This window comes from uncultured Roseibium sp., from assembly GCF_947494555.1.
Lineage (GTDB): Bacteria > Pseudomonadota > Alphaproteobacteria > Rhizobiales > Stappiaceae > Roseibium.
In genome coordinates, this window is record NZ_CANLVF010000003.1 from 229,657 (window position 1) to 287,327 (window position 57,671).

Below are 57,671 nucleotides of genomic sequence, written 5' to 3' on the forward strand. Positions count from 1 at the left end.
CGGACTGCACGGGCGTCTACGGGATTGCCCGCGACCTGGCGGCTGCCGGACTCGGCAAGCTGAAGGAACGCTCGCCTGAGCAGATCCGCGGAAGCTATCCGTGTCCGGTCACCGTTTCCCTCGATTTCGGCGACACCAAACCGATGTGCAAGGCCTTCGGGCTCAGACTTGTCAGGGGCGTGAAAAACGGGCCTTCGCCGAAATGGCTCCAGGACCGCCTGATTGCAATCGGTCTGCGGCCCATCAATATTCTGGTCGACATCACCAACTACATCACGTTCGATCAGGGCCGCCCGCTTCATGTCTTCGACGCGGATAAAACTCACGGCAACCTTGTCGTGCGGCGCGGTACGTCCGGTGAGACAATCGAGGGCCTGAACGGAAAGTCCTACGAGATCGACGAAACAGTCTGCGTGATTGCGGATGACAACGGCGTTGAAAGCCTTGGCGGCATCCTGGGCGGCGAACCATCCGGATGTACGGAGGATACGGTCAACGTGTTGATCGAATCCGCTCTTTGGGACGAAGACGACATTGCCGCGACAGGCCGGAAACTTGGTGTCAATACGGATGCCCGATACCGGTTTGAGCGCGGGGTCGATCCCGATTACATGATGCCAGGCCTGGAATACGCAACGCGCATGGTGCTGGACCTGTGCGGTGGAGAGGCGTCGGAAACCACTCAGGCGGGACGCGTTCCCGACAGCAGTAACATCATCGATTTTCCCTATTCGGAGATCCGGCGCCTGTCGGGTGTCGAAGTGTCCCAGGCGGAAGCAAATCTGACCCTGAAGTCGCTTGGCTTCTGGATTTCCGGGGCGGGGGAGACGGTCAGGGTAGCTGCACCGAGCTGGCGCCCGGACATCGAGGGCAAAGCAGACCTGGTCGAGGAAATCGTCAGGATCATTGGTCTCGACCGTGTTCCGCTGACGCCGTTGCCACGCACCGGGACTGTCGGCCAGAAGGTTCTCACGACAGGACAGATCCGGCGCAACAAGGCTCGCCGTGCCCTTGCCGCACGCGGGTTCAACGAAGCGGTGACGTGGTCCTTCATCTCCAAGCCACAAGCGGAGCTCTTCGGTGGCGGAGGTGCGGCACTCGCCCTTGCCAACCCGATTTCCCACGAGATGTCGGACATGCGCCCCAGCCTGTTGCCAGGGCTTTTGATGGCGGCGCAGCGCAATGCCGATCGCGGCTTTGGCGATGTCGCCCTCTTCGAGATCGGCCAGATTTTCCGGGATGACAGTCCGGAGGGGCAGAAAATGGTTGCCGCAGGCGTGCGCCGGGGCACGGCCAAGCTCCTGGGCTCCGGGCGTCATTGGTCCGGGTCTTCAGCCCACGTGGATGTCTACGACGCCAAGGCCGACGCTGAAGCGGCACTGGCGGCAATCGGTGCACCCGTCGACCGGCTTCAGGTCTACACCGATGCGCCGTCAACCTTCCATCCGGGCCGGTCGGGCTCCCTGAAACTTGGCCCGAAAAACACACTTGCCGTCTTTGGCGAAGTGCATCCGCGCACTCTGGCAGATCTTGATATTGATGGCCCGCTCGTTGCGTTCGAAATCGACCTGGACGCCTTGCCGCAACCGAAGAAAAGGGGCGGTGGCTCGAAAGGCGCACTTAATGCCAGCCATCTCATGCCGGTCCGGCGCGACTTCGCGTTTCTGGTTGGCAAGGACGTAACGGCCGAGACCCTTCTCAAATCGGCAAGAGGTGCGGAAAAGACACTGATTGCGGAAGTTACCCTGTTCGATATCTATGAAGGGCAAGGCGTTCCGGAAGGCCAGAAATCCGTCGCAATTGACGTGCTGCTGCAGCCGCGTCAAAAGACGTTGACGGACGAGGAAATCGATGCGGTCGCCCGGAAAATCATCGCCAATGTCGAGAAAGCGACAGGCGGAACGCTCAGGGGATAGTCAAGACCTGCGATGAATGGGACTGCGCAGCGTCAATTATTGCTGCTGCGCGGATCCACGCAAATCTGCACCGGACACTTGGGTTGGTCCTTTGTCGGAACATTCGTTGTCCGCAGCGTCTGATTCGAAAAACAACTGTTCCGGCTCGACACATAACGGTCGAACCTTACGTCACCCGACTTCAGGTTGATCGCGCCGAATCTCTTGATCAGATCGTGAGTCTGTTCGCAGGTCAGCTGGACCGTGTTGGGCTGGCGCCGGGTCTGTGCATCTGCGGGCTGAGTACATAGGATAAACAGAACCGAACACAAACCGGCTGCGACCGAAGGCCCTGCAATTTTCAGTTGCTTCATTGTATTGTTCCCGCCCGTCGCAAGACCAGTTCTGTATTCTCAGGCATTTGTTCGTAATATCTTAGGTCCGGCATCGAGAAGTAGGCAATCCTTGTTTCATAAATGTGAAACGGTTCTGAACGGCGACTGCTTCCAAACAGATCGGCGCAAGTCATACACCGTTGGAAGCTTGTATCCGTTTTTAGCGAAAAAATCTTGATCAAGAGATAATTTTGGTTAGCGGAAGTTCCGGCTCCTGAAGCACCTGTTGCCGACCGGGCATTTCGGGTTGTCCTTGGTCGCGGCAAATTTGGGACGCATCATGTTCGTTTCAGGCAGGCAATAGCGCACATCGGAAATAAACCTGTCGAATGTCGACGGACCGGTGGTCATCACCACGCTGCCGCGCTGTTTCACCAGAGACTGCGCCTGCGCACAGGTAAGTTGGCGCGTGTCGGGACGCGCGGACTGCGCCTGGAGGGATGATTGACCGGACAGGAACAGCGCGATCGCGATCGGGACCAGGGCAATGCCCGACCGCACAGAAACACCTTTTGCCATTTACCCGCTCCTACTGGTTGCCGCAGAGATCAAATTCCGGTGTCCCGCTATGCCGACAACTTCGTTAGACGGCAATCGCTCTTTAACAGAGTAGGCCTAGTTGTTGAACCTGAGAATGTTAGGATCAATACAGACCCGGACCCGGCAACGCTTGACGTCTTTCGTCGGGACCCACTGGTTCCGCGCCACTTCGCCGTGCTGACAGAAATTCTTTGTATAGACATATCTGTCGAACGTGTACTGACCGGTACTCATGACAACTGCGCCGTTTTGCTCGATCAACGACTGGACCTGCGAACAGGACATGGCCCGGGTGTCGGGCCGGCGCGACTGAGCGTCTGCGGGATGAAAAGAAACAAACACCACTGCAGCGGACCCGAGTGCCAGAAGCATCAAGTTACCTGTCCCGCCGCCGGTTTTTTTTGTGAAAACGGTCATATGCAACATCCAAGCGTGGTTGCCCCCGTATCCACCATGGCACCCCGACCGCGTGTGTCAAGCAACACGGCGGTGTCCAGCTGAGACGCCATTTTCAACCAACTTGAGTGGCCCTGCAAAAAGTACGGATGTCGCAAGCCTCAGAATCGGCTAGTGTTTTTTGCCAATCCCGCAGGATGACTTGATGACCGACATTCAGGCAACAAAAGGCCCCCTCGTCACGCTCGGCAACCCTTACGAGGCCAGTGAACAGGAGCGCTGCGCGCGTCTCAGGGAGATCATCGTCGGCATCCCGCATATCATGACCATACTCCTGACGGTTCGCGACCTTCAGCTCCCCGATGCCTGGCTGGTGTCCGGCGGGATCTACCAGACTGTCTGGAACGTCATCACGGATCGACCGCTTTTGCACGGCATCAAAGATTTCGATGTCATTTATTTCGATGGCCGCGATCCGTCTTACGAGGCTGAAGACAGGGTGATCAAGCAAGTGGAAGCTGCACTTCCTGATCTTGCAGCGCTGCTGGAAGTCCGCAACCAGGCGCGCGTGCATCTTTGGTATGAAAAGAAGTTCGGCCGTCCCTATCGCCCGCTTGACTGTTCCATGGACGCCTTGACGACCTATGCCGCGCGAACCCACGCAGTCGCGCTACGGATGGACGAACATGGCGAACCTGTTGTTCACGCACCATTCGGACTGGCGAACCTTTTCGCGATGCGGCTGGTGCCGAACTACGCCCAGATGAACCCGGAAACCTATGCCGAAAAGGCCGGGAGGATGAAAGCCTCGTGGCCGGAGTTGGAGATCATTCCCTGGGAACAAGATTGCCGGTAAGCTGATACCTTAGCGTGCGCCTTCGCTGAACGCACAATGAAATACGGTCTAGTAAATATCTTTTCGATCATAAACTGCTAGCCATTTTCCTGATGGTTTTTTCAACCCCGCATATCTGGCTTCAAATGCTTTTTGCGAGTATTCAAACTGAAATAAGCCACGCCGGGGTAGCTCCTCATTAATGTCTAGAAAGTAGGTAACAAAACCCCCTTTGAAAAGGTACTCAGGAATCGAGCTTATTTCGTTCATGTGTGACAAGTCTTTGGCAATACTCTGGAAGTCCCCCGATAAAAAAACGGCCGCTTCAATTCCTGTCATTAGATCTTTCCTTATGTGAAAGGAATTCACATCGCCTAATGTACCGAGAAATGGTGTGGTTTTAAAAGTTACATACATCTCTAAATTTTGAATATTATGGTCGGTTATTAATATTCGACCCGGCTTCTTAGTAGTAGATGTCATAGTAAGATTGTCTTCCAACTTTATTTTCTTGTAACCCTTTCCACTCAGCACCTTGGTAGTGGGACGAACATATTTCGTCAAAAAATCTTGCGTATTCAATTCGTTAGAAAACGTTTGTGTGAGCCCTTCCATCGGAATTTCGAAGTCTGGGAAAACGTCGAAAGTAACGCTCAATTCAGAAATCTGCATCTCCAAGTGCAGTAAAGGTAGACTTAGATTGATATCAGTTTCCGTTTCTGCGGCATTTGAAAACTCAAACAAGTCAATCCCTAGTCGTTTCGCTTTCTGGATTGCACCACTTTGAAATCCGGAACGAGCTACAATAACACCTTTGTTGTAACCAAGGTCGTTTAGCTTTGAAGAGAGTGCATCAACGTGCAAGATTGGCACTCTATTTTGATGATCTTTACACTCAATTATTGTTCTATAGTGCCCTCCAAGATATTCATGCTCAATTGTAATGTCACACTGGCGCGCTCCGTCTGGTCCGCTAACCTTGTCATCAAGCGTTATTTTAGCATGCTCACCAAATCGACTTGACAATCTTTGATAGTATTCATGAATACTTTTCTCAAACTCCTTACCTGAATTCATTATTGGCTCTCCTCAATAGAGCGCTAACTTCAATTTTGTTTTACTACCGGAATACGACTTTCACTTACAACGATGACATCGTTACTCAGGAAAACAATTTTTGAGAGTTTTTCCAAGCTGGCAGATGTAAGTGTAACTGCTTAGATCCACATGGCGAGTAGGCTGCGCAGCGATTGCACTACTTCTTTTAGTTGCAATCAGAAACGTGATCACATTCACACGTTGATTTTCTTCTAGCCAACCTGCCGCGCGACATTCAGATCTGCCTGTTCCCGTTGTTCGACCGTTTCTGTCCAGGCCGCAGACAACAAGCGGCCCTTGACCAAACCTCTTACCGAGTTACCGACATAGATTTCGTCCGCGTTTTCCAGATCGGCTGCCGTCAGATCAGCTTCAACGGCAAGACCGCATTCCAGCAGAGCTGCGCGGAAAGTCCCCGGCAAGACGCCATGACGAAGGGCCGGCGTCACAAGAACACCGTCTTTTTTCAAAAACAGCGACATATAGCTGCCTTCGGTCAGAAAGCCCTCTTCGTTCTGAAACAACACTTCCTGGCATCCGGTCTCCGCCTGGTACCGGGTGCGCGTGTCATCGTAAAAGGCGCGGTTTGTGGTCTTGTGAAAGAGAAACCGGTCCGTTGCGCAGGTTCTTTCCTGCGCCAGGACAAGATTGAAGACGGTGTTCTGGTCGACCGGCGTAAGATCGGTCGATGTGATCGAGACACCACCGTCCGCGTTCAAGAGAAGCCGTACACGGCGCGGTCCCGTGAATTCCTTGGCCTTTTGCTGCAAGGCATCACGAACACCGGGCAAATCGATCCGGAATCCGAGATAAACTGCCGATTTCTGCAATCTTTGCAGGTGCCGCTCAAACAGCAGATATCCTTCTGCCGGATCAAACGCCATCGTTTCGATCAGCTCGTAATCCGGCATATCTTCCGTCATGAACTTCAGCTTGAGAATGCACTCGTCATATTCGGGCGCCGCGCCGGAATCGAACACGACCCCGGAACCTGTTCCCGCTTCGCCTGTTCCGCCGTCTCGCAGCACGAGCGTTCGAATTGCAACATTCAGGCGGAAATCGCCACCCGGTGCCAGATATCCGATGGATCCGGTATAGACGCCTCGCGGGCCGCTCTCCAGATCATGCGCGATCTGCATTGCGCTCAATTTCGGCGCACCTGTAATCGACCCGCACGGAAACAGATGCTCAACAATACTGGCGAAGCCGATGCTTTCGGGAACACGTGCCTCGACCGTCGACGTCATCTGATGAAGGCTTCTGTAACGTTCCACATCACACAGTTTCGTCACCCTGACCGATCCCGTCTCGGCGATACGCGACAGATCGTTGCGCATGAGATCGACAATCATGGTGTTTTCCGAACGTTGCTTGGGATCGTTCGCAAGTTCCCTGGCAATGCGGGTGTCTTCCGAGGCATACCGGCCGCGCGGGGCCGTGCCTTTCATCGGCCGGGTACGCAGCAGTGTTCCCGTACGTTCCAGAAACAGTTCAGGAGACAGTGAAAGGACCGTGCGGTCCTCCATCTGGATGTAGGCGGCGAATTCGACTGGTTGCCGACGCATCAGATCCAGAAAGAGGTGCTCCGGCGCACCTTCGTGGGAAAGCGCAGCGCGAAGTGTCAGGTTAACCTGATAAATGTCCCCTTTGGCCAGGTGAGACTGTACACGCTCGAACGCTTCGCCGTAGGCGGCCCTGCCCATGTCGAATGACGGGACCCGAACGGAGGCATCACCGGCAGGGCTGGAGGTTTCAAGAAGCGTGCGCGCGGCTTCAAGCGAAAGGTTGCGTGCGCTGTCATAAACACCAAACCAGAGAAGCGGTTCGGCCGTGGCTTCAAACCGCATCCTGAGTTTTTTCTCAAAGGCATACCCGAACTCATAGGCCAGGTATCCCGCAGCGTATCTGCCTTCCTGCTGCACTTGCTCCAGCCGCTGAAGGCAGCCGTCGACGTCTTCCAGTTTCGTGCACGTGATGATTTCGCGCGGTGCTTCGAAAAGTAAGGCGGAGCGCTGCTTCAGAAGATCCAAAAGCAGAATTGATCCGGACTTTAGCGCGCTTAAAGACATTTTTTGCCGATTTCCGAGTGAGACAGACCCATCGACCCAATTGTGCCCTGAGTCCGGTGGCTCAAATCGCTCATGACATCCAAGCGACATCAGGTCAAGTTTTCTCTCCGCAGAACAAAAAAATGGCCGGCTGAAGAACAGCCGGCCAGGTCAATTCCAGACGTCTTTCTTAAATCCTTATGCGGCGGCAACGTCATGCAGGAAGGTATCGATCGACCGGCGCATTTCAGACGTTTCCGCGTCAAGAACTTCGGTCGTTTCAGCCATGGAGGACGCCGATTGGCTCGTGCGCTCAACCGATTCCCTGACGCTGCCAATGTTCTCGGCCACGCGTCCGGTCCCGTCCGCGGCCTCTGCGACATTGCGCGAGATTTCCTGCGTTGCCGCGCCCTGTTCGTCGACGGCGGCTGCGATCGCCGCCGTGTAACTGTTGACCTCGTCCATGGTTGCCGCAATTTCACCGATGGATTCCACCGCGTCCTTGGTTTCGGCCTGGATCGCTGAAATCTGTGCGCCGATTTCCTCCGTTGCCTTGGATGTCTGCGTCGCCAGTTCCTTCACCTCCGAAGCAACAACCGCAAACCCCTTTCCGGCCTCGCCCGCTCGCGCGGCTTCGATCGTCGCATTCAGGGCGAGCAGATTGGTCTGTTCGGCGATTGCCTGGATCAGCGTGACAACCTCGCCAATGCGATTGGCCGCTTCGGCCAGACCGGCAACTTTCCGGTTGCTTGTCTGGGCGTTTTCCGTCGCCTTGACGACGATCCCGGTGGTCTGTTCGACCTGGCGTGAGATCTCGGCAATCGAGGACGACAGTTCCTCGGCCGCCGACGCAACCATCTGAACGTTAGAGGAGGCGGTTTCAGATGCGTCGGAGACGGACACGGCACGTCCTGTGGTATCCTGCGCAACCGCACCCAGTTCCTCGGCCGAGCCGCGCATTTCGCCAACTTTCACGCTGACACCGTCGAGCTTTGCCGCGATCTCGTTCTGGAATTCAGAAATCCGGCCGGCAATCACTGACTGCTTCTCACGCTCCAGTTCGGTGTGCCGGGAGTTTTCTTCCTGCAGGTGAATTGCCTCTTCCTGTGCTCTCTCGGCCTCTTCACGTGCCTGATCTGAGGCGTTGAACGCCGTGGCCAGCGAGTTCGTCATCCACCAGAGTGCTGCAACTTCCGCAATGAGAACCACCGCGTGGAACACCACACGTGCGAAGTCGCCACCATTGGGAAAGACAGCCCAGGGCATAATGAAATTGAGCGCCAGGTGGTGAACCGCGACAACAGCTGCGTAGGCAACCAGCGCACGCCAGTCCACCCAGCTTGCCAGGATCGCCAGCACTGCGAAGAAATACATGTGACCGTCGATCTGGAAGGAGTTTTCACCTCCAGGGGTCGCAAGCGAGGCTACGAAAAGCGCCACAAGGCCGGCCAGCGACATCGCGGTCGCCAGTCGCGTTTCAACACCAGATCCGAACTTCATCCAGGTAAATGTCGCAGCAGCTGCAATTGCTAGCGCAGCACCGGCAACGATCACAAACGACACATTGCCGACAAGCCAGGCAGTGACCGCAACCAGGCCGACATTGAACCAAGTGAAGTAAATCACGATCTTGCAAAACCGTTCCCGGAAACAGTCCAGTCCCGATGCCCCCGCACTCATTTCACTCATATTGACTTCTCCAATGAGACGCCAGACAAACGCGCGCAAGCCATTGCGATCACGCTTGAGGCGACAAAACCGGCCCCTGCCTCGTAGAGCCGGTTGATAAATTGCTGGTCGGTGGATTCCGTGAGGGCTACCCAGGACCCGTTGTTGACGAAAATGATCGGGCCTTCGGCGTGCGCAACAACCTCCAGGGCGGACTTGCCCCAGGGCATGGCAAACACGGCAACGGGCCCCTTGCCGCCAGGCGTCAGAGACGCGACCAGGACGAGCACGCAGCATCCCAGGAAATAAGCAGCCGCAAAAATCTTTGCGGAACGGTTCATTGCATCCACCCTCAGAACGCCCTTCTTCGTCCTGAGGATCGCGCTTTAATTTTAATAAAAACTGAACTGACGGTGCGGAATGCAGGAATAAAAAGCCCGAACCTGCAATCTAGTCATAGTTGCAGGGCGCAAGCACGTGTATTTAGGCAAAGAAATTAGAAAAATTTACAAGGCACCGTATGCCATGACACGCTGAAAGTGTGCTTTGGCAAAGGCAAAGCCCTGCAATTCGCAGTTGCGTCAGGCCGCCGGGCCAAGACCGGTCGGGCACGCCACTCCTGTTCCAGCGATGCCGCAATAGCCGGCCGGATTCTTCGCAAGGTATTGCTGGTGATAGTCCTCGGCGAAATAGAACGTATCCAGCTCCCGGATTTCAGTGGTAATGGCGGACGTGACCCCACCCGCAGACAGCGCCGCCTGATAGGCGTTTTTGGTGCGCTCTACGAGCGCCAGGTCATCGGACGAGTTGACGTAGATCGCCGATCGGTACTGCGTTCCAGTGTCGTTGCCTTGACGCATGCCCTGTGTCGGGTCGTGATTTTCCCAGAACACTTTCAACAGGTCTTCCAGGCTGACCACCGCTGGATCATAGGCAACAAGCACGGCCTCTGTATGTCCGGTCCTGCCCGTGCAGGTCTCGTGATAGGTGGGGTTTTCGGTGTAACCGCCCGCATAACCGACGGCTGTCACGTAAACGCCTGAGATCTGCCAGAACAGGCGTTCGGCTCCCCAGAAGCATCCCATGCCGAAAAGAACGGTTTTCGTTCCCTCCGGATAGGGCCCGGCAAGCGGCTTGCCGTTTACGAAATGCGGTTCAGACGGCACGATTGCGTTTGAGCGTCCGGGCAAGGCATCGTCCTTGCCGGGCAGGGAAAACTTCTTGGTCAACATGGTCATGAAGGACATTGCGGGTCTCCCGTACGGACGACAGTGTCTTGCGAAAGCAGCAAGAGATCACCGTCGCGTCACAAGCTTTACCCGCAATGTGGCGCAGTTGCGCAACTATTCCAAGTGCGATCACGGATGCGTGTTGGGTCTCCGGGTCACGCGAACTGTGGCTGATAACCCCGGCGCCGGGCGCCGAGCCACAGAAATGCCAGGCCCAACGGCGCGAAGACAGCCCAGACAGGCCAGGTCATCAAGGTCAGCAGCACCGGATCCCAAAGGGCCGGATGGACATGCCGTTCGATGGCCGGCTGGAGAATGGGGAACGTGTCGGGAAAGAGACTGAAAAGAAGCTGTCCCAACGGCTGCAATTGCATCTGCGACTGCGCGATTGAGGTACTGGCATCTGAAATTCCTGCAATTATGGCAACGGCAAGCAATCCCAGGCCCGTGAGGCGAAATATAAACTTAAATACACTGATCATTTTGTTACCGGCCTTTTTTATAAAAAACCATTAGTCAATCGAGTTTCACTTGCGTTCGCGCGGCATCCCTTGAAAATCGGGGAAGGCAGCGCTTCCTTAGAGTAATATCGCAAAACCCTTGTTCAATAATTGATATTCAACACATTCTTGTGAGATAGCGCAACCCGGTCCTGACTGCGCCACAACCAGGTTACGCGCGTCGCGCGTGCCGGCGTTGATCCACAGCTTGAAGACAGACAGAAAAAAACCTTTCCAGGCGCTTGCACTTGACCTCTAGCTGAGTATATTGCGCGGCACTCAAGCGGCTCCCGCTTGGAACGGACAGGTGGCCGAGTGGCTGAAGGCGCACGCCTGGAACGCGTGTATACGGGCAACCGTATCGAGGGTTCGAATCCCTCTCTGTCCGCCATTTCCCGCAAATTCGCAAAATACTCGTTACTGCGACTGGACCAAAACAGACGCACTACGCTTCAATTGGTTATCTTTGCAGGTTCCAGCATGTTCAGCGGGCGTTTGCGCCTGTTTGATTGGAGGCTCAGCCGTAAGTCCGCGGTGCGGACAAAACCGACATTTTTAGTGCTGAGCAAATGTCGCATAACTGCAGGCTTCAGAATCATACTGGGACATGGTCCAATAGCGAATTAGTGCTACCACCATTTTTCAGAGGTCGACATTGCAGCGCAGACATTTCTTGAACATTGCGTTGGGCGGTGTGGCTTCGGGTTTCGTACCGTTGGCCCGAGCAGAACAAGCCAAACGCCACGCAAATGGGTTCATTCGAACGAACTGGAGCCTTGACCCCTATAGTCTGGGGTCGTATTCGTTTGTGGCAAAAAACGCGCGAAAAAGTCATCATGCGGCCCTGGGTGAACCTGTCGGAGACCGGCTGTTCTTTGCTGGCGAAGCAACGCGCCCTCAATACAACAGTACTGTACATGCTGCCTATGAATCCGGAATAATCGCGGCGGAGGCAATTTTCGAAACTGATGCGAATACGGTTGGCATTGTCGGCGCGGGCGCAAGCGGTCTTGCTGCCGCAAGTGCCCTCGCTGAGGAAGGATACGATGTCACCGTCCTGGAAGCGCGAAACCGTATTGGCGGCCGGATCTGGACGGATAACCGCCTCGGCACGCCTCTCGACTTGGGTGCAAGCTGGATACATGGCACTGACGGCAATCCCTTGACCGGTCTTGCTGACGCACTTGGTGTCACGACACTGGCGACGTCTGATGACTATGTTGTGCGCGGCGGCGATGGGCGGCGGATTCTTGATGCCGATGTCCCTGACTGGCTTGAAAACGTCTTGTCAGTGCAACACTCCGCCGGCGCCGATAGCAGTGAGATCAACAGTTTGTCTTATTTGCAGGATCTGGATTATGGCGGCGACGAGGTGATCTTGCCCGGCGGTTATGATCAGCTGTTGAGTGCAGTGCCTGACGATATCGACATTCGATTTGGGCATGTCCTGACCAATGTAAAAGTCGAGGAGACCAGCGTCCACCTGCAAGATCAAAGTGGGCGGAACGCGTCGTTTGACGCTGTGATCTTAACATTACCTCTTGGTGTCTTGAAAAAAGGGGCAATAGACTTCTCCCCGCCTTTGCCACGCCGAAAAAGGGAAGCCATTGCCAAACTGGGAATGGGGACCCTGGACAAGGTCTACCTGCGCTACGATGAGGTTTTTTGGGACGCGGACGTCACCTGGATCGCGACACCCGAGAACGGCTTGCCCCAGGGCCAGTTCAATCAATGGTTCAACTTCTATCCATACACCGGCCAACCGGTCATTTTGGCGTTCAACGGCGCGCAGCCGGCGTTGGATTTGTCAAAACTGCCGGATTCCGAGATAGTCAAAAAGGCGCAACAAACGCTGGATCTGGCATATTCCTAGCGTCATCTGCCAGCACTTGTTGAAATGCGGAACTCGCTGATTTGGATGCATGCGGAATGACCGGTATGGAAGCAGTGGCAGACCGGCGGTCTTCCAAGCGACTTCGCTTCCTATCGCGTCACCCCTCCAGGATCCGCCGCAGGGAAACAACAGCTGCAGATGTCCGGTTCTCGACCCCGAGTTTGCCGAATATCCGGTCAAGATGCTTGTTCACCGTTCGCGGGCTCATTTCCAGGATGGCCGCGATTTCCTTGTTCGACTTGCCGTTTGCAATCCAGGTCAGAACTTCGGCTTCGCGTTCAGTCAGATCGAACGATCTACGCAGAATGTCTGAAGGGCCGGCGCCAACCACCTCGGCGACGCGCAGGAGATGTTCGCTTGAGCTGATTTGCCCGGCGTAGCTGAACCTGAGCGACAGACCCGCCATCGCCGCAACGACGTCGTTGTTGCCGAGCGAATTTTTGCCTGTCTCAAGCAGATAACCGCGCAACCAGTCAGTGGCTTCAGCAGGCAGTTGGCCGAACGTTTCCGCATCTCCCTTGCCCGTGCCATCAAGAAGCGCAAGAGCTTGCGGGGTCGCCCAGCAGATCCGGCCGGAAAGATCCACCGAAATCAGAAACCGCCCGGATGCATCCAGTGCGACATGCGCACTGTGGGAATTGCGCGCATTTGAAATGTGCACCCGCAATCTTGCAATGAGTTCCTCCGGGTCGACCGGTTTGGTGACGTAATCAACGCCGCCCGACTCCAGCCCCCTGACGATATGTTCCGTCTGGCTCAAGCCGGTCATGAATAGAACCGGCACGTCGCGGAGGGCGTCAAGCTGTTTGATCTGTTTGCTCGTCTCAAAGCCGTCAAGCTCCGGCATGATCGCATCCATCAGGATGGCGCTCGGGGTAATCCTTGCCGCGATATCCAACGCCTTGCGACCGTCCTGAGCGACCAGCACCGTATAGCCGGCCTCCTCCAGGGCATCTGTCAGCATGCCCAGAGACGCCGGCGCATCATCGACCACGAGAACGGTTTCGCTGGGACTAGGAGCATTCATGATCATGTCCAAGCCTTTCCAGTACCTTGTCGTATTGCGAGAGATCGAATTCGCGTATAAGGCGGCGCATGTGTCCGACAAACTCCGTGGCATTGGGCTCGTGCGCTTCAATGTCATCGAGCTTGGCCCTGATGCCGCGCACATAGCCGAGACTGCTCAATTGCTTCAGCATTTCCAGGCTTTCGACCGAAGGCAGGCTGTCGTCGGGAAACATGCGCTCGGCGGGAGTTGCAGGAAAGTGAAGCTGCGGGCGTGTCTGCAAGGGCGTCGTTCGCCAGACCAGTTTCAGACCCTGTTGCAACTTGTCCTGAAGATCCTGCAAGCGGACAGGCTTAACCAGATAGTCGTCGTGGTAAATCCTGTGCAGCGGATCGCGTCCGCTGTCATCGGCATTCGCCGAGATCATGATGATGAGCGCATCGCTGTGCCCTGTCTCGCGCAGCGTTCTGGCAAGATCCCAACCGTTCATGCCCGGCATGCTGATATCCAGGAGAAAGGCACTGGGTGTTTCGGTTTCGGCCATTTTCAGGCAATCGCCTCCGCTCGCGGCGGTCAGGATCTTGAAGCCTAGAGGACTGAGAAAGTCATGGATCAGGGATCTTTGCGCCGCATCGTCATCAACGACCATGACCGTCTGAACCGCTCCTTCGTAGCCGTGCACATGTTCTTCAGCGGGCGCTGTCCGGGCAGGCGCGTTTGCGGCACTCAACAGGATACGGACCTTGAAGGTGCTTCCGCTGCCCTTTTCGCTCTCGACCTTTATGTCGCCGCCCATGATTTCGCTCAGGAGCTTGGTGATCGTCAGCCCGAGCCCGGTTCCGGGAATGCTCGCCTGCCCTTCTTCCTCTACCCTTTCAAAGGGGTTGAAGATCCGTTTCAGGTTTTCTTCGGCAATACCGATACCCGTATCCACAATCGAAAATTCGGCGACCTGGCTGTGATAGGAGACGATGAGACTGACGCTTCCCTTGTCGGTCCATTTGATCGCGTTCGAAAGCAGGTTGATAAGCACCTGCCGAAGCCGTTTTTCGTCACCAAAGACAAACTCAGGAAGATTGTCCGCGGGAACGAAGGAGAATGTCAGCGCCTTGGCGTCTGTCTGCAGCCGGAACATGTCGACAATCTGTGTCAGGAACTCGTGCAGATTGAAGCGCTCGCGATAGATCGTCAAATGACCCGCCTCGATCTTGGAAATGTCGAGAAGCCCTTCGATCAGGCCCGCCAGATGGTCTGCAGAGTGCTGAATGACCTTCACTGCGTCCCTGCGGTGGGCCGGGATCGTCGGGTCCTTGCGCATGAGCTGAGCGTAACCCGCAATGGCATTCAGCGGCGAGCGCAATTCGTGGCTGATCCCGACAACGTATCTGCTCTTGGCCTGGTTGGCGGCTTCAGCCGCTTCCTTGGCCTTTTGAAGTTTTGCATCCGTTCGCTGGTGCGCCCTGATTTCCTTCATCAAAAGACTGGTCTGGCGCCGCGTCTCCTCGTTGGCGAATTTACGGCTCTCATGAACCAGCACGAACAGCCAGGCCATGACGCCGGAGATGAGAAGCAGGATGAAGAAGACCTGCGTCAACGCCAGGGCGACGCCGTCCGTCCCGGTCGTCGCGGCCTGGGTTCCTGCCTCGACGAAGACAAGGTAGAGAATGCCGCCGAGCGACAGCATCGTGATCAGCATGATGCCGAGATAGATACCGATGCGCGAGCCGAGCCAGTTCGCGGTTTGGGCGGGCAGGAGGGAATGCAACAGCTGGGAAATCTGGTCGCCCCATCGGGCATTTTCCTTGCAGTCGTCTTCGCAGCGCGCATCCAGTGAGCAGCACAGCGAACAGATCGGCCCCGTGTAGACAGGGCAATGTGTCATGTCCTCGTGTTCGAACGTGTGTTCGCAAATGCAGCACTGGATGTTGAGTTTCTTCTCGCCTGTTTTGGAGACGAGTTCGACCGCCTCGCGGGCGATGTAATACCTGCCCCCGGTCGCAAAGGCGATAAGGGGCGCAAGAACGATTGCGGTGAACAAGGCAATGTAGCTGGCCAGCGCGTGTGCCGTCTGTCCGAACCAGCCGGCATAGGCCACAAAGGCGATAACACTTGCCGCGGTCATCGAGCCGAGCCCGACCGGGTTGATATCGTAAAGATGCGCACGCTTGAATTCGATATAGGACGGGCTGAGCCCCAGCGGCTTGTTGATCACAAGATCTGCAAACAGGGCCCCGATCCATGCAACGGCGACGATTGAATAAAGACCGAGTGTACGCTCCAGCGCCTTGTAAACGCCCAGCTCCATCAAGGTCAGCGCAATGACAACATTGAAAACCAGCCAGACCACCCGTCCCGGATGGCTGTGAGTCAGGCGGGAAAAGAAGTTGGACCAGGCGATGGAACCCGCATAGGAATTGGTGACGTTGATCTTGATCTGACAGACAACGACAAAAATGCCGGTCAGCGCGATGGCGACTTCCGGGGTCGTGACCTTGCTGAAGGCGACCAGATACATATGCGTCGGCTCGATGGCCTTCTCCGGCTCCAGGCCGCTCTGAAGTGCAACGACGACCAGGAAGGATCCAAGCAGCAGCTTGAAAACCCCGATTACGATCCATCCGGGCCCGGCGGCCAGGAGCGCGAACCACCAGCTGGCCCGGCGCCCTTGCCGCTGGCGTGGCAGAAAGCGCAGAAAGTCGACCTGCTCGCCTATCTGCGCGATCAGGGAAAACAAGACAGCGCTCGCGGCCCCGAACAGCAGCAGATCGAATTGACCGTCGGCATCTCCGAGCCGTCCCGAAAAGTTCTGCCAGTCTTCCACGGGTGCCAAACCCTGCCAGGCAAGGAAGGCAAACGGAAGTAACTGGAGAATGATCCAGAGCGGTTGCGTATAGACCTGCAGCCGGCTGATCAGGGTGATGCCGTAAATCACCATCGGAATGACGACAAGCGAGCAGATCAGGTATCCGATATTGAGCGGAATCCCCAAGAATAGCTCGAGCGCTGTTGCCATGATTGCCGCTTCCAGCGCAAAGAAAATGAAGGTGAAACTGGCGTAGATGAGCGACGTCACGGTGGAACCGATATAGCCGAAACCTGCGCCGCGGGTGAGGAGGTCGATATCGACACCGTATTTGACGGCGTAATACGAAATCGGCAAACCGGTCACAAAGATGAGCAACCCGACGAACATGATCGCGGGAACTGCATTGGAGAAGCCGTAGTTGTAGGTAATTGCGGCACCGATTGCTTCAAGTGCCAGAAAGGAAATGGCACCAAGTGCCGTGTTTGCGACCCAGACAGGCGACCAACGCCGCGCACTTTTTGCCGTAAAGCGCAGCGCGTAGTCTTCGAAGGTCTGGTTGGCGACCCATTGATTATACGTTCGACGCGAGCGGACGACCCGCTGGTAACCTGCCATGTACCCCGCCTTGCGATCCGGTTTCAATTGGATCCGCTCAGATTTTGTGCATCGCAATCTCGCTACTCACATTCATCGCTCAAACACTCGGCAAATGATGTGAAACAAGGAACAAAACACCTTTCTACCAACCTCGCGCTGCAATTATCGTGCCCAAAAACAATCAATTTATCTTATTGTTACTATGTTACGTGAAGCACAATTCCAAAATGAGTTAATTTTCATTCTTACAACTCAGTATATTGGAAGCATATTCGAGCGAAGCTGATCAGATCTATTTTCGCCAGATCAAGCGAAACATTATCTCATAGTTCGAACGGGGCCGGAATCAGTCAATTGACCCACAGCAACTGACGCATTGCGGCAGTGCACAAAAAACGTCGACGCTTGAGAGCAGACAGAGGCGCCTGCAGGTGTCCTGCTCAAACTCGAACCAGATAGGGGTCCAAGTATGCGACGCGTGAAAGACATTATTCAAAGCCGGATGTCCCGCCGGTCCCTCCTAGCGGGGACCGCTGCCACAGCGATTGTCGCGGCAACCGGTGCGGTAACGCCGACGTTCGCCGACGAAGCCAACACCACAGGACTGGCCGTTACCGACGACACCGTTCAGGTCGGCATTCTTCACTCCGTCACAGGCACGATGGCGATCTCCGAGACCGGGTCCGTGCAGGCAGAAAAACTGGCCATCGAACAGATCAACGCCATGGGCGGCGTGCTCGGCCGGAAAATCGAATACATCCAGGAAGACGGGGCTTCTGATTGGCCGACTTTTGCGGAAAAGGCCAAGAAACTTCTGGTCAACGACAAGGTAGCCGCTGTCTTCGGATGCTGGACATCAGCCTCGCGCAAGGCAGTCCTGCCGGTGTTCGAACAGTATAACGGCATGCTTTATTATCCGACGTTCTACGAAGGCCTGGAGCAGTCACCGAACGTGATCTACACGGGCCAAGAGGCGACACAGCAGATTATTGCCGGGATCGACTGGGTCGCTGAGGAAAAAGGTGCAAAAAGTTTCTACCTGCTCGGGTCCGACTACATCTGGCCGCGCACGTCCAATAAGATTGCGCGCAAGCACATTGAGAAGCTTGGCCACAAGGTCGTCGGCGAGGAGTACTATCCGCTCGGCCACACCCAGTTCAACTCGGTCATCAACAAGATCAAGCTGAAGAAGCCGGACGTGATCTACGCCATTGTCGTCGGCGGGTCGAACGTTGCCTTCTACAAGCAGCTCAAGGCTGCCGGCATCGACATGACCAAGGAAAAGCCGCTTCTCCTGACGATCTCGGTGACCGAGGATGAGATCCGTGGCATTGGCGGCGAGAATATCGACGGCGCCTATGCCGCGATGAAGTATTTCCAGTCTCTGGAAAACGACAACAACATCGAATTCGTGAAAGCGTTCAAGGAGATGTGGGGCGATGACGTCGTTATCGGCGACGTTACCCAGGCCGCCTATCTCGGTCCATGGCTCTGGAAAGCCGCAGTCGAGAAGGCGGGAAGCTTCGATATCGACAAGGTGCGCCTCGCCTCTCCGGGCATTGAACTGGCCACGGCGCCCGAAGGCTATGTTCGCGTCCACGAAAACCACCACCTGTGGTCCAAGACGCGCATCGGTCTGGCTAAGCCTGACGGCCAGTACGAACTGATCTACGAGACGGCCGACCTGATGGAGCCGGATCCGTTCCCGGAAGGCTACCAGTAAGCGGCGTTCCCCCTCTCCCCTGGGACGGAAACGCCCGCCCGATTGACGGGTGACCCGGCAAGGCACTGCGCGCGAGCAGCCCGTGCGGTGCCTTGCCCAAACTTCGCATTAGCCATTCCCACAGCAGGGGCACCTTGCCTTCGCATTGCCCCTAAGCCTGGAGACCGCGCGCCATGTTCGCCGACTATACCTGGACGGAACTCGGATCCATCTTTGCCATGCAGGGGTTTGCCGGACTGATCCTGTTTTCCGTTTTCGTTCTTATGGCCCTTGGCCTTGCAATCATTTTCGGCCAGATGGGCGTCATCAACATGGCGCATGGCGAGTTCATGATCCTGGGCGCCTATGTGACCTATCTGTGCTCGAACTTCGTCGAAGCCCACTTTCCGGCACTCTTCGGCATCTACTTCTTCTTCGCGATGGCGCTTGCCTTTGTCGCCGCCGGCGCGCTTGGCGCGCTCGTGGAATGGTCGCTCATAAGGCATCTTTACAAACGCCCGCTCGACACGCTCCTGGCGACCTGGGGCCTCAGCCTTATCCTCCAGCAGGCCTACCGATCGATCTTCGGTGCCCGCGAGGTCGGCGTCTCCCTGCCGAACTGGCTGCTCGGGTCGGTGCCCCTCACCGACATCATCGAGATCCCGATCAACGGCATCTTCGTCATGGTGCTGACCTTCGTCATCGCCATTGGCGTCTATTTCATCCTGTTCCGCTCGCGCATGGGCATGCAGACACGTGCGGTGGTGCAGAACCGGGTCATGGCAGGTGCTGTGGGCATCAACACGCAGAAGGTCGACCGTAATACATTCGCGCTCGGCTGCGGCATTGCCGGCATCGCCGGGAGCGCATTCACCATGATCGGGTCGACCGGTCCCACCGCGGGCCAGCTCTATATCGTCGACACGTTCCTGATCGTCGTGTTCGGCGGCGCTGCAAGCCTGCTTGGAACCATCGCCTCGTCTTTCGCCATCAGCCAGGCACAGTCGACCATGGAGTTCTTCCTGTCCGGCTCCATGGCCAAGGTCCTGACGCTCCTGACCGTGGTCGGCATCCTCATGCTGCGCCCCCAGGGTCTCTTCTCCCTGAAAATCCGCCGATAAGGAGGCTGTGATGACAAGCATTAAATCCTTCATGTCGCGGCAGGAACTGATTGGCATCCTCGTTATTGCCGCCGTTCTCTTCATCATCATGCCGCTGGCGATGGACATCTTCCGGCTCAACCTGTTCGGCAAATATCTGACCTACGCGTTTGTTGCCGTCGGCCTTGTCCTGTGCTGGGGCAAATGCGGCATTCTCAGTCTTGGCCAGGGTGTCTTCTTCGGTCTCGGCGGCTATTGCATGGCCATGTACCTGAAGCTGGAGGCATCGACGCCCGAAGCGACGGCCATCCAGTCGACACCGGGAATTCCCGACTTCATGGACTGGAACCAGATTACCGCACTGCCCTGGTTCTGGGAGCCGTTCAACAGCCTGACCTTCACGCTGCTCGCCATCATCATCGTTCCCGCCGTCTTCGCTTTCATCATTGGGGCGGCCATGTTCAAGCGGCGTGTCGGCGGCGTCTATTTCGCGATCATAACGCAGGCGATCGCTGCAATCCTGACCATCCTGATCATCGGCCAGCAAGGTTATACCGGCGGGGTGAATGGGATCACGGACCTGAGGACGCTGAAGAGTTGGGACATCCGCACGGACGAGGCGAAGTACATCCTCTACTACGTAAACGGTGCGCTTCTGATCGCTGTTCTGCTGCTCAGCCAGATCGTGCTCAAAAGCAAGCTCGGCCGCCTCCTGGTCGCGGTCCGAGACCAGGAGGACCGTGTGCGGTTCTCCGGGTACGATGTCTCCAACATCAAGATCTTCGTCTTCTGTTTCGCTGCCGTGCTGTCGGCGATCGGCGGCGCGATGTTCACCCTTCAGGTGGGCTTCATGTCGCCTTCCTTCGTCGGCATCGTCCCGTCTATCGAGATGGTGATCTTCTGTGCCGTCGGCGGCCGTCTTTCGATCTTCGGTGCGGTCTACGGAACCCTTCTCGTCAACTGGGCCAAGACCACGTTTTCCGAGACATTTCCGGAACTGTGGCTCTTCGGCCTCGGTGCTCTGTTCATCGCCGTCGTGCTGATTTTTCCGAACGGCGTCTCCGGCCTTTACCAGTCCTATCTCGCCCCTCTGGTGGACCGTGTCGTTTCAACCGGCAAACGCAAGGGACGCTCCGACACAGCTCCTCCTCCATCCTCCGGCTTTGGTGCCGAAACGACCGCCAAGCCAGCCGAATAGGAGGCACACATGAATACGATCAACAACAACACCGATTTTCTGCTGTCGATTGAAAATCTGACCGTCTCCTTCGATGGATTCAAGGCGGTCGACGATCTCAACCTCTATGTCGACGAGAACGAGATCCACGTGATCATCGGTCCGAACGGGGCCGGTAAAACCACAGTTCTCGATCTCATCTGCGGAAGAACCCGGTCGACCGACGGCTCGATAAAGTTCCGCAACAAGGAACTGACCGACATGCGCGAACACGAGATTGTTCGCGAGGGGGTCGGCCGGAAGTTCCAGAACCCGTCCATCTACGAGGATCTCACGGTCTTTGAAAACCTCGAACTCTCCTTCCCGCGCGGGCGCAGCGTCTGGGGTGCCCTGACGTTTCAACGCGATCAGGATGTGAAGACGCGGGTTCATGAAATTGCAGGCATGGTGTTCCTCGACGAGCTTCTCGACAAGCAGGCCGCGCTGCTTAGCCACGGTCAGAAGCAATGGCTGGAGATCGGCATGCTGCTGATACAGGACCCGGAGCTCTTGATGTTGGACGAACCGGTCGCCGGAATGAGCGTCTCGGAGCGCAAGCAGACAGCGAAACTTCTGAACGAAATCACCAAGGGCCGCTCGGTGATGGTTGTCGAACACGACATGAAGTTCGTTGAGGACATCGCCCACCGCGTCACCGTTCTCCACCAGGGAAAGATCCTTTCCGAAGGCTCCATGGCCAAGGTGCAGGCAGACCCCAAAGTCATCGACGTCTATCTCGGCCACTAGGAGGCTCCAATGCTGAATGTTGCGCAGTACCACGTCGCCTACGGCCAGAGCGAAGTGCTCCATGGCCTCGACTTCACGGTCGCCCCCGGCGAGATTATCGCCATCATGGGTCGAAACGGCATGGGCAAGACCACGCTCATGAAATCCCTGATGGGGATCGTGCCCACCAAGGACGGTGCCGCCGCCGTGGACGGTGTCGACATCACCTCGATGCAGAGCTACGAGCGCGTTGCCAATGGCATCGCGTATGTGCCCCAGGGCCGTATGATTTTCCCGACCATGACGGTCCAGGAAAACATCGAGACCGGGCTTTCGATCAGCGGCAGAAGCAAGGTTCCGGGAGACATCTATGAATTGTTTCCGGTCTTGCTGGACATGAAGGGCCGTCGGGGCGGCAATCTTTCCGGGGGCCAGCAGCAGCAGCTCGCCATCGCGCGCGCGCTCGCAACCAATCCAAAAGTGCTGCTGCTGGATGAACCGACCGAAGGCATTCAGCCATCGATCATTCGCGAAATGGCGCGCGTCCTCCGGCGTATCCGCGACGAGCGCGACCTTTCCATCGTCGTGTCGGAACAGGTCCTGTCCTTCGCTCTCGACGTCGCCGACCGTGTGCTCGTTCTTGAGAACGGGCGTCTGGTTCACGACGAACCGCGCGACAGCGTCGACGAGGAAAAGGTCGCAGCGTTCCTGTCCGTCTGAGCAATCGAAACTTCCGACAAAGAACCGAACCGCAGGCATTCAAGAGGAGAAGCCCAATGGCAGATACACTGATCTCGGTAGACTTGAGCGAGTCCCCGCACACCAACGAGAAAGTTCACAACCGCTGGCATCCCGACATCCCGATGGCGGTCTGGGTGGAACCAGGCGATGATTTCAGGATCGAAACCTATGACTGGACCGGCGGCCAGATCAAAAACGACGACGATGCCGCTGACGTTCGCGATGTCGAACTCGAGCAGGTTCATTACCTGTCGGGTCCGATTGGTGTGAAGGGAGCCGAGCCGGGTGATCTGCTCGTCGTCGATATCCTCGATATCGGTGCCAAGGAAGAAATGCTCTGGGGTTTCAACGGCTTCTTCTCCAAACAGAATGGCGGCGGCTTTCTAACGGAGCATTTTCCGGAAGCGCAGAAGTCGATCTGGGACATCGAAGGCATGTTCACACGCTCGCGCCATGTGCCGGGCGTCAGCTACGCCGGGCTCATTCATCCCGGTCTGATTGGGTGTCTTCCGGACCGGTCCATGCTGGACATGTGGAACACGCGGGAAAAGGCTCTGTTCGACACCGATCCGGAACGCGTCCCGCCGCTTGCCGCACTGCCAAATACCCAGTCAGCGCATATGGGACAGCTGAAAGGCGAGGCAAAACAGGCAGCTGCGGCAGAAGCCGCAAGAACCGTTCCTCCACGCGAACACGGAGGCAACTGCGACATCAAGGACCTGTCGCGCGGCTCAAAGATCTATTTTCCGGTCTATGTGGACGGTGCCGGTCTTTCCATGGGCGACCTGCACTTCAGCCAGGGCGATGGCGAGATCACGTTCTGTGGTGCCATTGAAATGGCCGGATGGCTTCACATCCGCGTCAGCCTGATCAAGGAAGGCGTGACGAAATACGGCGTCAAGAACCCGATTTTCAAACCGTCACCGATCACGCCGAAATACGACGACTATCTGATCTTTGAAGGCATTTCGGTCGATGAGGCCGGCACACAGCACTACCTCGACGTTCACATTGCCTATCGCATGGCATGCCTGAACGCGATCGAATACATGAAAAAGTTCGGTTATACGGGCGCACAGGCCTACGCGATCCTCGGAACGGCCCCCGTCCAGGGACATATTTCGGGTGTGGTCGACATACCGAATGCCTGCGCGACGCTTTGGTTGCCGACGGATGTCTTCGAATTCGACATGATGCCCGGTTCCGAGGGACCGGCGAAGTATCTTGACGGTTCGATCGACGTTCCGCTTGCGCCGGATCTTTGACCACCGCCTGGACATGACACCGGAGCAAGTCCGCGAACTTGCTCCGGCTTTGAGCACGACCAACTGAGTCAGGACGATCCTATGCCCGTTTACGATTATCTTTGCGCAACCTGCGGTCCGATTTCCGCGCGCCGGCCCATGTCCGAGCATGATGCGCCGATCACCTGCCCAGCCTGCAAGGGCGAAGCGCCGCGCGCGATCCTTCAGGCACCCAACATGTCAGGTCTTTCTCCCAGCGACAGGCAGGCGCATCAGCGCAACGAAGCCGCGCAGCATAACCCCAAGTTTTCAACAAAGTCGGAACGCGAAGACGTCAGCAGAGAAACGCGAAAACGCCATCCGGCCGGGTGTTCCTGTTGTTCCGGTTCGAAGGGGAACTTCCGTTCGAGCGCGGTCTACAAGGCAGACGGCAGCAAGACGTTCCCCTCCAAGCGCCCTTGGATGATAAGCCACTGACACCTTTTGCGCCGACGTTTTGACACCAGGCAAGCATGCTGGTGCAATGATCGGCGGTAATTTCGAAGATTGAGCGCGCACAAAGATGATTTTCCCGACTGAGATAGCATGAAGTCGGGGTGGAGACTTCAGTTCTTGACCCGCTCCATTTTCGGATCAAAGAGGGGAGCAAGTGTGACGTCGGCCTTGACCCGTTCCGTTCCGACTTCGAGTTCGTAGCCGGCGGAAAGAATGTAGTCTGCGGTTACGCCCTCCGGATGCCGGACGTACCCAATCCCAATGCTCTTGCCGAGCGTGTGGCCATAGCCGCCCGAACTCAGCCAGCCGCACCGTTCACCGTTGCGGTAGATGGTTTCCCGGCCTGACAGGATAACATCGCCGTCGGTCGTGAAGGTCGCGAGCATCTTCTTTACGCCGTTCTCGCGCTGCGCCTGGACCGCACTGCGGCCCTTGAAGTCGGCATTGGTTTTCATCTTGACGGCCCAGCCGATCCCGGCCTCGTCCGGCGTATGGTCCGGCCCGATATCCGCACCCCAGGCCCGGTAGCCTTTTTCGAGGCGCAAGGTTTCGATTGCACGGTAACCCGCGTTGCGCAGGCCAAACTGTTCTCCGGCCTCGTGCAAGGCGTCATAAACAGTCTGCGCATATTCTGTCGGAAGGTGAAGCTCCCAGCCAAGTTCTCCGACATAGGTGATACGGAGTGCAAGGACCGGACACCCGGCTATTCCGATCCGCCGCGCCTGAGCGAAGGGAAACGCGTCGTTGCCGACATCGGCGCGGGTGCATTTGGAAAGTATGTCGCGCGCCTTCGGCCCGAACAGCGACAGCACGGAATTTGACGACGTGACATCGACGAGCTGGGCGTTAAGACCCTCTGGAATGTTCCGCCGGATCCAGTCGAAGTCATGCGTTGCAAAGCCGGTTCCGGTGACAATGTAATACTCGTCAATGGCTGTGCGCACACAAGTCAGGTCGCACTCGATCCCACCGCGGTCATTCAGCATCTGCGTGTAGATGATGGAACCGACCGGCTTGTCGACGCGATTGGCGGCGATCCAGCTGAGTGCCGCCTCGGCATCCGGTCCTTTCAGGATGAACTTCGCAAAAGACGTCTGGTCGAACAGGACCGCCGCTTCGCGGGCTGCCATGTGTTCGCGGCCGACCGGGCCGTGCCAGTTCGGGCGTTCGAACGTGTAGATGTCACGCGCTTCTTCACCAGCTTCGGCGAACCAGTTCGGCCGTTCCCAGCCAAGCTTTTCACCGAAAACCGCACCGGCCGATTTCAGCCGATCATAGAGCGGCGAGCGGCGGCAGGGCCGGCCGCTGTCGTGTTCTTCCGAAGGCCAGGCCATCGTGTAATGCTTGCCATAGGCTTCCAGCGTACGGGTGCGCACCCAGTCGGTATCCGTATGCGGGCGTCCGAAGCGGCGGATATCGACGGGCCAAAGGTCATAGGGCGGTTCACCTTTGGCCACCCATTCGGCCAAAGCCATGCCCGCCCCGCCGCCAGACGCAATGCCAAAGGCATTGAAACCTGCGCCGACAAACACGTTTTCCATTTCAGGTGCTTCACCCAGAATGAAATTGCCGTCCGGAGTAAAACTCTCCGGTCCGTTGACCAGTTGCTTGATGCCGACCTTTTCCAACGCGGGCACGCGCGGCAACGACAGTTCCATCAATTGTTCGAAATGATCGAAATTGCTGTCCAGAAGCTGATAGTCGAACGGGTCCGGAACGCCGTCGATCGCCCATGGAATTCCGTTCGGCTCATACCCGCCCATGATAAGGCCGCCGACTTCTTCCTTGTAGTAGGTCAGCCGGTCGGGGTCGCGCAACGTCGGCAAGTCGGAAGTGACACCGAAGGCCTCCGTGATCATGTACTGGTGCTCGACAGAGACGAGCGGCACGGTGACGCCAATGGTTGCGGCAAGTTCTCTGGTCCATTGCCCGCAGCACAGAACAAGCTTCTCGCAGGTAATGTCGCCCTGCTCCGTTCGTACCCCGGTCATCTTCGCACAGTCAGTTAGGATCTCAAGAACCGGCATATTTTCGACCAGCTTTGCTCCGGCGGCCCGAGCCCCCTTTGCGAGTGCCTGGGTGATGTCGGAAGGGCTCGCCTGACCGTCTGTCGGCAGATAAGCGGCCCCGACGACGTCGCTGATTTCCATCAGCGGCCAAAGGTCCTGAGCTTCCCTAGGGGTCAGCAATTGCATGTCGAGACCGAAGCTGTGCGCCGTTGTTGCCTGACGTTTGACCTCGGTCCAGCGTTCCTTGTTGCAGGCGAGACGAAGGCCGCCGTTCATCTTCCATCCGGTCGCCTGGCCGGTTTCGGCTTCCAGCTTGTTATAAAGCGAGATCGAATACCCCAGAAGCTGGGTGATATTGGCGTTGGAGCGAAGCTGACCGACCAGGCCCGCAGCGTGCCAGGTGGAGCCGGATGTCAGCGCCGCCTTTTCCAGCAGCAGAACTTCCTGACCCATCTGCGCCAGGTGATAGGCCGTTGAACATCCGACGATGCCGCCGCCAATGATGATAATCTTCGAAGAGGAAGGCAGTGTCATGAGGGCTCTCACAATTCACGGAATTCGGAAAGGGCGGCATTCAGCCGCTCCATGTTCTCGCTTGTGTATGCGGCGTAGTCGAAATCCAGTTCCGAATGGATTTCCGAGGTCATCGACCAAAGTGTTTCGCGCATCAGGGATGCGCATTTCATCGCCGTGTAGGCGCGCCGGTATCGATCTGCCGGTGCTTCGAAGTACTGTTCGAGCATCGTGTTTTCCTGCGCTTCGCTCAGGCCATTGTTTGAGGCAAGGCCGGCGAGATCGAAAAGCGGCGAGTTGAAGCCGCCATATTCCCAATCGATCAGCCAAAGCCTTTCTCCGTCATCAAGCAAATTGGCGGCAAGAAGGTCATTGTGACCGACGACGAGGTCGACCTGTCCGACCGCCATTTCAAGGTCGGACAAAGTGTCCATCAGACCGGGGAGCAGCGCGGCGTGTTCTGACCCATCGCTCTTCAAGCGCATGGCGTAGGCCCGGTTCACTTGGAATGGCCAGAAGGCGAGAACGGGTCCCGTCAGATGGTCTCCCAGGCCCCGGTGGACCTTGGCGACCAGTTCTACGATTCTCGTCAGATTTGCTGGATCCCGGACATCGGCTTCCCCGAAGGTTTTTGCCTCCACGAAGTCCAGCACCAGGACCCCGGGCTCCTGATGAACGACCGCGGGCGAAACACCGGCCGCCTCGGCAGCCCGGCTGAGCGCGAGTTCATTCCAGCGCATGACCCCATGCTCCGGAATGTCATCGCCAAGTCGCACAACAAACCGGCGGCTGCCGTCGCGCACAAGAAGATTGACGTTGGTGATGCCGCCACCGAGCGGCGTTATGTCCTCAGGATCAGAAAAGCAGTCAAGCGCCGCGGCGCGGGCAATGGCGGTGTCGAACATGCGTTAAACCCCCAACCTTTCACGCTGACCTGCGGCAAGCGCGTTGATGATCCTGTCGGTGATGATGGCGATGAAGGCAACGGAAAGACCGGCGACGATGCCTTGCCCCGCATTGGCCTTTGTCAGCGCGATGTAGACTTCCTGACCGAGATCCCTCGTTCCCACGAGCGCTGTGATCACCAGCATGGACAGTGCGAGCATGATCGTCTGGTTCAGACCCAGAAAAAGATGCGGCGTGGCCAGCGGCAGCTTGATGCGCCAGAGCAATTGCCGCTTCGTACAGCCGGACATCAGTCCTGCTTCAATCAGTGGCGGCGGGACTTCCTTGAGACCGTGAGCCGCATAGCGGACGGCCGGGGCGAGAGCATAGAGGATCACGGCAATCATGGCGCTGAAATCACCCACCCGGAACAGCATGACGACCGGGATCAGGTACACAAAGCTCGGGAGCGTCTGCAGCGTGTCCATCAGCCCGAGGATTACGCGCCCGGCGCGTGGACTTTCCGCCGCCCAGATTCCGAGCGGAATGCCGATGATCGTTGCGATCAGAACCGAGACGCCGCACAGGTAGATGGTCACCATGGCCTTGGGCCAGAGACCCGAGGCGGCAATGAAGGTCATCAAGAGAGCCGCGAGCAGGCCGATTTTCCAGCCGCCGACACGCCATGCGATCAGGGCGGTCGCGATGATCCCCCAGGCCCATGGGATGCCTGCAAAGAACTTCTTCACCGGCAGGAGCAACCATTGCAGGATGACGGTCTTTATGGCTTCGAACGTGTCGAAGAAATTGACGTTGATCCATTCCATCGTGTTCGACCAGAACGGGCCGGTCGTGATCGTCAGGGTGTCCGGATAGGTCTGAACCGCCGGAACGAATTGGCCTAGAATCAGAGTGGATGCAATCACCAGGAAGACGGTTCCGGACCAGGGATGTCGTTGCAGGAGGTTGCCGTCCAGCGGATGGCGTGCGCTGCGTTCGGCAAAGGCCTGGCTTGCCCGGTCGAGCGCGATTGCCATGACCACGATGCCGAGACCGGCCTCGATACCGCCGCCGATATCGAGCCGGCGCAGGCTGGACAGGACGTCGAAGCCGAGGCCACCGGCACCGATCATGGACGCGATAATCACCATGTTCAGTGTCAGCATGATCACCTGGTTCACACCGACCATCAGCGTTGGAACCGCGGAGGGAACAAGGACCTTCCACATCATTTGCCGGTTGCGGCAGCCGGCCATGCGCCCTGCTTCGATCACTTCCGTCGGGACCGAGTTCAGTGCAACGATAGTAATACGGACCATGGGCGGCATGGCGTAGATGACCGTGGCAACAAGTGCGGCGACCGGACCGAAACCGAACAGGATCAGGATGGGAACGAGATAGGCAAAGACCGGAACGGTCTGCATCAGGTCAAGAACCGGCCGCAACATGCGTTCAAACCAGCTGACACGATAGGCCAGGATGCCGAGAAAAAGACCGCCGACGACGCCGATCGGAACCGAGATCAGCACCGAGGCGAGCGTGACCATGGCGCTTTCCCATTGCCCGAATACAGCGAGATAGAGGAAACATGCGCCAACAAGGACCGAGAGGAACCAGTCGCGTGCGTAGTGGCCGATTGCCATGATCGTCACGATCACCGCGATCCAGCTGAGCGCCGGGGCGATCTGGACGGCCGCATCACCGACACCGGAGCTGAAACCCTCGACCAGCAGGTTGCGCAGAACCTGGTAGGGGGCTTCGATCAGCGCGGAAATCGCCCGGGTAAGGTCGCGGAAGGAAAAGAAGTAGAAGCCGGCGCTTTCGACAAGCCAGTCGAGGAACGCGCTGATGTGGTCTTCGAGCGGCATTTCCCACGCTTTGGGGTAACGGACGATCCAGCGGGCGTCGAGCGCCTTGTAAAGTTGAAAGGAATAGGTCGACAGCAGCCAGGTGGCCGCAAACAGTGAACCCCAGAACAGCCAGCCCGACCTTGCCGCGCGTGCAATCATCTGCGGCCTACCAGAACGTCGACAACCGCCTTTCGGGAAATCTGTCCAACCGGCTCGCCGTCTTCCATCACCTTGTGCGGCAGGTCCGAGGCTTCCACAGGATCGGCGATGGCTTCGATTACGGCGTCATGAGCCACTTCACCGGCGAAGCTGCCGCCGTTCAGCGGCTCCATGACCGATGCGGCGCGGATCACTTTCGCGCGGCTGACATGGCGGGTGAATTCGGCGACATAATCTGTTGCCGGATGCAAGACGAGTTCTTCAGGCGTTGCCACCTGTTCGATGATCCCGTCTTTCATGACTGCAATACGGTCGGCGAGCCGGATAGCCTCGTCAAAATCGTGCGTGATAAAGACAATCGTCTTGTGAAGAATGTTCTGAAGCCGGAGGAACTCGTCCTGCATTTCGCGCCGGATAAGTGGATCGAGTGCAGAAAAAGGCTCGTCCAGAAACCAGATTTCAGGTTCTGCCGCCAGGCTGCGGGCGATGCCGACGCGCTGCTGCTGACCGCCCGAAAGCTCCCGTGGGAAATAGCCTTCACGCCCCTTGAGCCCCACCAGTTCCACAACTTCCCGTGCCCGTGCTTCACGCGTGGTCTTGTCGACTCCCTGAACATCGAGCGGAAAGGCTGCGTTTTCCAGGACAGTCAGATGCGGCAGCAAGGCGAATTGCTGGAACACCATGCCCATTTTCTTTCGCCGGATCTGAATGAGTTCCTCTTCGCTGGCGCTGAGGAGGTCCTTACCTTCGAACCGGATCTCGCCCGCCGTCGACTCCACAAGCCGCGACATGCACCGGACAAGCGTAGACTTGCCGGAGCCGGAGAGTCCCATGATGACGAAAATCTCACCTTTGCGGATCTGGACATTAACCGCGCGCACCGCTCCGATAAGATTGGCTGCCTCAAGATCGGCTGTAGACGGGTTGGCGTTGGTGTTCAAAAACGTATCGGCCTGTGCGCCGTAGAGCTTCCATACGTTCCGGCAATCGAGAATTACGGGCGTCGTCATCCAGTCCTCGGTGGAGGTTCTTTCCCTCAATTCGGGAAACGCTCTTGTCGGTCATTCTGACAAGCTTCCGGCACGCCTCGGCTTCAGATCGATGCGTGCCGGAAGTATGGAACGGTCTTACTTGGCAATCCAGCCTGACCACGTGTCCTTATTGTCAGCCATCCACGCTGCGACCGTGTCTTCCACCGACTTTCCGTTGAGATCCACTTCGGTGACCATGGCGCCGTAGTCGGCATTGGAAAGATCGAAGTTCTCGATGGCTTTTTTGGCACCCGGCCACTTGTCGCCGACGCCTGCCCAGCTGACTTTCCAGATTGGGCCGCGTGGCTTGCCGCAGTCATAGGCCGCGTCCGGGTTCACTCCGACGGACGGGTCGGCGTAACATTCAGGCGAGAACGGTGGGAATTCAACGAATTCTCCATCGTATTTCGCCGGTGCCCAATGCGGTGCGTAGACCCAGAGAATGATCGGGTCCTGCCGTTGATAGGCCGCTTCCAGCTCTGCGAAGAGGGCCGCGTCCGTTCCGGCATGCACGACTTCGAAATCCAGTCCGAGGGCCTCGACGCGTTCCTCGTCAAAACCGCCCCAGGTGACCGGCCCACCCAGGTAACGGCCGAAGGGTGCTGTTTCCGGTGTTGAAAATTCCTCTGCGCAATCCTTCAGCGCTTCCCAGTTGGGAAGACCCGGGCAACGTTCCTTCATGTAGGCCGGGTACCACCATTCCTCGATCGCCTGCAAACCCGTTTCTCCGAGATTGACGACGTTACCAGTGGCGAAGGCTTCGTCCATTGCCTCGCGTCCGGTGGTTTCCCAGATTTCCATGGCGACATGCAGGTCGCCCGTTTTCAGGCCCGCGAACTGGGCGATGTAGTCGGCCTGGACATATTCGACGTTGTAGCCTGCTTCCTTCAGGATCTCTCCCATGAGCTTGGTCGTGATCAACTGACCGGACCAGTCGTGAAGTGTCAGCTTGATCGGATCGCTGGATTCGGCTGCGAGCGCAGGCGTGACAGCCAGCATTGCGGACAGTGCCAATGAAACGCGCTTCATATTATTCTCCCCGTCTGAAATTGCCAATGCATGACTGCCTGGGCGTCACCCTTTCAGCGGCTGCCATCTCGGCACAACACCCTCATAGACTGTCAGCATAAATCAACAAAAAGCAACATTTAGGTTCGCTTTTTGTGGATTTTGGATACATTTTGAGCATTCAATGATCAATCGAAAGACAAAAACCGCCAGAATTTCAGGAATTCTCAGGATGCCGGATTATTCACGCAGACTGGAAAAGGCCGTGGCGATGACCGAAGTGGCCGCTTCCGTCGTTCTTTCCTATTTCAGGGGCGACCCCGAAATTGAAATCAAAGCCGACGAGAGCCCGGTGACCCAGGCTGACAAGGCTACCGAAAGGTCTCTCCGGGACAGTCTGCAACGGTACTTTCCGGACGAGGCAATCTTCGGAGAGGAGTTCGGCCGGACTGGAGAGGGCGCTGCGATGTGGATCATCGACCCCATAGACGGCACACGCTCATTCATTGCGGGGTTGCCGCTGTTCGGCATGCTCCTTGGGCAACTGGTCGAGGGTCATCCGAAACTGGGTGTGATCCGCATGCCGGCGCTCGGCGAAGTCTATGCCGGCGGTGAAGGTCTGAATGCCTCGTGCAACGGCACTGGGATCCATGTGAGCACTTGCAGGTCCTTGGATGAAGCCCGCCTGTTCATCAACGAGGGCGACAAGCTCGCAGTCTCGGAGGCGGCGGTGTTTGAGCGGCTCGTGCGTTCAGGACAGTTGCGCAGACTGGGCGCCGATTGTTATCCGCATGCCCTGGTCGCACGCGGCCTCGCCGATGCCGTGGTGGACTATGACCTTCAGCCTTACGACTATCTGCCCGTTTCAGCGGTTGTCGAGGCAGCCGGCGGTGTGATGACGGACTGGCAGGGCAATCCGCTGACAATGACGTCGGACGGACGCACCGTGACGGCGGCAACGCCTGAATTGCATGCTCAATTGCTGGATCTGCTCAACCGATCCTGACAGCCGAGACATGTTTGTCGAAGGCGGGATCCTGCATCAGTTTCCGGCAACGGTCGAACCGGCCCGTCGCGTACGCCCAGAAATCCTCTGCCGGATTGTCGTCCGCCAGCTGGATGAGCCCCCAAAGGGTCCAGAGCAGATCGCACATGGCCTTGTAGATCACGACGCGGCCGGCTTCCGCCGCCGTGGGTTTTCGGCCGAAATAGGCCTCCAGCATCTCCGCATCCTGATCGGCTGACATACCTGCCTCGACCGAGAGGTCTCCAAGATCCCAAAGGGGGTCGTTCATGCCGGAATACTCCCAGTCGACGATCCACATCTTGTCGCCGTCATCCAGGAAGTTCTCGCACAAGGGATCGCAGTGGCAGGGTGCGAGCGGCAGATCCGCGGCAGCCAGTACCTCACCGACGGGCATTGCGGCGGCAACGACGTCCTCGTACCCGTCGGGCAAGGAAACATCCTTTGTAGAAAGAACCTTGAGATAGTCGTCGATCATCGAAAACAGTTCGAAGCGGAACTCGAAACTTTCGCCCGATGCATGCAGCCGGGCAAGAGCTGCACCAGCCCGGCCCGGTGAGCCGCCGCGCGATTTGAAAAGATCGGGCGTCATCGTCTCGATCCCCTCGATCGTGCGAGTGATCATGATGCCGGACGCTGCATCGGCGTACAGCACCTCGGCGGAGACACCGGCACGGGCGGCTGCCTCCGCGTTGACCTTTTCTACGGCGCGATCAATGTACGCTTCCGTGTTCTCGCCCGGTATGCGCACGATGACGGATTGGTCGTCGAGATCGACGCGATGCACGAGATTGGTCAGTCCGCCGAGCCGGGTCATTCGCCTGACCGAGGTGACATTTTCAAATTGCGGCGCGGTGCGAAGCGCTGCAAGTACCTTTTCAGCGTGTTCCGTCATGTTCCCCCATCTTTCCCCATCTGCCCCGACTGTCCCCAACTGTCCCATGAGTGCCTATCCCTTGAGCGCGCGGTTTTCCGGATCGTAAAGCGGACTTTGTGCCTGAGTGACCGGATACTGCTCGCCGAAGACTTCCAGGGTGAAATCTGAACAGTCCCAATGCGCCTTGTCCAGATAGCCGCGTATGATTGTCTGCCCCACCGTGTAGCCATAACCGACCGAGGTTGCCGAGGAGACCACCCGATCTCCCAGCAGGATGGTTTCCCCGCCTGTCAGCGGCAGATGTTCCCCGGTCACGAATGTGCAAAGCCTCCGGTCGGCACCGTTGTTCTTCTGGTCTTCAAGAACGGACCGTCCGAGGAAATCGCCTTTCGACTTGAGATGCACCCGGAAGCCGAGACCTGCCTCTATGGGCGTGTAGTCCGGCGTGACATCGCCTGACCAGTAGACATAACCCTTTTCCATCCTGAGGCTCTCGATCGCCCGGTAACCGACATCGGCGATGCCGTGACCGGTGCCCGCCGCCCGGAGCGTGTCATAGACATGGGCGGCAAATTCCGTTGGAACATGCAGCTCGTAGCCACGTTCGCCGACATAGCCGATGCGCGCTGCCCGGACCGGAGCCGCACCGACAACGATCTCCTTCATCGTGGAAAAGGGGATCGCCTCGTTGGAAACGTCGCTTTCGGACGCCGCCGCCAGCACATCGCGCGACCGCGGGCCGACAAGGTTGATGACAGCGTACCCGCTTGTGACCTCAATGATATGCACAGAAGCGTCTGCGGGCAGGTTTCGTTTGATCCAGTCGCTGTCGTGAACACCGAACCCGGACCCGGTCACAAGGTAGAACCGGTCCAGCTCAAGTCGGATGATCGTGACATCCGCTTCAACGCCTCCGCGCTCGTTGCAGAGTTGCGTATAGATGACGGAGCCAACGGGCTTGTCCATATTGGAAACGGCCAGCCGTTGCAGCGTGGCCAGCGCATCCGCTCCGACAATCTCGAACTTGGAAAAGCTCGACTGGTCGATCAGAGCGACTCGCTCGCGAACGGCCGCGTGTTCCTCAGCGACATATTTTTTCCAGCCGGGTTCCAGGAAATCGAGCTGGTCGACCGGCGCCACGCCTTCAGGCGCAAACCAGAGTGGCCGTTCCCAGCCGTTCTTTGAGCCGTAGACCGCCCCCTGATCCTTGAGCTTCCGGTAAAGCGGAGACAAGCGCAATTGACGGGCGCTTTCGTGTTCCTGGCCGGGATATCGTTTCTTGTAGTGATGCGCGTAGTGCTCGACGGCGCGCGGGTACATGAAGGTCCGTGTGCCGTGATGCGGACCGAAACGCCGCACATCGAGCGGCCAGAGATCGAGAGACGGACGGCCATCAACGACCCACTCGGCGATCATTTCCCCGGCGCCGCCACCGGCGGCGATGCCATAGAGAAATCCCGTTGCCATCATCAGGTTGTCGAATCCGGGCTGCCAGCCCATGACGAAATCGCCATCGGCGGAGTAGGGGATCGGTCCGTTGATCACCTGGCGGATGCCCACCTCGTTGACAACGGGTGTCACCTGGCTGGCAAGCTCGGCAAGTGGCAGGAACCGGTCCAGGTTCTCTGGCAACAGCTGGCGCACGAAGGCACCGGGAATGCCGTTGTCGCCAAAGGGCAGCGTGCCCTCCTCGTAGCCGCCAATGACCAGCCGCCCTGCGACATCCGGCTTGTAGTAAACCAGTCTCTCAGGGTCGCGCAGTGTCGGAAAGTGTCCGACTTCGGATCCGGTCGGCTCGGTAACGATATACTGGTGCTCGACGGCACAGGCGGGAACGCGAATCCCGAGTTTTACCCCCAGTTCCCGGCTCCACATGCCGGCTGCGAGGATAACCGTTTCCGCCTCGAATGCGCCTTCGCTTGTCTCGACCGCCGTGATCCGGCCATTCGCAACCGTAAAGTCGCGGACCTCCACCCCTTGACGGATGTCGGTGCCCTGGCGGCGCGCGGCACCCGCGATTGCCTGGCAGAGCGAGGCCGGGTCGACATAGCCGTCGGTCGGGATGTAGGCGGCACCTTCAAGACCGCGCGCCTCGATCAGCGGGAAAAGGTCCTTGGCCTCCTCCGGCGTGATGATCTCCATCTCCAGGTCGAAGCTGCGCGCCATTGTTGCAAGGCGCTTTGCTTCCAGCAGGCGCTCTTCGGTTGCGGCCAGTCTGAGAGACCCTGTTTTCTTCCAGTCGAACTGCATGTCTTCTTCGTTCTGGAGCCGGTCGTACATCTCGACCGATTTTTTCAGCATGCGTGTCGTGTTACGCGAGGAGCGCAATTGCCCGACCAGTCCGGCCGCGTGCCATGTCGCGCCCTCGGTCAGGGCGGCACGCTCAAGGAGAACCACATTCCGTTCCCCCATCCGGGTCAGGTGATAGGCAATCGAGCACCCGATGATGCCGCCGCCGATGATCAGGTGTTTGGCCGAATGTTGGATCATATGTGCGGGTCCGCCTGATGTCAGTCAGCGCAAATGCTAACAAAATTCAACATCATCACAATAGTAATGTTGATTTTTGTTGAATTGCCAGTGCAAAATAGACTTATTCGGCCAGAAACTTTGGTGTAAACAGGCTTCATGTCGAAATACGAAACAATGCTCCTGCAGACCGTCGATATGCGTGGCACCGTCAGCGTGCAAGAACTGTCGCGTATTTTAGGGGTGTCGGATCAAACCATCCGGCGGGTCTCGCGGCCCCTGGTCGACCGAGGCGCATTGCAGAAGGTGCATGGTGCGCTGGTCTCGACCAAGTCGGCGGCGGATCTGCCGTATCTCGCCCGCATGAACCTGAACCGTGAGGCCAAGGTCGCGATCGCCGGGGAGGTCGTGAAGATCATCCAGGACGGCGACAGCATCGCCATCGATACAGGATCGACGTCCGGGTTTGTTGCCCAGGCGCTGCGAAACCGCCGCGAACTCACCGTGGTCACCAATTCGGCCTATGTGGCGAGCACGCTTGCCATGATCCCGGGCAACAATGTCTCCATGGCTGGAACCCAGTTACGGGACCATGACGGCGCGTCCTTCGACCGGTCGGCATTTGACGTCATTGAGCGGATGCAGGTGGACTATGTTCTGCTGTCGGCTTCGCTGGTCGACGCTCGCAAGGGGTTTCTCGTCCACGAGCAGTGCGAAGTCGATATCGCCAGCGCGATGCTGGCAAATGCCGGCCGGGCGATCATGGCGGTCGATCATTCCAAGTTTGAACCGCAAATGCGCAAACCTGCGCTGCGCCAGCCGACGCTCAAACCCGGAGACTTTCTCGTTACCGACAGAGTGCCATCTGTGGACTTTGCGGAATTGTTCTCTAATCTGGAAATTAGGGTTCCTTGACGACTGGCCGCGCTTCCAAAAGACCATTTCAAGAACTTGTCGCGATCCTCCCCTTTTGCAGTGATATGCGCTTATGTTTGGGAAAACGGAGGATTGACGTGCCCCTCGTAATTTAGAGCGTTCTGGGCCGGAATATTCCCATTACAATCCCGTAAGTTTAAATTCGTACTCTTCTTGTCAGCCTTCAAAAACTGCATGCACGTACGCCCCAGCGATGAGACACCAAGAACCTGAGAACAACAGACTTGAATGATCCGGCGCAACGAGCATTTCAGCGCATCGCAAGTTAGCCTTGTCAGTGCTGGCACGCAGGATACCATGTTCGGAGTTTCTAACGATCGGGATCGTTGCGCTTTCTGAGCCGCGACAGCAGCAACGGCCCGAGTGCCAATGACACCAATACCCTGAAGAGGTGGTGGAGACCCACGAACGCGACTTCACGGCCCATTGCAATCGCGATGAGCGACATTTCAGCGAGCCCTCCCGGCGCATAGGCCAGCATGAGTGCGAGCGGATCAAGATCCGAATTGCGTGCGACAAGAACCGCTGCGGAAAAGGCGATCGCAATCTGAACGGCGATCACGAGAAAAGCAGCGCCGACCACGTGCGACAGCTGCCGGGCCGATATGCCAAGGAAACGGCCACCCACGTTTATTCCTATGAATACCTGCACGATGTTGGTCACCCATTCGGGGACAACGAAATGCGTTATGCCGGAAATGTGGAGTGCTGCGCTGAGGATCAGCGGCACGACGATGATCCTTGCAGGAATACGCGTCCAGCGGTCGGCTGCGACACCGGCAGCAATGCACAGAGCGAACCAGAAGGTGTCAATCATGGACAGTGAGGATGTTGCTCCAGTTCCGCTGCGCTGAACATCCACATGCATGAACCAGGTAATCAGAAGCGGCAGGATCAGGATCGAAAGCGCTATCCGTAACGCATGGACGATGGCAACCCTCGCCTGATCCGCGCCGGCCTGTTCGCTCAATAGGATCATCTCCGTGATCCCGCCCGGCATGGCGCACAGGACGGCTGTCGGTTTCTCGAACCGGAGGATCCTGCTCAGAAGCCAGAAATTGATCGAGCCGGACAAAAGAAGCGCGATCAGCAGAAAGACAAGAGAAGTCCACCACTGGGGAAAGGACAGCAGAAGCCCGGCTGTTACCGAAGCGCCGAGCATGGTCCCGACCGATGCCCTGACAAAGGGCATAAGCGTTTTTGGCTGTTCAGCCGGCAGCTTGAATAGCGAGGCGACCGCAACCGCCAGCATGGACCCCATGAGCCAGCCAAGGGGCAGTCCAGTCAGCGAAAACAGCCAGCCCGCAGCACCTGCGACAAGGCAGGTCGCAGCAGGTTTCAACCAGTTTTGTGTCCCGACATTCAGTTGCATTCATTCTCACTGGAGCGCACACCGTCAGCGTCACCATAGACCCATCGGCCGGGCTTCAGAACAGCTCCGCCGATGCTGAGCTCACACCCTACCTTACCCCATCCTTCCTTGGCGCTTTTCACGGGCGACGTTCCCAGTGCAAAAATGCACTGATCCATCCTGTCAACTTCGAGGCTGTCACGGATGGCACCGCTGATGACTATGCCTGCCCAGTCGTTGTCGATCGAAAGCTGCGCCAACATGTCTCCCAGAAGAGCAACGCGCGTCGACCCGCCACCATCAATCACCAGCACCCTGCCCTCGCCCGGTGTTTCAAGGACGGCCCTAACGACGGAGTTGTCTTCAAAGCATTTTATTGTCTGGATCGGCGCCTTGAAGAACGGTCTCGTCCCGAACTTGCGAAACGGCAGGTGGACCAGCGTCAGATGGGAGTCGTGTCTGTCAATCAGGTCGGCGGTTTTCATTCTGCCCTCGCAGTGAATTCTAGATGGTTCCAAACGTCTTCTTCAGGTCAGTCACGTCGGGTGCGGACAAAGTTTGCACCGGTTGCCCCTTCAATGCCATGACAAGCTTTGCGGTTTCCTCGAGCTCTTCTGCTGCGCACACCGCCGAAAACAGAGACTTGCCGCTCACGACCGGGCCATGGTTGGCCAGCAGAACAGCAGCGCATTTGCCGCCAAGTTCCCGGATGAGTGTACCGCTTTTGGGATCTCCCGGCCGCACATAAGGAACGCGTCTGACTGTGCCGACACGCATGACAACATAAGGCGTCAGAGGCGGAATACAGTCCTCAGGATCAATCTCTTCCAGGCAGGACAGCGCTGTCGCCCAGGTCGAGTGCAGATGAACCACAGCCCCTGCCTCTGGCCTTGTGTCGTAGAACGCCTGGTGAAGAAAGATCTCTTTTGTCGGCCGGTCACCGGAAACATGGTTTCCCTCAAGGTCCAGTTTGGAAATGCGGTCAGGTTCGAGATCGCAAAGCCGCGCGTTGGTCGGAGACATCAAAATGCCGTCTGGCAGCTTCACCGACAGGTTTCCGGCCGTGCCGACTGAAAAGCCCCGATCAAAAAGCGAGGCACCGAGCTTTGTCATCTCGTATCGGGCGGTTTCTTCTTCGGAGTTCACTTGCCACCTTCCATCATTGCGAGCGCTTTTTCGAAGAAGTTTTCAGCGCCGAAGTTTCCGGATTTCAAGGCGAGCGCAACGGCGTCGGCCTGACCAATCGTCAGAACGGGAACTCCAGGGTCGATCTCCCGCCCGATCATCATCGCGGGAGACCCCAGGCTTTCGGCCACCGCTTTTGCGACCGCTCCGGAGGTCTCGCCACCGGCAACCACTATCCGGCGGTAGCCATTTGCAAGCAGCGCCTTTGCCGTGTCTGCGAACAGTTCATCCAGTTTCGCGGCAATCGCCTCGCGGCCAAAATTCTTCTGAAGATCTCTGACGGCTTCGGGACTTCCCGAAGAGTAGACCAGCGGTGCGTGATCGCGTTGTGAGGTAATGAAGTTGACCAGTGTGGCGGCGGTCAAACGTCCTGACATCACAGCCTCGACCTCGATCGGAAAAGTGGCGTGGTTTGTCTTGTGGTGTTCGATCTGCCCAAGCGTCGCACCCGAGCACGACCCGGCGAGAATTGCTCCGGGGCCGGAGATCATGCGAGCTTCCTCACCGCCTTTTTGCGCCCGTCCACTTGCAATAAAATTGCGCGGAAGGCCCATTGCGATACCCGACCCGCCCGTGAGAAACGGCGTGTCAGCCAGCGCTGCACCGATAGCCAGAAGATCAGTGTCCAGAAGCGCATCAACGACGATGAAATCCGTGTTGCCGGACTGTTCAACGATCGCTCTGGCTATATCCTGCGTCCCTGCCGCAACAACCGGGTAGGAAAGGTGTCCGACGGTACCCTTAATCTGGCTCGCGAGAACCCGCCTGATATCCGGATCGGTCATCGGCGTGAGCGGGTGGTTTTGCATTCCACTTTCGTTGAGCAGCTTGTCGCGAACAAAAAGGTGTCCCTGGTAGACGGTGCGGCCGGCTGCGGGAAACGCAGGGCACACAACAACGCCTTTGGCGTTCAGCGCGGTGGCCAAAGCGGCGGCAACAGGACCGATATTGCCCTCCGGTGTTGAATCGAACGTAGAGCAGTATTTGAAAACGATCTGCCGGCAACCCTGGTCCTTGAGCCAGGCCAGAGCACGCAATGACTCTTCAACGGCCTCTTCGACAGGTGCGGATCGGCTTTTCAGTGAAATCACACCCGCGTCGATATCGTCCGATGCCCTGTCATTGGGAATACCGGGATATTGCGCCGTTCTGAGCCCGCCCTCCGGTCCGGCGCCTTTCGCCAGTGTATTGGCAATGTCGCTCGCCCCCGTGAAATCATCCGCGATCACGCCGATCAGCATGCCACAGCTCCGCTTCTCGCCGCGACACGTCTTCTTAGTTCCGTGATGGCGGCTTCCGGGCTTGTCAGGACCGGAATCTCGGTCTTTGTGCGCGCAAGCGGCGCTGCGCTTGCCATAGAAAACTGCGCAAGCAGGATCACGTCCGCTTCCCCGATGTTCGCCGCGGTTTCGGCCACAAGACGATCATGGGTCTCGATGTCACCCGCCCGTTTGGCCTCAAGCGCCTTCGCCGCGAAATGGGAAACAAGCTGCGACGACCGGCCTCTGGATGCCGAGGCTTCCTGAAACTCCTGCTCCATGCCAGTTGCGGCAGGCTCGAATGTGTAGATCATGGCGATGCGGTCGCCGTATTCGAAGGCGGCATCGAACATGGCTTCGTTCGGTTTCATGACCGGAATGTCCGACTGACGCGCGGCCGCCTCGATCGCAGAGCCGAATGCGGAACAGGTGAACAACACACCGTCCGATTTTGTGAGTTCGGCATAATGGGAAAGACCGAGAATGCGTTCCGAAAGTTCTCTGGTCAGTTCGTGTGCCGCGGCGCGATCAACGGACAAGCCCTCTTCCAGTATGGAAATGGTTTCGGCCTCCGGCCAATGCTGCCGAGCAGCGGTTTCAATCGGATCCATGGCGACCCGGGTTGCATGAATGAACGCAATGCGCGGCCGGTTGCTCATTTCGCCACTTCCAATCGAGAAAAATGTGGTGGTACCGCTTCGCAGCGGCACCACCGAGTTGGCGGTCCTTGCAGGCCGCCCGGGAGGAAATGTCACGCGGCGATTGCCATGTTCGTGACTTCGTCGGCCACGTGTTTGCCAAACACATCGCAGTTGACCGTTCCGCCAAGATCACGGGTGCGCTTGGCAGGGTCATTGATCACCGCGTCCACGGCATCAGAGATTGTCCGGCCCGCTTCCATGAGTTCCTGATTGCTGCGCCGTTCTCCAAGCCAGGTGAGCATCATCGCCGCCGACAGGATCAAAGAGGTGGGATTGGCGACATTCTGTCCGGCAATATCCGGAGCTGATCCGTGCTGGGCCTGCGCACAACAAAGGCCTGTTTCTGCATTTGCGTTGATCGAACCGGCGAGGCCGAGGGACCCTGAAAGCTCCGAGGCAAGATCTGAAAGGATGTCGCCATAAAAGTTCGTCGCAACGACAACATCGTAGGTTTCGGGTTTTCGCACGAGCAAGGCGGCAAACGCGTCGACGATCAATTCTTCGGTTTCCACTTCCGGAAAATCTTTCGCTACATCGCGGAAGCATTCCAGGAAAAGGCCGTCAGTCATCAGGAAGGAATTCGCCTTATGAATGGCGGCAAGCTTCTTCTTCCGTTGCATCGCCAGTTTGAAGGCCTCCCGGCAAATGCGCATGGAACCATGGCGCGTGATTTTCCGCACAGAGAGCGCCATATCCGGATCAGGCATCATCTCGCCGACGCCCTTGTACATATTGCGGTCGGGATAAAACCCTTCGGTCGCTTCCCGCATGATGACAAGGTCCATGCCAGGCGCCTTGTTCGGGATGAAGCTTCTCGAACGGGCGGGCCGGACATTTGCATAAAGATCCAGACCGATCCTGAACCCAGCCGAAACGTTGCGACCTCCTTCGGCGACCGGCGGATAGTCCATGTGGGACTGCGTTCCCAGGATAACACCGTCGAATTCGGTCCGCGCGCGGTCCAATACCTCTTCGCGAAGCGTGATGCCGTGAGTCCTCAGGCTGGTGAAACCGGATTGTTCTTCCTGAAACGTGATGTCCAGGTTGAAGCGGCGGTTTGCTGCTTCAACGACCTCAAGCGTGGCTGACATGATCTCGGGACCAATCCCATCGCATGGCAGTGTCATGATTTTCATATTTCGATCCCTCCGAGACGTGCTTTGCACCGCTTAGCATTTTTGCTCTTTATCGCCTAAATATGCATTTTACAATATCGATTTGTCCCTCTACCTCTAATTTTTCAACGTTGAAAACAGAAATATTTCTGCCAAATTTCGAATAGTTTCATGTTTTTAAACGATTTTCTGACTTCTTGTGTCAAAAATCAAAAATTGCGTTTTTATTTGACAAGATGCAATCTTCTAGACTATTGCATTATGGCATTCACAAATGCAAACCGATCTTGGGGAGGATGCCAAATGATCATGCGAAGGTCTTTAACCCTGCTTGCCGCCGCTGCGGCTGTTGCGAGCACGATGTCAATCCCGGCACAGGCCGAGGAATACCCATCCGAGCGACTGACTTACACAATCGCCTTTGGACCAGGCGGCGGAAACGATCGCATGTCCAGAACCGTCGTGGATATTTTGCGCAAATACGATCTCTACCCAGGCAACATTGTGGTTGAGAACAGGGAAGGCGGAAGTGGTGCCGTTGGCTTCAGCTATGTCGCCGGCAAGGCAGGCGACCCCTATCGGCTGACCTCGACAAGCGGCAACTTTATTGGCACACCATTGGTGGCCGATACGAATTGGACCTATGCCGATTTCACGCCGATTGGCCTTCTGGCGAGTGACGCGATGCTGCTCGTCGTCCGCTCCGATTCAGACTTCGGCGATGTTGACGCATTCGTCGATGCCGCCAAGGCTGGACGTGTGACAATTGCCGGCAGCGGCTCAGCAGGTCCCGAGCGCGTGACAGCATCGCTGTTTGCACAGGCGGCGGGTATTGAGTTCGAATATGTGCCGATCGGGTCCGGCGGCGAGCTGGTGACTGCGTTGACGTCCGGCAGTGTTGATGCGGTCGTTGCAAATCCGTCTGAAGTTGCCGGTCAGCTGGATGCCGGAACATTGAAAGCTCTTGCATTTTCCGATTCAGCGCGAAGCACAAACAATCCGGATGTCCCGACATTCATGGAGCTGGGGTATGACTTCAGCTTCTCGCTCCCGCGTGGTGTCGTGATGCCGAATGACCTTGAGCCTGCTGCGCAGGACTGGTGGGTTGCCACGCTGAAGAAAGTGATCGAGACGCCGGAGTGGCAGGAATACCTGGCCAAGAACGGCATGTCGGGCAACCCGATCTGGGGCGAAGACTTCGCTACGTATCTTGCAGCGACCAGCGCGCAGTACCGCGACACTCTGGTGAAGATCGGCGCCATCCAGCAGTAACGCGATTGGTTCCTTGCGGGCGCACGACAGTTCGTGTGCCCGCTTTGCATTTGCCAAACAAAATCAAAGAAAAATTCGTTTCAGAGCCGGAAAGGGAGGCCGATGAAAAAGTGGTTCGCCGCAGGACTGCTCATCTTGTCTGTGGGATACACTCTTTACGGACTGGGCACTCTGACACTCGTTACATCCTCGGGACGACCAGCGGCCGGTTTCTTTCCATTGCTGATTGGCGTGCTGATGATGATCTCGTGTGCCGTCAACCTTTGGGGCGACTGGCGCGAGGAACTTGCACAACGCAGATCCGGCACTTTGCCACCGCATCAGGCGGATCCGGAAGCGGAGGCAAAGGCCGATGCGCTTGGAGTTGATGCGCATGGCATCGATGGCGGGATGGACTACAGCCGCGATGTGCTGATTGTCTTCCTCTACATCTGTGGGTTTGTCGCAATCATGAAGCCGGTTGGCGCATTCCTCGCCATGGTCCTCTTCATGCTGGCCTTCCTCTTCACGTTCAACCGGGCCCACGTCGTCAGCAACCTGATCTACAGCGTCGCCCTCCCCGGTTTTTTGTACGGGCTGTTCAAGGTCTTGCTGAACGCGTCCCTTCCAACCAGTCCGTTCGGCTTCTGAAGCCTTGTGCAATCTGAAAAAGGCTAAAGCACATGCTTGCTGAAATTGCGTCAAATCTGTCTCTTGGCCTGAGTGTGGCAGCGTCACCAGAAGGCTTTCTGTTCCTCGTGATCGGCGCTTTCCTCGGCATGATCGTCGGTCTCTTCCCAGGCTTTGGACCTGCTGCAGGAATTGCGGTTCTGATCCCGATGACCTTCGGTTTGCAACCCACGATCGCAATCATCATGCTCGCCGGGATTTACTACGGTTCGATGTATGGCGGCACGATCACATCGATCCTGATCAATACCCCAGGGGAATCCGCAACGGTTGCCTCTACGATCGACGGCTACCCGCTCGCCCAGAAGGGACGCGCCGGTCCCGCCCTTGTGATGCAGGCGATCGCTTCCTTCTTTGGCGGCACGGTCGGTGTCGTTTTGATCACCGCGCTTGCGCCCTCGCTTGCGAATTTCGCCGCGTCCTTCGGTCCATCCGAATACTTCCTGATCATCGCGGTTGGCCTTTTGATGCTGACGACCATGATGGGAGACAACAAGTTCAAGGGGTTCATTTCAGCCCTGATCGGATTTGCTGTCGGAACGGTAGGCGTCGACGTGATGAGCGGCCAGCAACGCTTTACCTTCGGCTCTCCCGAGCTGATCGGCGGGGTCTATTTTGTGGCTGTTGCGATCGGCCTCTTCGGGATCGGCGAACTGCTGCATTGTGTCTTCAAAGGACAGCATCGCCAGCCCGCCAAACGCCTGCGCATCAGCTTCCGCGACAAGGAATTTTGGCCGTCGAAAGAGGACTACTACCAGTCGCGTTGGACCTTCTGGCGAGGATCCGGGATCGGCTTCATCGCCGGCGTCCTTCCAGGGTCGGGCGCAACGCTCGGATCGATCATCGGTTACTCGGTGGAAAAAAAGGTCGCCAAGGACCCGGAAAAGTTCGGCAAAGGTGAGATGCGCGGTCTCGTCGCTCCCGAGGCCGCCAACAACGCGGCATCTGCCGGGGCAATGGTTCCCTTGCTGTCGCTTGGCATTCCAGGATCCGGGGCGACCGCCGTCTTGCTCGGAGCATTCCTCATGTGGGGTCTGCAGCCCGGACCGCTTCTCATCGTGAACGATCCGGAGTTCGTCTGGGGTCTGATCGCCAGCATGTATCTCGGCAACATGATCCTGATCGCGATGAGCATCTTTGCAATTCCGCTCTTCGTGAAGTTTCTGGATGTGCCATACGTCAATGTCGTTCCGGTTATCGTGCTTCTTTGCATCATCGGCGCGTTCGCCATCAATGCCAGTATCATAGAAACCTGGATCCTGGTCGTGAGCGGATTAATCGGCTTTGCGATGAAGAGATATGGCTATTCGCCTGCTGCAACCGTGCTGGCTCTGGTGCTTGGCTCGATGGCCGAAGAAACGTTCCTGCAGAGCTACATCATATCGCAAGGAACAATGAGCCTCTTCTGGGAACGGCCTGTCTCCCTGGTGCTCTTTATCGTTTTGCTCTCAATCGTCGTTTTGCCGCTGGTTCTGACACTTCTGAACCGCAGCAAAAATGCCAGGGAGGGTGTGTCCAACGGTGCTTGAGGCATCCCGGACGGAACTGCAGATACGAAACGCCGCTGTCTCACTTGGACGATGGTACTTGGTCTGGTTTAACGCACATGATTTTTCGTTGTTCAAAAGCCAAAAAGATTGCGCAAACTCCATATCGGTGTGCAATCTTGTGATCGTGTCTTAAGCCCCTGAAAGAGTGTCCTATCTTGTCATCAAGCGAACTTTCGAACCGGATTTCAAAACGGATTGCTCAAGAAATCTCAACCGGAAGTCTTGCGACGGGTGAGCATCTGGGCGCGCAGCAAGTAGCTGATCGATATGGTGTTTCGCGAACGCCCGTTCGTGAAGCCATGCAGTTTCTGGAGAAACAAGGTCTTTTGGTGCGAGAAGCCAACAGAGGGTACTTCGTAGCGGAAACAGCATCGAGTGACATTCCCGAACTCCTCACTGACAAGTGGGCGACAGATGTTGATGACTACCAGCTGCTGGCGGACGACTGGTTGATGGATCGGCTCCCCGAAGAGGTCACCGAACAATTCCTGCGACAACGATACGATCTGACCAAGGCGAAGCTGAATGACATTCTGTTGCGCGCGGTGCGAGAGGGCTGGGCTGAGCGAAAAGACGGATATGGCTGGCGCTTCCTGCCTGTCGCGAAGACGGCGGAAGCCTTCGACGAGATTTACCGCTTCAGGATGGCAATCGAGCCCGCGGCGATGCTTGAACCGAGTTTTGAAATCAACCGGAAAGTGCTTGAAGAACAGCGCCGTATGCAGGAACGCATGCTCGAGTCAGACCTCGACAGGTTCCAGCCGGAACAGCTTTTGAAGAACGGCTCTCTCTTTCACGAAGAGATCATCAAGCTGTCAAACAACCCCTATTTCCATACGGCGCTTCAAAGGGTCAATCAGATGCGCCGGCTGATGGAGTATCGCGCCAAGATCGACAGAAACCGGCTTGTCGAACAATGTACCGAACATCTGGAGATCATCACGCTTCTGGAACGCGGCGAGGTCGCTGATGCGTCCTACCTCATGCGCCGGCATCTGAGCGGCGCGCTCAAACGAAAGTCCCCGATTGCCTGGTCCTGGTCTGAAGAAATTGTCAAAGAGAAATGACAACAGGTTTTGGCTTACAATTATGGACTGTGACTTGCACCTAAGGCATTCCGTTCGGCAAGTTGGCTCCGCAATGCGACCAGCGGTTCAGCGCCTCCCCCCGATTTTCGACGCGCTGACGTCAAGGTTCTGATACACTCGCACACATGTTGCGGGTACTTTCGATTTTGTTGCTCAGCTGCGGTCCGGCTTTGGCCTGGGAAGTCCGGACGGGGCCCATATGCGAGCTTGTCCATGAGGGCGAGAACGCGTCTGTCCGCGTCACCTACGATCCGGCAATCCCGCTCTATGCGCTTGAGATCATGCCAGGAAATCCCTGGGCGGACGGCCCGCTCTTTGCAATGCGTTTTGATGGACCGCGCGGCAATACAATCGCAACCGACCGTCACGTGATCACGGGTGGCGGGGCAACCCTGACTGTGACCGACAGGGGCTTCGGCAACGTTCTGAACGGACTTGAATTCAATCACACAGCGACCGCACTTCTGGGCGACCGGGCAGTGGCCCTGCCCCTTGACGGTGCCGCACCGGCCGTTCGCGAGTTCCGGGCCTGCGCCTCCGGGCTCGTTGCCTGAAAACGTCACCAGACAATCACCAAACCCCGAAGGTTTGCCTTCTCCAACAAAGCAAAAACCAGAACCTGGCCGGAAGCCGGATGCGCGCTGCGATCCGGCTCCGCCGATCTTGCCGCTACTCGGTTGCGCCAACCTCGCGGTAGTAACGCTCAGCGCCGGGGTGCAGTTCCATGAGCCCGCGTTTGGAGGCGGCAAACTTGACGTCGAGCGCCTTTGCCCACGGGGCTTCAGACGTCACCTGTTCCAGATTGTCCCAGAAGGTCTTGGTGATCTTGTAGACGGTTTCCTCGTCGAGATCCGCGCGGACGCCAATGCCGACGGCGGTATCGAAGGACATCACGGCGCTGTCGTTCATCTGGCCGTCATACATGCCAGCGGGAACTTCCGCGCGGTAGCGCCACTTTCCGAGCCACTTGTCGACCTCTTCGCCCTCGTCACTTTCCGGTCCGATGAAGCGCAGGTTTTCGGTCTCGGTAAACTGGATAAACTGACCACACGGGTCGAGGCAGCCGTTCACATAAACGTCAATCTTGCCGTCCAGGAAGGCCTGAAATCCGGTCTGCCAATTGGCCTTGATGGCATCATAGTCTTCATCGACCACAAGGCCCGTCGTCGCTTCCACCCAGCCACGTGCCGCGTTGTAGGCACCGCCACCTTGCGGGCCGAGAAAGACCGATGCGCCTTCAAGGTCGTCCAGAACCTGAATGTCGCTGTTATCGCGAACGGTAAAGTGATACTGGCCATACGGGAACCACATGAGGAGCTTGTAGTTCTTGGCGAGTTCTGGAGCGTCCGCTTCTTTGGCGTACATCGCCTTGCCGGCGGACATCAGGTTGTAGATGACCGGGCTGGTCATGGACATGTCCAGGTTGCCGCGTGCGACTTCCATCATGTGCAGTGTCGCCGCGCCGCCACCTGAAACTTCGATTTCAATATCATCCAGATTGTCGGTCACGATGTTTGCAAAGGTCGCCATCGTAATCGCCTGGCCGAGGCTCGGGGCGATCGTTGCCATTTTCAAAGTTTCCTGGGCCCCGACCGGTGCCGTCCAGATCATTGCCGCAGATGCAGCGACTGCTAGTTTCCGCATGTGATGTCCTCCCTGACAAATGCGTTTCAAAACCGTCAGGCCGACTTTGCGTCGACCGGTGACGGGTCTCCTCCCAAAAACCGGTGTCCGATGACCAGGCAGATCCCGACAAGCAGTGCCGATCCGGCGATTGCCATGTTCGGTATGAGCAGGGCGACGCCGGTGATGCCGCGCAAAATCCGCTCAAGCGAATAGAGCCGGTTCTTCTCAAAGCCCGTCAATGCCGATGTCAAAAGCCACATGGCCAGCGCGAATGCGATGACGATCCAGCCAAGATCAATCCAGGTCACGGTTGCAATATCGATCATCGCCTTCGATGTCGGCACTTCACCGCCGAACCAGGCAAACAGGACCTGCAGCTTGTAAAGAACTGCGGGGTGATAGACGAAAACGAACGGAATGATGAAGCCGGCCAGTGCGAGCCGCGCGGCCTGAAACCCGGTGCGAACCGGATCGGCCCCGGCAATGGGCGCAGCGGCAAAGGCCGCCAGCGCAACCGGGGGCGTCACGGTCGAGATAACAGCGAAGAAGACCACGAACAGATGCAAGGTGAGCGGTGCGATGCCGACAGCTTCAATACCGGAGCTGAGCGCGATGACGATGATGAAATAGGTCGCACCGGGCGGCAGTCCCATGCCGAGAACGATCGCACCGAGCGCGACGACCACCAGCGTACCGAACAGCGGCCCGCCCGCGAGCTGCGCCAGAAGCAGCGACAAGCGGCCACTGAACCCGGACACCTGGATCAGGCCAACGATCAGCCCGATGGCCGTGACGATGACAATGATTGACGCGGACATGCGGCCCGCGCTGACGAAGGCCTGATAGAGCTTTTCAGGCGAGCGGAAACTGCGGAACAGCAGGAGCGCGCATGCAAGTGCAACCATGAAGCCGTAGAAGCCGGCCTTCGGAACGGAGGGCTGAACAAACAGGAAGTAACTCAGCACGCCCAATGGCAAGACAAAGACCAGGCACTGCACGCGTTCGGCGCCTGTCAGGCGTGGCCGCTCTTCAACCGGCAGCGGACCGACACCCTGACGGCGTGCTTCGAAATAAACGGTCAGGAAGGTGCCAAGATAGAAGAAAATCGCCGGAATGATCGCGGCTATCACGATGTAGCGATACTCAAGCCCGATTTGGCCTGCGACGAAGAAGGCAACAACACCCATCACAGGCGGCATCACCTGCCCACCGGTGGAGGCAGCTGCCTCCACAGCCGCGGCAAAGGCCGGACGGAAGCCGGAGCGCTTGATTACCGGGATGGTCATGACCCCGGTGGAGACCACATTTGAAATCGCCGCACCGCTCAAGGTTCCAAAGAGCGCGGAACTCGCAACGGCCGCATGTGCCGCTCCGCCCGTCAGACCCCCAGTCAGCCGGTTGGCTATCTTCATCAGAAGATCCCCTGCCCCGCTGGCCATCAGCACCGCGCCGAAGACGATGAAGATCAGCACGTTGCCGGAGACAACCTGCAACGGTTGACCGAACATGCCGCCGGTCTGTGACCAGAAATTCAGCACCATGGAGCGCATGCTCTGGGCCAGGGTCGCTTCGGAACCTGCGAGAATGCCCGTCCAGTCCGGCAACCAGCCACGCACGAAGAAATAGATGATCCAGAAAAGGCAAAAGCCGACGATGAAGGAGCCGAAATTGCGCCAGGTCAGATAAAGAACCAGCACGGTTGCGAGCGGAAACAGCACGAAGTCTATAGGACGCGCCGAGGGTAACGCACCGCCATCGACCGCAAAGAGGTTTGCGACCCACAAGGAGAACACGGCCGTTGATGCAACGGCCAGAAGCCATTTCACCCATGGGCGCGTTTCGGCGAGGCTGAGAAAGGAAACTGCGAAGGAGAAGAGGATCGGCAAGCCAAGGATCAACCCGGTCGGCAACAGAAAGGCGCGTTCGAACGAACGGTAACTTCCACCCAGCCAGTGTTCGCGAAATAAGAGCCGCTGCTGCCGCCTGGACAATTCGTCAAAGCCTGGCGTTGTTACCTCGATGATCCAGCGAACGAATTCCGAAAGCGGACCGGACGCGGCGAAGACCAGAATGACCAGGGCAAAGACAAAAGCCAAAAGGTCGGCGAACCGCTGTTCAATTCCGGATTTCGTCATTTGGCCGCCTCCCCGTTGCGCAGGCGGCGCGCGTGCCAGAGATAGGTGTTGCGGGCTGTCGCGTTGATCTCAGTTTCGGCCAGCTGCTCCATCGTCTCGGCCTTCAGAGGCTCTGCCGCGCGGCCCAGCGCGATCAGGTGGTCGCATAGTTCAAGCTTCCACTGCGGATCTTCAGTCGATTGCGCCGCAGCCATGAGCGCGTCAGCACCGCCCGCAAGCTTCGCCATGTGCGCAGCTCTTTGGGCCGAGGACAGGGTGCCAAGATGCGTAGGATTACCGTCGTACCAGCCGAGTGTCCCGGTTGCGAAGGCGCGTGCCGACCAGGCCGCCTTGCCGTAGAACTCGCCAAGCCAGGGCTTATCCGCAACTTCTTCGGGCAAGCTGAGACCGGCGACGATATCGTCCATGGACAGTCCGGCATCCATGCCGTCGGCCGTGTGCCGCATCACGTGGCGAATGGCTTCGCGGGTCGAGCTCAGCACCTCGCGGACCTTGTCCTTGCCGAAGATTGGCATTGTGTGGCCGGGGGCCAGCACATTGGCACCGAGACCTTCGAGCAGCTGAAGACTGTCGGCCCATGCGGCAAAGTCGCGATAAGGCGTTCCGCGGATCGCATAGAGATTTGGAAAGGCGTGATACCAGTTGTCACCCGGGAACAGGATTGCAGTATCCTCCAGCCAGACCGCCATATGATCCTCGGTTTCGCCGGGCGCCATGATCAGCCTTGCCGCGACACCGTCGAGATCGATCTCCCGATCGTTTTCCACCATCACTGTCGGCGGCAGAAAACCTGCGCCCAGGCCTTCCATCGGCCGGTCTCCCGGACCGCATCCGAGTGAGACACGTTCCTCAGGTGACAGGCCGATACCGAATTGCGCGGCCGTCCTTCGGTTCAGCGCCTTGTGCGGGGCGATCAGCCGCTCGTCCTGCCCAACCAGATCCGACTTGAACTTTGCATTGGCGATGACCGGGATATCATGCCCTTCGGCGAACACGCTTGCGCCTGAGATGTGATCCCGGTGGCTGTGGGTGTAGATGATCCGCGCAACGGGCTTGCCGGTAAGCTTGCGGATTTCGGCGAGAACATTCTTTGCAGCACCGGTACTCTCGGAGGTGTCGATTACCGTCAGCGTGGTGTTTCCCTCCAAAACGTGCTGGGTCGACGCTGCATATCCAACCGCGGTCCAGACGCCAGGCGCCAATTCGACAATCGACTTGCGGAACTGGGTTTCGTTGTGGTGGAGAAGATCTGCATTCGGCATGGGTCAGTCTCCCGTGTGCTTCTGGAGTGCCGGGCCGCGATAGTGCTCGGTCAGCTCTTCTGGCACTTCCGAACCGTCCACCAGAAACGGCAGAATGCCCCTGCGCATGGACCGTCCCCGCATGCCCCTGATGTCATCGTCGGAACGTGTGACCCGCTGCGCGCACCGCCGTCCCCATTCGGCCAGCATGGAATAGAGCCGGTCGATCTCTGCCTGATGCGCATCCCCCTTGGCCAAATCGTGAAACTCGTCTGGATCACTATCCAGATCGAACAGCATCGGCCGAAACCCGCCTTCGGCGTGCATCAGCTTGTAACGGCCATCGAACACCATGAAGAGCCGGCAATCCTTGGGATCGAGGCCCAGCTTAACGGCCTGAGGCGTTGGTGAATAATCGAACTCGGATACCGCGAATTCACGCCACTTAGGCGTGTCACCGTGCAACCAGGGCAGAAGCGAACGACCCTCAAGAATATGGTCCTGGACTGCACCGCCCGCGGCCTCCACGAAGGTCGGTACAAGATCAATGGACTCGACCAGTGCATCGCAGGCAGTACCGCGTGTGCTGTCGGCGTCGGGCCGGGGGTCATAGACAATCATCGGGATCTTGACCGAAGGATCGTGGAAGAGATCCTTTTCACCCATCCAGTGATCGCCGAGATAGTCGCCGTGGTCGGATGTCAGGACAATCATCGTGTCCTTCAGCCGACCCGTGCGCTCAAGATGGTTCAGCAGGACGCCGAGCTGGTCATCGCATTGCTTGATCAGACCCATATAGGCAGGAATGACCTTCTGTCGGACCTCGTCGCGATGAAATGCGGAGGAGATCCTGTTTTCCATGTAGGCGGCGAAGACCGGATGGGCGTCCTGCCGTTCAACCTCGTGACGGCAAGCTGCCGGAACATGGTTCAGCCCGAACATGTCGTGATAGGGCGCTGGAACGATATAGGGCCAGTGCGGCTTGATATAGCTGACGTGAGCGCACCAGGGACCGCTCTGTTCCTCGATGAAGTCGATCGTCCGGGCCGTCAGCCAGGGGGTCTCGCTGTCCTTTTCCTGAATGTTGGCCGGTTTGTCCGCATTGGCGAACATCCAGCCCGATGCCATGTTGCCGTCGTCATCGATACCGGCATTGGCAAAGTCCGCCCAGGGGTTCTCACCCTCATAGCCCTTGGACTTCAGATACTCGTTATAAGGCGAACGCTTTTCGTCATAGAATCCGTCCGGGCCATAGCCCCAGAGCCCGTCGTCTCGGATCCAGACGTCGAAGCCACACTCGGCCTGGCGCGCTCCGATCACGCTGTCGGGCGCGAGCCCCAGCCGTTCCATGCCGTCCTTGTCCGCCTTCATGTGGGTCTTGCCGATCAGCCAGCAGTCCATGCCAGCCTTGCGCAAGTGATCTGCGAGTGTCAGCTCACCGACACGGAGGGGAAACCCGTTCCATGCCGCCCCGTGGGAAGATACGTACCTGCCGGTGTAAAAACTCATCCGGCTCGCGCCGCAAATCGGGGACTGCACATACGCATTGGAAAAGCGGACCCCCATGGCCGCCACCCGATCGAAATTCGGGGTGTGCAGATGCGGGTGCCCGGCGCAGCTGAGGTAATCAAACCGCAGCTGGTCATACATGATGAACAGGATATTCACGCGCGGATTTCTCCACTTATTGGCCGGCGTTTGCACCGGCTTCCTCCCTCGGGACAAAGCCCGTTTGTCCTAAAAGTATTGCTCTTCTTTTTCAGGCTGTCTAATCTCCAGTCCGCCAGGCGGACCGATGAACAGATGATGGAAAAAGACCAAAGCGAGCGCGTCAGATCCCTGGAACGGGGGCTCGAAATCATCGAGTACCTGTCGCGCCGAACACGCACATCACTTGCCGATCTCCGGCAGGCAACAGGCTATTCCAACGCGACATTGCTGCGCCTTCTGGCAAGCCTGCAGCATCGGGGCTGGGTCCGGCGCAACATCGTGGAGGGACAATACGAACTCTCTCACTCGATCGGCAAGGTGCTGGGTGAAAAGGCCCGGGCCCATCCGCTCGCCGAACTTGCAGGCCCCATTCTACTCGATCTCAAGGGACGGCAGGCGGGATTGCCCTCAGATCTCAATGCCGTGATGGGTGCGGGACGCATCGAAATTATCGAAAGCACCCGCCTGCGCGGTCCGATGGCGCCGACACGCACAGCGCTCGGCATCCGTCCATCGATGGTCCTCTCCGCGCATGGGCGCGCCATTCTTGCGTTTTCGCCCGAGGCTGTCGCAGAACTGCACCTAGAAAGCCTTCGCCAAATTGCCGGAAAGGAAGAGCTGCGCATGATCGAAAGCGGATTTCTGGCGCGCGAGATTGAAGAAACGCGCCAGCGCGGCTTCGGCCTTCGCGAGGCAGCCTATTGGCAAGCACCCTTCGACCCGGGACCGGAACTTGGCGCAATGGCGGTCCCAATCATCTCAAAGTCTGGTGTACATGGATCGATCAGTATTCTCTGGATGATCGATGACATGGATATCGACGAGGTGCTGGCCTTCGGCTGCCTGGACGACCTGCAAAAAGCGGCTAGACGCGTTGCCGAAGTGCTGGACCGCGAGCGGATCAAGGCACTGGATATTTTGTAAGCTCAAACTTTGCCAGGGAACGCATGATTACCCGCTTCTGTATTCCTTTAACTTGCCTGCAAGGCTTGATATCATCGCTTTGGCTCGAAACAAAATATGCAACAACATACCAAAGGCATATAATAACCAAATAGCTACGAAAAAATAAAATCGGAAAGGATCTGGAAAAAACTTAAACACAACAGCCATAACTATCACAAAAATAATTCCTGTAACATAGCAATATATGCTCTTCGAACTATAACATCTGTACAATACCCTCTCGACTTTTGAAGATTGATCCTTTTCGACAATCATTTGCCTGCTTTCCAGCTTTTGGTCTCATGTTCGGCGCTTAATACTTACGCGATAGGCATCCATGACGATAGAGGCTTTGTCATTCTGGTGAACAAGTGAAGCCTGTAAATTCAGTTATCGCGCTCGCTCAAAGGTCCAGGTTGTCAGTCACCGCCATCGCGCTCATGCCGCCATCGATGGTTATGTCCTGGCCCTTGATCCAGCCGCTTTCCGGCGAGGCCAGAAAGACGATCACATCGGCGACTTCCTCCGGCAAGCCGGGCCGGCCGGCCCGCGCGACGTTCCGCGCCATCCTGTCTCCGAAAGCGGTGGCGAAATCCTGCAAGATTCCGGTGCTGACGGCGGCCGGGCTGACGGAGTTCATTCTGAGGTCTCTTGCAATCATGTTTTCGGTTTCGGCCATGGTCATGACGATCACCGCCTCTTTGGAAAGATTGTAGGCCCGCGTCGCGTCAATGCCTCTTTCGCTGATGAACGCCGGAAGTCCATCCGGCTGGAGAGACATCAATGCCTTGACCTCCTCAAGGTTATCCCGCCACATCGCCCCTGCCCGCGATGCGGTGTTGACGATTGCACCACCGGGAACAAGCTTTTCCAGCATGCCGTCCATGAAGCTGCGCAGTCCGAACCAATTCACCTGAAGGATTTTTTGTTCCAGCCCATCGCGCGGCGGAAGGCCTGCGTTGTTGAGCAGGGCATCAAAACGGCCGGATGCGCGCCAGACAGCTGCTTGGATCGACGCCGGGCTGCTGAGGTCTGTCTCGATCCACTCGGCGACCGCTACCTCCGGTTCGGAAATGTCGAACGCTGTGACTTCATGCCCGAGATCACCCAGCTTTCGCGCAACCTCGGCGCCAATGCCCGAAGAGCCCCCTGTTAACGCAACGCGCATGTCGATCCTCCCAGATACCGTGAACTCGCAGTCCCTATCCTTTTGCTCAAAGAACGCGCCGTCAAATCCGAACAACCTTCAGTTTGGTCTTCAAGTCGGTTCGGCAAAAGGCGTGCAAGAAACAGGTCTGTTCGGAGATATCGAGCATTTCCTGGGCTGTCGCATCGCTTTCCGATGTCTCAAGATAGACATGGGTTTCGATCGGGTCGGCCTCACCTGCCTTGCCCGTGCCGCCGGAGGCACCACCAAGCGAGAAATGCGTATCCTGAACGATGCGGTAATCGGGCAGGTCCAGTTTGAGCATCGAAACGAAACGTCCGAACTGGGTCATGAAACAGAAACCGACCCCTGCACTGATCAACGTGTTGGCGTCCGGTGCCCGACCGTCTTCTGAGCTCAGGAAACGAAAGCTTGTGCCATGCGGCGAATAGAGCATTTGCCGGATGTCCTTGAGGCCGTCGGGCCTGAGTTCGGCGATCGCACCAGGATTGAGGCGCCGGTTCTGTTCGTCCGCAAGGCTAGAGGCTGCCGCTGCCGTTCCGAGTGCAACTTCCTTTTTCGGTGTCATGCCGACAGGTTCGACCAGCACCAGGTCAGACCCAACTTCTTCACTTTTGGCAAAGTGATTGCCGGGATCCTCGAACAGGTCCCCCTCAAGCTCGGCAACCTTGGCGGTCGGCAATTCGATGCCGTTCTTGCCGAGTTTGAAGAGGCTTTCCAGCTTGCCGCGCATGAGGCCATTCAACGGCGATGCATGCACCGCGTTCATCAGGAAGGTGTTGAGGTCTCCGTCATCGAGGTCACAATCGATCTCGACCCGAAGCTCGACCGGTTCGGCACCGCCGATCATCGTGCGCTTCGGCATGGACCCTTTCATGGTGTAGTAGTTGTCCTGGATCAGCCTCAGCTTCCGGATTTCGACCCCTTGCATTTCGGCAAGCGCAAGGATCTCGTTCATGTAGCTGGCGATCATGCCGGTGGTCAGGAAGGCGAGCGGACAAGGCGCCTCGTCATGCCCGTTGAGATAGGGCCCTTCATCGGAGACCAGGCGCCAAGTGTCGCCGGTCTTCGCGGATCTGACCAGGGCCTCTTTCTGGAAACCGGAGAGCGACCGAACCCATGTCCTGAGAGCATCTCCCTTCCGGTTTTCCGGTGCATCGATTGTCACCTCATCCGCATTGGCGACTTTGAAAAACGGCGCAAGGTTGCTCTCGCCGATGATGTTTTCGCCCAGCTTGGCCATATTCTTTCTCCCGAATTTTGGTCTTTGCAAGGATTGCTTCTGCGCAACTCCGGTTACTGCGCCTTGCCGAGCAGGAATCCCGCCGGAGCGGAAATGGAATGCGGCTCGGCAAAGGCGAGCGCGCCGTCATACCCAAGGTTCCGGCCAATGCCGGACTGTTTGAAGCCACCGAAAGGTCCGCGCCCGTCCTGCGCCATCGGTCCATGTCCGTTCAGATAGGTGTAACCCGCCTCCAAACGCCGTGCGATCCGGACCGCGCGCTCCGCATCCGTCGTCCAGACGGACGAACACAGACCGAATTCACTGTCGTTTGCCATCTCAACGGCTTCTTCCTCGCTGCGGAACTTCATGATCGGAAGACATGGGCCGAACTGTTCTTCGCGCACCATCTTGAGCGACGGGTCGGCGTCATAAACTAGGGCCGGTCTCTGAAAATAGCCGCCGCCCTTGTAGAGATCCTCATCCGGGACCTGACCGCATTCCTTCAGATCCGCGCCGCAGGCACGTGCTTCCGCGATCAT

General features: G+C 57.5%; 48 protein-coding genes, 1 tRNA gene and 1 pseudogene (2 of these 50 only partly in view). 20 read left to right on the forward strand and 30 right to left on the reverse strand.

Annotated features, from left to right (window positions below; translation table 11 throughout):
* Nucleotides 1–1,916, forward strand: the 3' portion of a protein-coding gene (gene pheT / locus Q0915_RS15845; RefSeq protein WP_299475365.1) for a phenylalanine--tRNA ligase subunit beta. 502 nt of this gene lie to the left of the window's left edge; 1,916 of the gene's 2,418 nt are visible here — the last part of the coding sequence; its start codon lies off the left edge, out of view; its stop codon occupies nt 1,914–1,916.
* 569 nt (nt 1,917–2,485) lie between these two features.
* Here the strand turns inward: pheT and Q0915_RS15850 are convergent.
* Both Q0915_RS15850 and Q0915_RS15855 read right to left on the reverse strand, forming a co-directional pair.
* The gene (locus Q0915_RS15850; RefSeq protein ID WP_299475367.1) at nt 2,486–2,809 is read right to left on the reverse strand and encodes a hypothetical protein; all 324 of its coding nucleotides are present in this window, start codon (nt 2,807–2,809) and stop codon (nt 2,486–2,488) included.
* A gap of 96 nt (nt 2,810–2,905) precedes the next feature.
* Entirely contained in the window at nt 2,906–3,247 is a 342-nt protein-coding gene (locus Q0915_RS15855; protein ID WP_299475370.1) for a hypothetical protein, read from the reverse strand.
* Between the two features lie 184 nt (nt 3,248–3,431).
* Here Q0915_RS15855 and Q0915_RS15860 point away from each other — a divergent pair, with 184 nt between their 5' ends.
* The gene (locus tag Q0915_RS15860) at nt 3,432–4,082 is read left to right on the forward strand and encodes a nucleotidyltransferase family protein (RefSeq protein WP_299475373.1); all 651 of its coding nucleotides are present in this window, start codon (nt 3,432–3,434) and stop codon (nt 4,080–4,082) included.
* Between the two features lie 48 nt (nt 4,083–4,130).
* Here the strand turns inward: Q0915_RS15860 and Q0915_RS15865 are convergent, their stop codons facing one another.
* The 6 genes from Q0915_RS15865 to Q0915_RS15890 all read right to left on the reverse strand — a co-directional run bounded on the left by Q0915_RS15865 (nt 4,131) and on the right by Q0915_RS15890 (nt 10,586).
* Entirely contained in the window at nt 4,131–5,138 is a 1,008-nt protein-coding gene (locus Q0915_RS15865) for a restriction endonuclease (protein WP_299475376.1), read from the reverse strand.
* 233 nt (nt 5,139–5,371) lie between these two features.
* The gene (pabB, locus tag Q0915_RS15870; RefSeq protein WP_299475379.1) at nt 5,372–7,228 is read right to left on the reverse strand and encodes an aminodeoxychorismate synthase component I; all 1,857 of its coding nucleotides are present in this window, start codon (nt 7,226–7,228) and stop codon (nt 5,372–5,374) included.
* A 177-nt stretch (nt 7,229–7,405) separates the two neighbouring features.
* Nucleotides 7,406–8,896: a methyl-accepting chemotaxis protein gene (locus tag Q0915_RS15875; protein WP_299475382.1), complete on the reverse strand. Its 1,491-nt coding sequence runs from the start codon at nt 8,894–8,896 to the stop codon at nt 7,406–7,408.
* Nucleotides 8,893–9,216 (reverse strand): hypothetical protein, encoded by a 324-nt coding sequence (locus tag Q0915_RS15880; RefSeq protein WP_299475385.1) that lies wholly within the window; start codon nt 9,214–9,216, stop codon nt 8,893–8,895. The genes Q0915_RS15875 and Q0915_RS15880 overlap by 4 nt, the downstream gene beginning before the upstream one ends.
* Before the next feature lie 240 nt (nt 9,217–9,456).
* On the reverse strand, nt 9,457–10,122 hold the full coding sequence (gene msrA / locus Q0915_RS15885; RefSeq protein ID WP_299475388.1) for a peptide-methionine (S)-S-oxide reductase MsrA: 666 nt from the start codon (nt 10,120–10,122) through the stop codon (nt 9,457–9,459).
* 137 nt (nt 10,123–10,259) lie between these two features.
* Nucleotides 10,260–10,586 carry a hypothetical protein gene (locus tag Q0915_RS15890; protein WP_299475391.1) on the reverse strand — a complete coding sequence of 109 codons (327 nt, stop codon included), beginning with the start codon at nt 10,584–10,586 and terminating at the stop codon, nt 10,260–10,262.
* A 319-nt stretch (nt 10,587–10,905) separates the two neighbouring features.
* Between Q0915_RS15890 and Q0915_RS15895 the strand changes: the two genes are divergently transcribed.
* From Q0915_RS15895 to Q0915_RS15900, 3 genes and pseudogenes are all read left to right on the forward strand, one after another.
* Nucleotides 10,906–10,995: transfer RNA gene (locus tag Q0915_RS15895), tRNA-Ser, on the forward strand.
* A gap of 303 nt (nt 10,996–11,298) precedes the next feature.
* Nucleotides 11,299–11,556 (forward strand): annotated as a pseudogene (locus tag Q0915_RS32110) (FAD-dependent oxidoreductase); the annotation flags it as partial.
* A gap of 33 nt (nt 11,557–11,589) precedes the next feature.
* On the forward strand, nt 11,590–12,477 hold the full coding sequence (locus tag Q0915_RS15900; protein ID WP_366525299.1) for an FAD-dependent oxidoreductase: 888 nt from the start codon (nt 11,590–11,592) through the stop codon (nt 12,475–12,477).
* A gap of 118 nt (nt 12,478–12,595) precedes the next feature.
* Here the strand turns inward: Q0915_RS15900 and Q0915_RS15905 are convergent, their stop codons facing one another.
* Together Q0915_RS15905 and Q0915_RS15910 are read right to left on the reverse strand one after the other, a co-directional pair.
* The gene (locus tag Q0915_RS15905; protein ID WP_299475397.1) at nt 12,596–13,525 is read right to left on the reverse strand and encodes a DNA-binding response regulator; all 930 of its coding nucleotides are present in this window, start codon (nt 13,523–13,525) and stop codon (nt 12,596–12,598) included.
* Complete coding sequence (locus Q0915_RS15910; protein ID WP_299475400.1) at nt 13,512–16,925, reverse strand: ATP-binding protein; 3,414 nt, start codon at nt 16,923–16,925, stop codon at nt 13,512–13,514. The genes Q0915_RS15905 and Q0915_RS15910 overlap by 14 nt, the downstream gene beginning before the upstream one ends.
* Before the next feature lie 484 nt (nt 16,926–17,409).
* Here Q0915_RS15910 and urtA point away from each other — a divergent pair, with 484 nt between their 5' ends.
* The 7 genes from urtA to Q0915_RS15945 all read left to right on the forward strand — a co-directional run bounded on the left by urtA (nt 17,410) and on the right by Q0915_RS15945 (nt 24,113).
* Complete coding sequence (gene urtA / locus Q0915_RS15915; protein WP_366525300.1) at nt 17,410–18,630, forward strand: urea ABC transporter substrate-binding protein; 1,221 nt, start codon at nt 17,410–17,412, stop codon at nt 18,628–18,630.
* Nucleotides 18,631–18,803: 173 nt separating this feature from the next.
* Entirely contained in the window at nt 18,804–19,730 is a 927-nt protein-coding gene (urtB, locus tag Q0915_RS15920; RefSeq protein WP_299475404.1) for an urea ABC transporter permease subunit UrtB, read from the forward strand.
* Nucleotides 19,731–19,740: 10 nt separating this feature from the next.
* Nucleotides 19,741–20,907: an urea ABC transporter permease subunit UrtC gene (urtC, locus tag Q0915_RS15925; RefSeq protein ID WP_299475407.1), complete on the forward strand. Its 1,167-nt coding sequence runs from the start codon at nt 19,741–19,743 to the stop codon at nt 20,905–20,907.
* Nucleotides 20,908–20,916: 9 nt separating this feature from the next.
* Nucleotides 20,917–21,672, forward strand: coding sequence for an urea ABC transporter ATP-binding protein UrtD (urtD, locus tag Q0915_RS15930; RefSeq protein ID WP_299475410.1), 756 nt, complete (start codon nt 20,917–20,919; stop codon nt 21,670–21,672).
* Nucleotides 21,673–21,681: 9 nt separating this feature from the next.
* A complete protein-coding gene (gene urtE, locus Q0915_RS15935; RefSeq protein ID WP_299475413.1) occupies nt 21,682–22,371 on the forward strand; it encodes an urea ABC transporter ATP-binding subunit UrtE in 690 nt (229 codons plus the stop codon).
* Between the two features lie 56 nt (nt 22,372–22,427).
* Nucleotides 22,428–23,657 (forward strand): formamidase, encoded by a 1,230-nt coding sequence (gene fmdA / locus Q0915_RS15940; RefSeq protein ID WP_299475416.1) that lies wholly within the window; start codon nt 22,428–22,430, stop codon nt 23,655–23,657.
* An 81-nt stretch (nt 23,658–23,738) separates the two neighbouring features.
* Nucleotides 23,739–24,113: a zinc ribbon domain-containing protein gene (locus tag Q0915_RS15945; RefSeq protein ID WP_299475423.1), complete on the forward strand. Its 375-nt coding sequence runs from the start codon at nt 23,739–23,741 to the stop codon at nt 24,111–24,113.
* A gap of 128 nt (nt 24,114–24,241) precedes the next feature.
* On the opposite strand, the gene Q0915_RS15950 is transcribed toward Q0915_RS15945, so the two are convergent.
* The 5 genes from Q0915_RS15950 to Q0915_RS15970 form a co-directional block, all read right to left on the reverse strand.
* Entirely contained in the window at nt 24,242–26,674 is a 2,433-nt protein-coding gene (locus Q0915_RS15950) for an FAD-dependent oxidoreductase (RefSeq protein ID WP_299475426.1), read from the reverse strand.
* An 8-nt stretch (nt 26,675–26,682) separates the two neighbouring features.
* Entirely contained in the window at nt 26,683–27,558 is an 876-nt protein-coding gene (locus Q0915_RS15955; protein ID WP_299475429.1) for a phosphotransferase, read from the reverse strand.
* Nucleotides 27,559–27,561: 3 nt separating this feature from the next.
* Nucleotides 27,562–29,547, reverse strand: a complete 1,986-nt coding sequence (locus tag Q0915_RS15960) for an ABC transporter permease subunit (protein ID WP_299475432.1) — start codon at nt 29,545–29,547, stop codon at nt 27,562–27,564.
* On the reverse strand, nt 29,544–30,557 hold the full coding sequence (locus tag Q0915_RS15965) for a betaine/proline/choline family ABC transporter ATP-binding protein (RefSeq protein ID WP_299475435.1): 1,014 nt from the start codon (nt 30,555–30,557) through the stop codon (nt 29,544–29,546). The genes Q0915_RS15960 and Q0915_RS15965 overlap by 4 nt, the downstream gene beginning before the upstream one ends.
* Nucleotides 30,558–30,674: 117 nt before the next feature.
* Nucleotides 30,675–31,607 (reverse strand): ABC transporter substrate-binding protein, encoded by a 933-nt coding sequence (locus Q0915_RS15970; protein WP_299475438.1) that lies wholly within the window; start codon nt 31,605–31,607, stop codon nt 30,675–30,677.
* A 211-nt stretch (nt 31,608–31,818) separates the two neighbouring features.
* On the opposite strand from Q0915_RS15970, the gene Q0915_RS15975 reads away from it, so the two are divergent.
* Nucleotides 31,819–32,592, forward strand: coding sequence for an inositol monophosphatase family protein (locus Q0915_RS15975; protein WP_299475441.1), 774 nt, complete (start codon nt 31,819–31,821; stop codon nt 32,590–32,592).
* On the opposite strand, the gene Q0915_RS15980 is transcribed toward Q0915_RS15975, so the two are convergent.
* Nucleotides 32,579–33,427, reverse strand: coding sequence for a choline kinase family protein (locus Q0915_RS15980; RefSeq protein ID WP_299477042.1), 849 nt, complete (start codon nt 33,425–33,427; stop codon nt 32,579–32,581). The genes Q0915_RS15975 and Q0915_RS15980 overlap by 14 nt on opposite strands.
* 132 nt (nt 33,428–33,559) lie before the next feature.
* Complete coding sequence (locus tag Q0915_RS15985; protein WP_299475444.1) at nt 33,560–35,977, reverse strand: FAD-dependent oxidoreductase; 2,418 nt, start codon at nt 35,975–35,977, stop codon at nt 33,560–33,562.
* A gap of 138 nt (nt 35,978–36,115) precedes the next feature.
* Here Q0915_RS15985 and Q0915_RS15990 point away from each other — a divergent pair, with 138 nt between their 5' ends.
* Nucleotides 36,116–36,871, forward strand: coding sequence for a DeoR/GlpR family DNA-binding transcription regulator (locus Q0915_RS15990; protein ID WP_299475447.1), 756 nt, complete (start codon nt 36,116–36,118; stop codon nt 36,869–36,871).
* A gap of 331 nt (nt 36,872–37,202) precedes the next feature.
* On the opposite strand, the gene Q0915_RS15995 is transcribed toward Q0915_RS15990, so the two are convergent.
* From Q0915_RS15995 to Q0915_RS16020, 6 genes are all read right to left on the reverse strand, one after another.
* Nucleotides 37,203–38,264, reverse strand: a complete 1,062-nt coding sequence (locus tag Q0915_RS15995; RefSeq protein ID WP_299475450.1) for an AbrB family transcriptional regulator — start codon at nt 38,262–38,264, stop codon at nt 37,203–37,205.
* Nucleotides 38,255–38,728: a ribonuclease E activity regulator RraA gene (rraA, locus tag Q0915_RS16000; protein WP_299475452.1), complete on the reverse strand. Its 474-nt coding sequence runs from the start codon at nt 38,726–38,728 to the stop codon at nt 38,255–38,257. Before rraA ends, Q0915_RS15995 begins: the two co-directional genes overlap by 10 nt.
* 19 nt (nt 38,729–38,747) lie before the next feature.
* Nucleotides 38,748–39,389 carry a 3-oxo-tetronate 4-phosphate decarboxylase gene (gene otnC / locus Q0915_RS16005; protein ID WP_299475455.1) on the reverse strand — a complete coding sequence of 214 codons (642 nt, stop codon included), beginning with the start codon at nt 39,387–39,389 and terminating at the stop codon, nt 38,748–38,750.
* On the reverse strand, nt 39,386–40,669 hold the full coding sequence (gene otnK / locus Q0915_RS16010) for a 3-oxo-tetronate kinase (RefSeq protein WP_299475458.1): 1,284 nt from the start codon (nt 40,667–40,669) through the stop codon (nt 39,386–39,388). Before otnK ends, otnC begins: the two co-directional genes overlap by 4 nt.
* Nucleotides 40,663–41,346 carry an aspartate/glutamate racemase family protein gene (locus Q0915_RS16015; RefSeq protein WP_299475461.1) on the reverse strand — a complete coding sequence of 228 codons (684 nt, stop codon included), beginning with the start codon at nt 41,344–41,346 and terminating at the stop codon, nt 40,663–40,665. The genes otnK and Q0915_RS16015 overlap by 7 nt, the downstream gene beginning before the upstream one ends.
* A gap of 92 nt (nt 41,347–41,438) precedes the next feature.
* On the reverse strand, nt 41,439–42,524 hold the full coding sequence (locus Q0915_RS16020; RefSeq protein WP_299475464.1) for an isocitrate/isopropylmalate dehydrogenase family protein: 1,086 nt from the start codon (nt 42,522–42,524) through the stop codon (nt 41,439–41,441).
* A 282-nt stretch (nt 42,525–42,806) separates the two neighbouring features.
* Between Q0915_RS16020 and Q0915_RS16025 the strand changes: the two genes are divergently transcribed.
* From Q0915_RS16025 to Q0915_RS16045, 5 genes are all read left to right on the forward strand, one after another.
* Nucleotides 42,807–43,775, forward strand: a complete 969-nt coding sequence (locus Q0915_RS16025; protein ID WP_299475467.1) for a tripartite tricarboxylate transporter substrate binding protein — start codon at nt 42,807–42,809, stop codon at nt 43,773–43,775.
* Nucleotides 43,776–43,877: 102 nt separating this feature from the next.
* Entirely contained in the window at nt 43,878–44,405 is a 528-nt protein-coding gene (locus tag Q0915_RS16030; RefSeq protein WP_299475470.1) for a tripartite tricarboxylate transporter TctB family protein, read from the forward strand.
* 32 nt (nt 44,406–44,437) lie between these two features.
* Nucleotides 44,438–45,973, forward strand: a complete 1,536-nt coding sequence (locus tag Q0915_RS16035; protein WP_299475473.1) for a tripartite tricarboxylate transporter permease — start codon at nt 44,438–44,440, stop codon at nt 45,971–45,973.
* 176 nt (nt 45,974–46,149) lie between these two features.
* Nucleotides 46,150–47,061 (forward strand): GntR family transcriptional regulator, encoded by a 912-nt coding sequence (locus Q0915_RS16040; RefSeq protein ID WP_299475476.1) that lies wholly within the window; start codon nt 46,150–46,152, stop codon nt 47,059–47,061.
* A 146-nt stretch (nt 47,062–47,207) separates the two neighbouring features.
* Nucleotides 47,208–47,636, forward strand: coding sequence for a hypothetical protein (locus Q0915_RS16045; RefSeq protein ID WP_299475479.1), 429 nt, complete (start codon nt 47,208–47,210; stop codon nt 47,634–47,636).
* A 115-nt stretch (nt 47,637–47,751) separates the two neighbouring features.
* On the opposite strand, the gene Q0915_RS16050 is transcribed toward Q0915_RS16045, so the two are convergent.
* Genes Q0915_RS16050 through Q0915_RS16065 form a run of 4 tightly spaced genes read right to left on the reverse strand, consistent with a single transcriptional unit; the run spans nt 47,752 to nt 53,752 of the window.
* Nucleotides 47,752–48,726 carry a TAXI family TRAP transporter solute-binding subunit gene (locus Q0915_RS16050; protein ID WP_299475482.1) on the reverse strand — a complete coding sequence of 325 codons (975 nt, stop codon included), beginning with the start codon at nt 48,724–48,726 and terminating at the stop codon, nt 47,752–47,754.
* 35 nt (nt 48,727–48,761) lie between these two features.
* Nucleotides 48,762–50,843, reverse strand: a complete 2,082-nt coding sequence (locus Q0915_RS16055; protein ID WP_299475485.1) for a TRAP transporter fused permease subunit — start codon at nt 50,841–50,843, stop codon at nt 48,762–48,764.
* Nucleotides 50,840–52,105, reverse strand: coding sequence for an alkyl/aryl-sulfatase (locus Q0915_RS16060; protein ID WP_299475488.1), 1,266 nt, complete (start codon nt 52,103–52,105; stop codon nt 50,840–50,842). Before Q0915_RS16060 ends, Q0915_RS16055 begins: the two co-directional genes overlap by 4 nt.
* Before the next feature lie 3 nt (nt 52,106–52,108).
* Nucleotides 52,109–53,752, reverse strand: coding sequence for a sulfatase-like hydrolase/transferase (locus Q0915_RS16065; protein ID WP_299475491.1), 1,644 nt, complete (start codon nt 53,750–53,752; stop codon nt 52,109–52,111).
* Between the two features lie 135 nt (nt 53,753–53,887).
* Here Q0915_RS16065 and Q0915_RS16070 point away from each other — a divergent pair, with 135 nt between their 5' ends.
* Nucleotides 53,888–54,718 (forward strand): helix-turn-helix domain-containing protein, encoded by an 831-nt coding sequence (locus Q0915_RS16070; RefSeq protein ID WP_299475494.1) that lies wholly within the window; start codon nt 53,888–53,890, stop codon nt 54,716–54,718.
* Nucleotides 54,719–55,142: 424 nt separating this feature from the next.
* On the opposite strand, the gene Q0915_RS16075 is transcribed toward Q0915_RS16070, so the two are convergent.
* The 3 genes from Q0915_RS16075 to Q0915_RS16085 all read right to left on the reverse strand — a co-directional run.
* The gene (locus Q0915_RS16075) at nt 55,143–55,907 is read right to left on the reverse strand and encodes an SDR family oxidoreductase (protein ID WP_299475496.1); all 765 of its coding nucleotides are present in this window, start codon (nt 55,905–55,907) and stop codon (nt 55,143–55,145) included.
* A 61-nt stretch (nt 55,908–55,968) separates the two neighbouring features.
* Nucleotides 55,969–57,150: an OsmC family protein gene (locus tag Q0915_RS16080; RefSeq protein WP_299475499.1), complete on the reverse strand. Its 1,182-nt coding sequence runs from the start codon at nt 57,148–57,150 to the stop codon at nt 55,969–55,971.
* Nucleotides 57,151–57,203: 53 nt separating this feature from the next.
* Nucleotides 57,204–57,671, reverse strand: partial view of an aldehyde dehydrogenase family protein gene (locus Q0915_RS16085; RefSeq protein ID WP_299475502.1) — the end only. It continues 1,044 nt past the right edge of the window; the window shows 468 of its 1,512 coding nt (coding positions 1,045–1,512); its start codon lies beyond the right edge, outside the window; the stop codon is at nt 57,204–57,206.

Excerpts from the sequence above, each read along its gene's own strand:
- Q0915_RS15850 (WP_299475367.1), bottom strand. The coding sequence starts at position 2,809 with ATGGCAAAAGGTGTTTCTGTGCGGTCGGGCATTGCCCTGGTCCCGATC.
- Q0915_RS15855 (WP_299475370.1), bottom strand. The coding sequence starts at position 3,247 with ATGACCGTTTTCACAAAAAAAACCGGCGGCGGGACAGGTAACTTGATG.
- Q0915_RS15860 (WP_299475373.1), top strand. The coding sequence starts at position 3,432 with ATGACCGACATTCAGGCAACAAAAGGCCCCCTCGTCACGCTCGGCAAC.
- Q0915_RS15865 (WP_299475376.1), bottom strand. The coding sequence starts at position 5,138 with ATGAATTCAGGTAAGGAGTTTGAGAAAAGTATTCATGAATACTATCAA.
- pabB (WP_299475379.1), bottom strand. The coding sequence starts at position 7,228 with ATGTCTTTAAGCGCGCTAAAGTCCGGATCAATTCTGCTTTTGGATCTT.
- Q0915_RS15875 (WP_299475382.1), bottom strand. The coding sequence starts at position 8,896 with ATGAGTGAAATGAGTGCGGGGGCATCGGGACTGGACTGTTTCCGGGAA.
- Q0915_RS15880 (WP_299475385.1), bottom strand. The coding sequence starts at position 9,216 with ATGAACCGTTCCGCAAAGATTTTTGCGGCTGCTTATTTCCTGGGATGC.
- msrA (WP_299475388.1), bottom strand. The coding sequence starts at position 10,122 with ATGTCCTTCATGACCATGTTGACCAAGAAGTTTTCCCTGCCCGGCAAG.
- Q0915_RS15890 (WP_299475391.1), bottom strand. The coding sequence starts at position 10,586 with ATGATCAGTGTATTTAAGTTTATATTTCGCCTCACGGGCCTGGGATTG.
- Q0915_RS15905 (WP_299475397.1), bottom strand. The coding sequence starts at position 13,525 with ATGAATGCTCCTAGTCCCAGCGAAACCGTTCTCGTGGTCGATGATGCG.
- Q0915_RS15910 (WP_299475400.1), bottom strand. The coding sequence starts at position 16,925 with ATGGCAGGTTACCAGCGGGTCGTCCGCTCGCGTCGAACGTATAATCAA.
- urtA (WP_366525300.1), top strand. The coding sequence starts at position 17,410 with ATGTCCCGCCGGTCCCTCCTAGCGGGGACCGCTGCCACAGCGATTGTC.
- urtB (WP_299475404.1), top strand. The coding sequence starts at position 18,804 with ATGTTCGCCGACTATACCTGGACGGAACTCGGATCCATCTTTGCCATG.
- urtC (WP_299475407.1), top strand. The coding sequence starts at position 19,741 with ATGACAAGCATTAAATCCTTCATGTCGCGGCAGGAACTGATTGGCATC.
- urtD (WP_299475410.1), top strand. The coding sequence starts at position 20,917 with ATGAATACGATCAACAACAACACCGATTTTCTGCTGTCGATTGAAAAT.
- urtE (WP_299475413.1), top strand. The coding sequence starts at position 21,682 with ATGCTGAATGTTGCGCAGTACCACGTCGCCTACGGCCAGAGCGAAGTG.
- fmdA (WP_299475416.1), top strand. The coding sequence starts at position 22,428 with ATGGCAGATACACTGATCTCGGTAGACTTGAGCGAGTCCCCGCACACC.
- Q0915_RS15945 (WP_299475423.1), top strand. The coding sequence starts at position 23,739 with ATGCCCGTTTACGATTATCTTTGCGCAACCTGCGGTCCGATTTCCGCG.
- Q0915_RS15950 (WP_299475426.1), bottom strand. The coding sequence starts at position 26,674 with ATGACACTGCCTTCCTCTTCGAAGATTATCATCATTGGCGGCGGCATC.
- Q0915_RS15955 (WP_299475429.1), bottom strand. The coding sequence starts at position 27,558 with ATGTTCGACACCGCCATTGCCCGCGCCGCGGCGCTTGACTGCTTTTCT.
- Q0915_RS15960 (WP_299475432.1), bottom strand. The coding sequence starts at position 29,547 with ATGATTGCACGCGCGGCAAGGTCGGGCTGGCTGTTCTGGGGTTCACTG.
- Q0915_RS15965 (WP_299475435.1), bottom strand. The coding sequence starts at position 30,557 with ATGACGACGCCCGTAATTCTCGATTGCCGGAACGTATGGAAGCTCTAC.
- Q0915_RS15970 (WP_299475438.1), bottom strand. The coding sequence starts at position 31,607 with ATGAAGCGCGTTTCATTGGCACTGTCCGCAATGCTGGCTGTCACGCCT.
- Q0915_RS15975 (WP_299475441.1), top strand. The coding sequence starts at position 31,819 with ATGCCGGATTATTCACGCAGACTGGAAAAGGCCGTGGCGATGACCGAA.
- Q0915_RS15980 (WP_299477042.1), bottom strand. The coding sequence starts at position 33,427 with ATGACCCGGCTCGGCGGACTGACCAATCTCGTGCATCGCGTCGATCTC.
- Q0915_RS15985 (WP_299475444.1), bottom strand. The coding sequence starts at position 35,977 with ATGATCCAACATTCGGCCAAACACCTGATCATCGGCGGCGGCATCATC.
- Q0915_RS15990 (WP_299475447.1), top strand. The coding sequence starts at position 36,116 with ATGTCGAAATACGAAACAATGCTCCTGCAGACCGTCGATATGCGTGGC.
- Q0915_RS15995 (WP_299475450.1), bottom strand. The coding sequence starts at position 38,264 with ATGCAACTGAATGTCGGGACACAAAACTGGTTGAAACCTGCTGCGACC.
- rraA (WP_299475452.1), bottom strand. The coding sequence starts at position 38,728 with ATGAAAACCGCCGACCTGATTGACAGACACGACTCCCATCTGACGCTG.
- otnK (WP_299475458.1), bottom strand. The coding sequence starts at position 40,669 with ATGCTGATCGGCGTGATCGCGGATGATTTCACGGGGGCGAGCGACATT.
- Q0915_RS16015 (WP_299475461.1), bottom strand. The coding sequence starts at position 41,346 with ATGAGCAACCGGCCGCGCATTGCGTTCATTCATGCAACCCGGGTCGCC.
- Q0915_RS16020 (WP_299475464.1), bottom strand. The coding sequence starts at position 42,524 with ATGAAAATCATGACACTGCCATGCGATGGGATTGGTCCCGAGATCATG.
- Q0915_RS16025 (WP_299475467.1), top strand. The coding sequence starts at position 42,807 with ATGATCATGCGAAGGTCTTTAACCCTGCTTGCCGCCGCTGCGGCTGTT.
- Q0915_RS16030 (WP_299475470.1), top strand. The coding sequence starts at position 43,878 with ATGAAAAAGTGGTTCGCCGCAGGACTGCTCATCTTGTCTGTGGGATAC.
- Q0915_RS16035 (WP_299475473.1), top strand. The coding sequence starts at position 44,438 with ATGCTTGCTGAAATTGCGTCAAATCTGTCTCTTGGCCTGAGTGTGGCA.
- Q0915_RS16045 (WP_299475479.1), top strand. The coding sequence starts at position 47,208 with ATGTTGCGGGTACTTTCGATTTTGTTGCTCAGCTGCGGTCCGGCTTTG.
- Q0915_RS16050 (WP_299475482.1), bottom strand. The coding sequence starts at position 48,726 with ATGCGGAAACTAGCAGTCGCTGCATCTGCGGCAATGATCTGGACGGCA.
- Q0915_RS16055 (WP_299475485.1), bottom strand. The coding sequence starts at position 50,843 with ATGACGAAATCCGGAATTGAACAGCGGTTCGCCGACCTTTTGGCTTTT.
- Q0915_RS16060 (WP_299475488.1), bottom strand. The coding sequence starts at position 52,105 with ATGCCGAATGCAGATCTTCTCCACCACAACGAAACCCAGTTCCGCAAG.
- Q0915_RS16070 (WP_299475494.1), top strand. The coding sequence starts at position 53,888 with ATGATGGAAAAAGACCAAAGCGAGCGCGTCAGATCCCTGGAACGGGGG.
- Q0915_RS16075 (WP_299475496.1), bottom strand. The coding sequence starts at position 55,907 with ATGCGCGTTGCGTTAACAGGGGGCTCTTCGGGCATTGGCGCCGAGGTT.
- Q0915_RS16080 (WP_299475499.1), bottom strand. The coding sequence starts at position 57,150 with ATGGCCAAGCTGGGCGAAAACATCATCGGCGAGAGCAACCTTGCGCCG.